This window comes from Massilia orientalis (genome assembly GCF_030411975.2).
GTDB classification, from domain to species: domain Bacteria; phylum Pseudomonadota; class Gammaproteobacteria; order Burkholderiales; family Burkholderiaceae_D; genus Telluria; species Telluria orientalis.
Genome location: NZ_JASNRB020000030.1, coordinates 1 through 53518, shown reverse-complemented (window position 1 = coordinate 53518; position 53518 = coordinate 1). Strand labels below are relative to the sequence as shown.

The following is a 53518-nucleotide window of genomic DNA, read 5'->3' as shown; positions in this document are numbered from 1 at the left end:
CACCACGCCTTCCAGCTCGCCCTACTTACACTGATCAATTTGGTGCAGGTTGTGAAAATTTGAGGGGAAGGGTCAGGCTCTGACCCCGAATTTGAGAAATTGCCTAAAAACGGGCTCTGACCCCGATGTTGGTGGTGAACCGCGTTTGACCCGCCGGTGATGGGTTTCTGCGCCGCATTGGTTTGACGGCATGGGTGGATCGGGGGACCATGGCGCCAACGTCAATGCTCCCGCTTCGTCCATGCCCGTCTCCTCCCCGCCCCAGCTCGGCCTGGTCTGCATCACCGTCTCGAAGGACATCCGCTACCGCACCGTCACGCGCAAGCGCCTGCTGGAGCAGTCGGACGACGGCCAGCGCAAGCTGCTCGACGACATCTACCGCGACAACCTGCAGACGCTGGACGGCGCGCTGCAATACTGCCGCCGCAACGGCATCCGCCTGTACCGCATCCCGTCGTCGATCTTCCCGTTCTTCGACGAGGACATCGGCCGCGCCGTGATGCAGCCCCTCGTGCCCGCGCTCGCGCGCACGGGCCGGCGCGCGACGGAACTCGGGCTGCGCCTCGTGATGCATCCGGACCAGTTCGTCGTGCTCAGTTCCGACTCGCCCGACGTCGTCGCCAACAGCGTCAAGATCCTGCAGATGCACGCCGACATCATGGACCTGCTGGAGCAACCGCGCTCGCCGTGGGCGCTGCTCGAGATCCACGGCGGCAAGGCGAACCGCAGCGACGCGCTCGTCGAGCGCATCCGTGCGCTGCCCGACGCGATCCGCCTGCGCCTGTGCCTGGAGAACGATGAATATTCATACGGCGCGGACGCGATCCACGACGTGTGCATGCGCGCCGGCGTGCCGATGGTGTTCGACGCGCACCACCACATCGTGCACGACAAGCTGGCCAGCTACGACGACCCGAGCGTGGCCGCGATGCTCGCCGCGGCGCGCGCGACGTGGCCCGTGCCGGCGCACCAGGTCGTCCACATCTCGAACGGGCGCGACGGGTTCAACGATCGCCAGCATTCGGACCTGATCACGACGATGCCGGCGGCGTATGTGGAGGCGCCGTGGATCGAGATCGAGGCGAAGTTGAAGGAAGAGGCGATCGGTGGATTACAGGGTTGGCTCCGACCCGTCGCCCCCGCGAAGGCGGGGGTCTAATTGTTCATGATCTGTCGAAACGCATGCAACCCCGGGTCCCCGCCTCCGCGGGGACGACGTTGTGCTGCTTAGCGGTTGACCGCGCCCATCGCCCCTTCCGGATACCGCGTCCCCGCCGCCGCCCCGCGCGGAAAGATCGCTTCCAGCTCCGTCAACTGCGCCGGCCCGAGGTCGATGTCGACGGCCTCCACGTTCTCGTCGAGGTAGGCGCGGCGCTTGGTGCCGGGAACCGGCACGATGTCCGGCCCCTGCGCCAGCACCCACGCGAGCGCCAGCTGGCCCGGCGTGCAGCCCGCCTCGCGCGCCAGTTCGCGCACCTTGTCGACGAGCGCGATGTTCTGCGCGAAGTTCGCGCCCTGGAAACGCGGGCTGTTGCGGCGGTAGTCGTCCGGCGCGAAATCGTCCGGCGTACGGATCTCGCCCGTGAGAAAGCCGCGGCCCAGCGGGCTGTATGGCACGAAGCCGATGCCGTGGCGGCGGCACGCATCGAGCACGCCATCCTCGGGGTCGCGCGTCCATAACGAATACTCGCTCTGCAGCGCCGTCACCGGATGCACTTTCACGGCGCGTTCGATCGTCTGTACGGACGCCTCGGACAAGCCCACGTGGCGCACCTTCCCGGCGCGGACGAGGTCCGCCAGCGCGCCCATCGTGTCCTCGATGGGCGTGGCCGGGTCCACGCGGTGCTGGTAATACAGGTCGATCGTGTCGATGCCGAGCCGCCTGAGGCTCCCCTCGCAGGCGGCGCGTACGTACTCGGGGCGGCCGGAGACGCTGAAATCGCCCGGATTCTCGGGCGTTCGCTTGACGCCGAACTTGGTGGCGATGACGAGTCCCTCGCGCCGCCCGCGGATCGCGCGCCCCAGCAAGACCTCGTTCGTGTGCGGGCCGTACATGTCGGCCGTGTCGAACAGCGTGACGCCCAGGTCGATGGCGCGCTGGATCGTCGCGATGGATTCGGCGTCGTCGCGGTTGGCGTAGAAATCGCTCATGCCCATGCAGCCCAGGCCGATGGCCGAGACGTGCAATCCTTCATTGCCCAGCTGACGTGTCTTCATGATGGTCTCCGTGCGATTGATGGGCGTGACGATAGCCGTTTCGCGGCGACGGCGGCACACGACAGGTTTATGATCATGCAAGCATTCACATCGTTCATGACGGACATGGGAAATGTGAATTGGGAGTTTCCGAGTGTGAAGTCCAGAATAGACGACCATGCCTCTTATGCACTTCATGGATGACCGGGCCTGGAGGCGGACGTGATCGTCCGCGACCGCCCATCGGCCCTGCGGCTGTTCTTCATCATGCGCGGCTCGATCCTGCCGCGCATCTGGATGCACCTCGCGGTCAGTACGCTGCTCGCGGTCGTCGTCACGTGGACCGACGGCCAGTTCGGCCACCACAAGCTGCATTTCACGACGACGCCGTTCACGCTGATGGCGCTCCCCCTCGCGATCTTCCTCGGCTTCCGTAACAACGCGGCCTATGACCGCTACTGGGAAGGCCGCAAGCAGTGGGGAGAACTGATACTGCGCAGCCGCAGCCTCGCGCGCCAGTGCCTGTCGCTCGTCGCGCCCGGCCATCCGGCCGCAGACGATCCCCACCTGCGCATCATTCGCCGCGCCATCGCGTACGCGCATGCGCTGCGCCACCGGCTGCGCGGCGACACCGACGGCAATGCCGACGTCGCGCCGTGGATCGCACCAGCCGAATGGGAACGCGTGCGCACGCAACCGAACGTCCCGTACGCGCTGATGCTCGAGATGGGCGCCGACCTCGGAGAATGCCTGCGCACGGGCCGCCTGGATGCGTGCCTCGCGCCGTCCATCGACACGAGCCTGTCCGCGCTGACGGCGGTGGCCGCGTCGTGCGAACGCATCCGCGGCACGCCGATCCCGTTTTCGTACACGCTGCTGCTGCACCGCACGGCGTACCTGTATTGCTTCCTGCTGCCGTTCGGCCTCGTGGACACGATCGGCTACCTGACGCCCCTCGTCTCGGCCATCGTGGCCTACACCTTCTTCGGCCTGGACGCCCTCGGCGACGAACTCGAGGAACCCTTCCGCGCGTCCGACAACGGCCTGCCGCTCGAGGCCCTGTGCCGCACGATCGAGATCGACCTGCGCACCGCCCTGGGCGACCGCGACCTGCCTCCCCCGCTGCTGCCGGAGAACTACCGGCTCAGCTAGTTCCACCCCGACGTAGACCCGAGAAAGACATGAAGACAGAATACCTGGACCGTATCCGCTGCGCCTCGCTGCGCGGCCGCGTCACCAGTGCGCACGAGGCTGCGCGCTGGATCAAGGACGGCATGACCGTCGGCATGAGCGGCTTCACCCGCGCCGGCGACGTCAAGCTCGTGCCGGCCGCGCTGGCCGAGCGCGCCCGCACGGAGCCGTTGAAGATCACGCTGATGACGGGCGCCTCGCTCGGCAACGACACCGACAAACGCCTCACCGAAGCGGGCGCGCTGGCGCGCCGCATGCCGTTCCAGGTGGACCCCGTGCTGCGCGCGGCGATCAACCGCGGCGAGGTGATGTACATCGACCAGCACCTGTCCGAGACCGTCGAACAGCTGCGCAGCCGCCACATCGCCCCGGTCGACGTGGCCATCGTGGAAGCGGTGGCGATCACGGAAGACGGCGCCGTCGTGCCCACGACCTCCGTCGGCAACAGCGCCAGCTTCGCGATCCTGGCCGACAAGGTGATCGTCGAGATCAACCTCGCCCAGCCGGCCGGCCTGGAAGGCCTGCACGACATCTGGATTCCGAAGAAGCGCCCGTTGCGCGAACCGATCCCGATCATGTCGGCCGACGACCGCGCCGGCACGCCGTGGATCGCCCTCCCGCCCGAGAAGATCGTTGCGATCGTGCTGTCCGACCAGCCGGATTCGACGTCGTCCGTGCTGCCGGCCGATAGCGAGACGGCCGCCATCGCGGGCCACCTGATCCGCTTCTTCGAAAGGGAAATCGAGGCGGGCCGCCTGACGAAGGAACTGCTGCCGCTGCAGGCCGGCATCGGCACGATCGCCAACGCGGTGCTGGCCGGCTTTGCCGACAGCCCGTTCGAGCGCCTGACGATGTATTCCGAAGTGCTGCAGGATTCGACGTTCGACCTGTTCGACGCGGGCAAGCTGGATTTCGCGTCCGGCTCGTCGATCACGCTGTCGCCGGAAAAGAGCCGGCAGGTGTTCCGCGACTTCGGCCGCTACCGCGACAAGCTCGTGCTGCGCCCGCAGGAAGTGTCCAACCACCCGGAAGTGATCCGCCGCCTCGGCATCATCGCCATCAACACGGCGCTGGAAGCGGACATCTACGGGAACATCAATTCGACGCACGTGCTGGGCACGCACATGATGAACGGGATCGGCGGCTCGGGCGACTTCGCGCGCAACGCCTACCTGTCGATCTTCGCGACCAAGGCCACGGCCAAGGGCGGGAAGGTGTCGTCGATCGTGCCGATGGTGACGCACGTCGACCACACGGAGCACGACGTCGACATCATCGTCACGGAACTGGGCCTCGCCGACCTGCGCGGCCTCGCGCCGCGCGAGCGGGCCGAGGTCATCATCGAACAGTGCACGGCCGAACCGTACAAATCGATGCTGCGCGCCTACGTCGCCGAAGCGCAGCAGCGCGGCGGCCAGACGCCGCACGTGCTGGAGCAGGCGTACGCGTGGCACACCCGCTACAGCAAGACCGGCGCTATGCTCGAGGCTTGAACTTTCAGCGCACCGTCAGCGCACCTCGAGCTGGAACGGCGCGGCCGGCAGGTCGTCCGCGCCGAACAGGTTCACGAACGGCGCGTCGGCCCACGCGTAGCGCACGCGCGTGACGTCCGGCGTGCCGGCGCCGGCCAGGACGACGGTGTCGCCGGCCACGCGCGCATCGGCATAGCGGCACGTCGTGCCCGCGCACACCTCGAACGCGTTGGCGCGGTCGGACGAATACGTCGCCAGGCCGCCGCCCGTGTCCTTGAACGTCACGACGATGTCGCCGCCCTTGCGCTGTGCCGACACGGCCGTCGGGCTGCCGGGGATCGTCTTCTCGCCATACGCGACGGCGCGGGCCGCGCGCGCGAGGCGCTCGCCGACGAGCGTCTTCTGGGTCGGGTGGATGTCGAAACGGTCGCCCACGTCGATCGTGACGGCCAGGCCCGCGTGCGGGTCGTTCGCCACCGCGGCCGCCTGCGCGTCGCGCAGCTCGGCCCAGCCGGACTGGCCCGGCGTTTTCGCCGGCGCCCCATACGACGTCAGTTGGACGACGAAGAACGGGAGCGTCGGCTGGCCGAAGCGCTGGCGCCAGTCGCGCATCAAGAGCGGCAGCAACGTGCGGTATTCCTGCGCCGCGCCGGCGTTCGATTCGCCCTGGTACCACGCGGCCAGCTTGAATTTATAGCCGACCAGCGGCGCGATCATGCCGTTGTACAGCGTGGTCAGGCTCGTCGGCACGGACCACGCCGCCGGCGGCACCGACTGGCCTTTCATGGCGCCGCCGCGCTGGACCTTCCATGCGGCCGGCAGCGGGATCGCCTGGCCGTCCGCGAGGCCGATGCTGCGCTTGTCCACCGGTCCCGACAGGCCGCCGCCCTGCCCGCCGCTCAGCACGCGCATGGCGATCACGTTGCGGCCCGGCTTGAACACGCCGGCCGGCACATCGTAGTCGCGCCAGATCCATCCCGTGCTGACGCCGCCCACGCGCACGCCGTTGACCCACGTCGTGTCGTACGTGTCGACAGGGCCCAGGTGCACCGAGTTCGCGGCCTTGGCCTGCGCTTCCGTCAGGGTGATCGTCGTGCGGTACCACGCGACGCCGTCGAAGTCCTTGAAGCCGGCCACGCCGCTGTCCTTCCACGATCCGGTCGGCGTGACGGTGGGCCACGCGCTGTCGTCGAAGTCCGGCGCGATCCACGCACGCTGCGCGGCCGCCGCCGGGTCGTGCGCCGTCCACCAGGCCTCGTTGCGGGCGTCCTCGGCGCGCATGCCGGCAACCGGATCGGCGCCGTACTGTTTGACGGCGTCGACGCCGGCCGTGTAGTCGCTCACAGTGCGCAGCGACTCCCCGCCGATCCAGCCCTGGATCGTCGTGCCGCCCCAGCTGGCGTTGACGAAGCCGACCGGCACCTTGTAGCTGCCCTGCAGCGAGCGCGCCATGTAGTAGCAGACGGCGGACGCATCGCCGATGGTGTCCGGCCCCGCGATTTTCCACGCGACCGGGCCCTTGAGCTCATCCTGCGGCGCGGCCGTGCTGTTCTTCTCCACGTTCAGGAAGCGGATCTTGTCGTTGGCCGCCGTCATCGTGGTCGACCACGCGTTGGTCGAGTTGTGCACGACGAATTCCATGTTCGACTGGCCCGAGCACAGGTAGACGTCGCCGACGAGGATGTCGGCGCGGCTGACGGACTGGCCGCCCGAGGCGACCGTCAGCGTGTACGGGCCGCCCGCCGGCTGCGGCGGCAATTGCGCCTTCCACTTGCCGCGCGCATCGGCGGTGCCGTTCACGGTGCGTCCGCCCAGCGTGACGCTCACCTTGCTGCCGGCGCCGGCCGTGCCCCACACGGCAATCGGCTGGTCGCGCTGCAGGACCGCGTGGTCGGCAAAAATACGGGCCAGGCCCAGGTCGGCCGCCTGCCCCGGCAGGCAGGCGCTTGCCGCCGCGAGCGCCAGCAGGCGTGCGGCGATGCGTGTTGTCTCCATCATGATTCCTCGTCGTTGTTGAATGTTTGCGCAACCATTTTTAGGGAAACCATGTTATACCAAGGCTGGGACGGCCGCACGCGTTGTTTGCATTGGGCAAAAAAAACCAGCCCGCAGGCTGGTGTTGCGCGAAACACGGCGCCGCGGGCGCCGCATCGGGCCGATCAGTAGCCGCGGCTACCGGTGCCCTGGCTGCCGCTGGTCGTGCTGGAGCTGGTGCCGGTGCCCGCTGCGCCCGTGCCGGTCGCGCTGGTGCCCGTGCCCGAACCGGAGCCCGTGCCGCTCATGCCGCTCGAACCGGACAGGCCGGTGCCGCTGGCGCCGGTGCTGCCGCTCATGCCGCTGGTGCCCGACGAGCCGGAACCCGTGGTGCCGGTGGCGCCGCTCGAACCCGAGGAGCCGGTGCCGGTACCGGTCGGCGGCGTGGTCGTGCCGCTGCCGGTGCCCATGCTGCCGCCGGTGCCGGTGCCCGTGCCGTCCGACGTGCCGCTGCCGCCGCTGGTGCCGGTGCCGGTGCCGGTGCCGGTGCCCATGCTACCCGACGAACCGGAGGTGCCCTGGGTATCCTGGCTGCCGCTCGACGACGAACCGCTGCTGGAGGAACCGCTGGTGCCGCTCGAACCGCTGCTCGAGCTGCTCTTCTTGTGGTGTTTCTTCTTCGTGTGTTTCTTGGTGGTCGAGCTGCCCGACGTCGACTGATCCTGCGCGGTCGCGCTGCTGCCCGTCGACGAACCGGTCTGCGCCTGCGCGTTGACCGTACCGAACATCGCCACCGTGACGGCAGCACCCAGCAGGCCCTTCAGTAACTTATTCATTTTCATATCGCTCTCCTCGGAGAATGGATTTGGGGCAAAAAAAGCTCTGCAATATCAAGAAGATACTGTGGAGGCGCAGTTTAAAGACATCGCCGTGAAGGGTGCGCGCGTTAGCCGCGCGGAAACAAAAATCAGTGCGCCCCGGCCGCCTGCGCCGCGAGCGTGCCCATCCGCGTGTACAGGTCGAGGATGTTGCTCTTGTCGTCCGGATAGACGCGGTTCGACAGGAACACGTAGAACGACTTCGACTGCGGATCGACCCACAGGATGCAGCCCGTGAAGCCGGTGTGGCCATAACTGCCGACCGGGTACACGGTGCCGCGCGGGCGCTTCGCGTACGGCGAATCGATGTCCATGCCGAGGCCGCGCCTGGCCAGGCCAGGGGGCGATTGCACCGTCGTCAGCAGGCGCACGCTGTCGGGGCTCAGGATGCGCACGCCGTCCAGCACCCCGCCCGCCAGCAGCATGCGGGCGTAGCGCGCCACGTCGCCGACGGTCGTGAACACACCGGCCGAGCCCGCCACACCGCCCATGCGGCGCACCGTCGGATCATGCACGACGCCGCGCAGGAGCCCGCCCGGCGCGAGGTCGCCATGCGCGCCTTTCCCGTCCGCGCTGCCCACCTGGGTCGGCGCGATCGTCTCGACATCGACCCGGCGCAGCGGCAGGTAGCCCGTGTCGCGCATCCCCAGCGGCGCGTAGATGTGCGACTGCGCGTAATCGTCCAGCGGCGTGCCCGTGACCTTTTCGACGACCTGGCCCAGCAGCACGTAATTGACGTCGGAATAGCGGAAGAACGTACCGGGCGGGTGCGTAACAACCTGGTCGCACGCGAGCTTGTGCGCGGCCACGCGGCCTTTCCATGCAGGGACGGCCGGCAGCCCGGCGGGCAAGCCCGAGCTGTGCGTGAGCAATTGCCGGATCGTGATCGTTTCCTTGCCGCCGCCCGCGCATTCGGGGAAGTATTTGACGAGCCTGTCATCCAGGCCGATGCGCCCCTGCTCGGCCAGGATCAGCACGGACGGCGCCGTCGCGAGCACTTTCGTCAGGGACGCGGCGTCGAACGTCGTCGCCGTCGTGACGGCCGGCGCATCCCGTTCGTAGGTCAGGCGGCCGTAGGCGCGTTCGTAGACGGCGTCCTCGTGCTCCAGGTGGAATACGGCGCCGGGCAACTTGTGGGCGTCGATGGCGCCCTCGATGGCGGCGTCGATCTGGGGAAAGCGGCGCACGTCCAGCCGTGGGACATCGGCCGCGGGCACGCTCGGTACACGGGCAGGCAAGGTGCAGCCGGCAGCGAGCACGGCGATGCAGGGAAGCAGGTAAATACGCATGTTGAGCAAACGGAGATGCCGTGGAGACATTGTTCAACAGGCCATCATATGCCGTTCCGGACCGTGGCGCACGCGAAAAATTCGATCGGCGTATCATGAGGCGATGAATGCACCGATGATTCCTTTCTCGATACTCGACCTCGCCCCGATCACCGAAGGCAGCGACGCTGCCGAATCGTTCCGCCGCACGCTCGACCTCGCGCAGCACGGCGAACGCTGGGGTTACCACCGCTTCTGGCTCGCCGAACACCACGGCATGCCGGGCATCGCCAGTGCGGCGACGGCGGTGCTGATCGCCCACGTGGGCAACGGCACCTCCACCATCCGCCTCGGCGCCGGCGGCATCATGCTGCCGAACCATTCCCCGCTCGTCATCGCCGAACAGTTCGGCACGCTCGAATCGCTGTTCCCGGGCCGCATCGACCTGGGCCTCGGCCGCGCGCCCGGTTCCGACCACGCGACGGCCCGCGCGCTGCGCCGCAATCTCGCCTCCGACGCGGACGAATTTCCGCAGGACGTCGTGGAACTGATGGATTATTTTGCGGACGCCCCGCGCCGCCACGTGCGCGCCGTGCCGGGTGCCGGCCTCAAGGTGCCCGTGTGGATCCTCGGCTCCAGCCTGTTCGGCGCGCAGCTGGCGGCGATGCTGGGCCTGCCGTACGCGTTCGCGTCGCACTTCGCGCCGCAGATGATGATGCAGGCCATCGAGATCTACCGCGCCAACTTCCGCCCCTCGGCCCAGCTCGACAAGCCGTACGTGATGCTCGGCTTTAACGTGTTCGCCGCCGAGACCGATGCGGAAGCCCAGTGGCGCGCGACGTCCATGCAGCAGGCGTTCGTCAACCTGCGCAGCGGCCATCCGACGCGTCTGAAACCGCCCGTCGAAGGCTATCTCGACCTGCTCGGCCCGGCGGAGCGCGGCATGCTCGACGGCGTGCTGTCGTGCTCGGCGATCGGCTCGCCCGAGACCGTCGAACGGCAGCTCGGGGATTTCATCGCGCGCACGGGCGCGGACGAGCTGATGATCACGTCGCAGATCTACGACCACGCGGCGCGGTTGCGCTCGTACGAGATCGCGGCGGAGATCCGCCGCAAGGGTGATCTGGCGAACATTCAACCGGTGCGGCCTTAGCCACACTTGTCATCCATGGACGGCACCGGGCCGTTGATTGCATAACCATGGAGGACGTATGAACACCAAACTGATCGCCGCAACCCTGATGCTCTCGCTCGCCTCGACAGGCGCCGCCTATGCCAAACCCAGCTGCGCGAAAGGCGCCATCGTCGGCGGCGTCGGCGGCCACGTGGCGGGCAAGCACGGCTTGCTGGGCGCTGCCGCCGGCTGCGCCATCGGCCACCACATGGCCAAGAAGCAGGAGAAGGAGCAGCAGCGGCAGGCGCAGGCGCAAGCACGGCAGCAGGCCGCCAACAGCCAGCAGCCGGCGCCGCGTAAATAATTAACCCGTCGTCCTCGCGAAAGCGGGGACCCATACTGAGCGACCTATTCGGCTCAGTATGGATTCCCGCGTGCGCGGGAATGACGACAGGAGCGTCACGCGTCTCCGGTTCCCGCCTGCAACGCGTCGATCACATGGCGCGTCGAGCGCACCTTGCCCATGGCGGGGAAGATGCGCCCGCAGGCGAACGCGTGCGCGTCCGCCGCCATGCTGCTCATCGCATCCTCGACGAAGACGAGCTCGTAGCCGCGGTCGAACGCGGCGCGCGCCGTCGACTCGACGCCGAAGTTGGTGGCGATGCCCCCGAGGACGATCGTCTTGATGTGGCGCCGGCGCAGCAGCTGGTCCAGTTCCGTGCCGTAGAAGGCGCCCCACTGGCGCTTCGTCACGACGATGTCCTGCGCCTGCACCTGCGCGTCCGGCGCCAGCAGCGACGCATCCGGCGGCGGCGCGGGCGTGCCGGGTTTGCGCAGCGGGGCGTCGGCCGGCGGAAGTTGCATCTGGTCGACGAGCACGCGCACGAAGATCACCATGCCGCCGCGGTCGCGCATTTCCCCCGACAGCAGCACGCAATTGCCCACCACCTGCTCCGCCGTGTACGGGGCCAGGTCGCGTTTCACATTACTGTTCTGCAAATCGATCAGCACCAGGGCGGTGCGGCCGATATCGATGTCCAGGTCGATCATGTAAAGTCCTCCTCGCCACGCAGTATCCACCGGCAGGCGATTTGGTGGCGCCGGTTTCCGCTGTGCTAAATTCCCTGCATCATGCAAAGAACCGCCATCGCCGCCTTGTGCGCCCTGCTGGCCGGCTGCGCCGGCCAGCCCGCCCTCACCGACTACACCGTCAACTCGGGCGCGCAGCGTAGTAGCGCGCAGCAGGCGCTGTCGTTCGACCATGCCGACCTGAGCCTGCGCATCGACCCGGACAGCCGCAGCCTGCGCGGCGACGCGACGCTCACGTTCAGCGCCGGCGCGCCGCTGGACAGCATCGAACTCGACCTGGACCGCAACCTGCCCATCGACACCATCACGGTCGACGGCCAGCCGCTCGCGGCCGACCGGTGGCGCAATCCGGACGGCAAGCTGACGATCGCGCTGCCGCAGCGGCTGGAACCAGGCCGCCAGGTCAGGGTGCGCGTGACGTACCACGGCGAACCGCACGTGGCCAAGCGCGCGCCTTGGGACGGCGGCTTCGTGTGGGCGCGCACGCCGGACGGCAAGCCGTGGGTCGCGAGCGCCGTCGAAGGCGAAGGCTGCGACCTGTTCTGGCCGTGCATCGACCATCCGATGGGCAAGCCGAAGGTCGTCGACGAACACATCACCGTGCCCGCGCCGCTCGTGGCCGCGGGCAATGGCGTAGCCATGGGCATGACGGAAGCGAACGGCTGGCGCACGTGGCACTGGCGCGCAAAGTACCCGAGCACCTACGGCATCGCCATCAACGTGGGGCCGTACGAGGTGCTGTCCGGCGAGTACCGCAGCCGCTACGGCAATACGATCCCGCTGCGGTTCTGGTACCTGCCGCAGAATAAGGCGCATGCGCAAGACCTGTTCTCGGAATTCCCGAAGATGCTGGATTTCTTCGAATCGACGATCGGTCCCTACCCGTTCGCCGACGAGAAAATGGGTGTCGTCGAAACGCCGCACAAGGGCATGGAACACCAGACCATCAATGCCTACGGCAACAAATACGTCAAGACGCCGTACGGCTACGACGACCTGCTGCAGCACGAATTCGCCCACGAATGGTTCGGCAACCAGCTCACGAATGCCGACTGGGACGACATGTGGCTGCACGAGGGCCTCGGCTCCTACATGCAACCGCTGTACATGCAATACCTGCACGGCGACCAGGAATATTTCGCTGCGCTGATGCAGCAACGCGCGGGCATCCGCAACAAGGCGCCGCTCGTGTCCGGCAAGCACAAGCGCGAGGAAGACGTCTACGACCTCAAGCGCGGCGGTCCCGGCGGCGACATCTATTCGAAAGGCTCGCTCGTGCTGCACACCTTGCGCGGCCTGATCGGCGACGACGCCTTCTTCCGCGCCGTGCGCGAACTCGTGTACGGCACACCCGACCCACGTCCCGGCAATTTCTCGCCGCGCTATGCGACGACGCCGGACTTCATCGCCATCGTCCAGCGCGCGAGCGGACGCGACCTCGGCTGGTTCTTCCAGGCCTATATGTACCAGGCCGGGCTGCCCGAACTCGTGGCCACGCGCCACGGCGACACGCTCGACCTCGCGTGGAAGACGACCGCACCTACCCCGTTCCCGATGCCGCTCGACGTGCGCGTGGACGGGCGCATCGTCACCCTGCCGATGGCGGATGGACGCGGCAGCATCGCGCTGCCGCCGTACGCGACCGTCACGCTCGATCCACATTCGAAGATCCTGCGGCGCGAGAAGCGCTTCGAGGTGTTCCAGCGCTACCAGGAACGCACGCAGAAGCAGGCGAAACCGCTAGGGTAATGCCTTGCCGTCGACGTCGATCCGGCGTACTTGTCCCAGGTTCAGCGCGCGGATCGGCGCCTCGATCTTGCCCATGTCGCCGACGACGATCCACACGGGCTGCCGCGGCAGCACCACGCGCCCAGCCAGCGCGTTCAGCTGCGCGGGCGTGACGGCCAGCGCCGTCGCCGTGTACGTGTTGTAGTAATCCTCGGGCAGGCCGTATTGCAGGATCGTCGCGTAGGCATTGCTGAGCTGGCTGACCGTCTCGAACGAACCGGGCAGGCCCAGCGTCTCGTCTGCCTGCGCATCCTGCAGTTCGCGCGGCGTGACGGGGCGGGCGCTGCCCAGCTCGGCGTATTGGCGCGCCAGCTCGCGCAGCGCGTCGGCCGTTTTATCGGTCTGGACCGGTGAATCGCTGACCAGGATGCGCTGCCCGCGCGCCGCGACGAGCGACGAGCCGACGCCATACGACCAGTGTTTATCTTCCCGCAAATCCATGTTCAGGCGCGAACTGAACGTGCCGCCGAACACATCGTTGAGCAGGTTCAGCGCGACGGCATCCGGCGTATTGCGCGGCGGCGCCAGCTGGGCGCCGACGATGTCGCTCTGCAGCGCGCCCGGACGGTCGATCAGGTAGATCGTCGTGCCGGCCGGCTGGTCGACCCTGGCGATGTCGTGCGCAGGCAAGGCGCCGGCCTGCCATGCGCCGAACGCGCGCTCCAGCAGGGGTGTCAGTTCGGCCAGGGTCGTGTCGCCGACGACGAGCAGGGTCGCGTTGTTCGGCTTGAACCACGTGGCGTGATAGCCCTCGAGATCGCCGCGTGTCATGCGCGCCACCGCGGCTTCCGTGCCGGTGCCCGTCAGCGGCAGGGAATACGGATGGCCGGGGCCGTACAGCAGCGGCGGCAGCACGCGCAAGGCCATCAGGCGCGGCACCGTCTGCTCGCGCTGGATCGCGGCCAGCCGCGTCTTGCGCACGCGCTCGAAATCGGCCTGCGGAAAGGCCGGACGCAGCGCGAGGTCGGCGTACAGCCCCAGCGCCTGCGCCAGGGTCGGCTTGAGCACGTTCATGTTGACGAACGCGCCGTCCAGGTTGATCGATGTGCCGAACGATGCGCCCAGCGCTTCCAGTTCGCGGCTGATCTGCAGCGCGCTGCGCGACGTCGTCCCCTCTTCCAGCATGCGCAAGGTGAGGCTCGCGAGGCCCGGCAGCGCCTGCGAATCGGATGCGAAGCCGCCACCCAGCATCAGCGACAGGTTGATCACCGGCGCGCCGTGGCGCTCGGCCAGCACGACGTTCATGCCATTGGACAGCGTCGTCTTCTGCATGGGCGGCAGGGTCAAGGTTTCCGGATGGCCGGCCGGCGGGCCCTTGCTCCGGTCCACCGTGGACGCCCCCGCCGCGAGCCCGGCCGGGAATGGATCGACCTCCAGCACGTAGTCGCCGTCGGCCAGCCAGTCGAGCATCGCCTTGCGGACCGCCGCCGGCGTCGCGTCCTTGATGCGCTGCAGGTACAGTTTGTAGCAGTCCGGATTGCCCGTGTACGTGGCGCAGCGCGCCAGCACGTCGCTCTTGCCGCCGAAGCCGCCCACGCGCTCGACGGCACGCGCGTGCTGCGCGAGGATCGTCGTCTGCGCAAGCCGCAGTTCGGCGGCCGTCGGGCCGGATTTCATCAGCGCGCGCAATTCCTCGTCGGCCAATGTTTCCATGCGCGCGACGTCGGCCGCAGGCGCCCCCGGCTTCGCGGTCAGGTTGATGCCGAACTGGCCGGCGATTTCGTTCGAATCGTTGCCGGTGCCGACCGACGTCGCCAACTGTTCCTTGACGACGAGGCGCTGGTACAACCGCGACGTCTTGCCGCCGCCCAGCACCTGCGCGGCGAGGTCGAGCAGCGGTTCCTCCGGCGTATCGGCGCCGGGCACGTTCCACAGGCGGTAGATGCGGGCCTGCGGCACGCGGTCCTGGACCTGGCCCCGGTGCGTGCCGCTGCGCTTCGCGATCCACGCTTGCTGGTGGGCCTGCGGCGGGCCGGGCGGAATGTCGCCGTAGTATTTTTCGACCTTCTCGCGGGCCTGCTGCGGCGTGATGTCGCCGGCCAGCACGAGCACGACGTTGTTCGGGCCGTAATGACCCTTGAACCAGTCGGTGACGTCCGTCATCGATGCGGCGTCGAGGTCGGCCATCGCCCCGATCACGGTCCACGAATACGGGTGGTTGGCCGGCCATGTGTTCTCCGTGACGACCTGCTCGACGATGCCGTACGGCTGGTTCTCGCGCTGCCGTTTCTCGTTCTGGACGACGCCGCGCTGCAGGTCGAGCTTCTTCTGGTCGAGCACGTTCAACAGGTGTCCCATGCGGTCGCTCTCGGCGAACAGCGCATAGTCGAGCATCGAGGTCGGCACGGTCTCGAAGTAATTCGTGCGGTCCTTGTTCGTCGTGCCGTTCAGGTCGGTGGCGCCGATGCCTTCCAGTGCCGACAGGAACGTCTTATTAAAATTGGCGCTACCGGAAAACATCAGGTGCTCGAACAGGTGCGCGAAGCCCGTCTTGCCGGGCCTTTCGTTCTTCGAGCCCACGTGATACCACGTGTTGACGGCCACGACGGGCGATTTGTGGTCTTCGTGAACGATCACCGTCAGTCCGTTCTTCAGGACAAATTTCGAGTACGGAATATCGGGGATCGGAATATCGATACCGGCGTCGCGTGCGGGTGCGGGCGCGGCCAGTACAAGCATCAGTACCAACGACGAAACGAGGGCGAAGCGCATGCGGGTCTCCTGATGGGATGGACTGCCGCGCCCATTCTAAGCCAGGAAATGTTGCAGGGCTTGTCGTCCTGGACTGACAAGCAGTCCGGACACGGTCCGCTGCAAGAATCATGCGTGGGGCGTATCATTGAGGCTGGCAATCAGCAAGGAGAAGCTCATGAATCAGCGACGCTCTTTCCTCAAAAGTTCCGCCGTCCTCGCATCGGTACTCGGTGCCCCCGCCATCCGGACCAGCGCCAAGACCCTGCCGGATGCGCCCGTCTCCCCTGTGGCGCCGAACGAGCGCATCGTGCGCCTGTACAACACGCACACGGGCGAAAGCCTGCGCACCATTTTCTGGGCCGAGGGCGAGTTCATCCCCGAGGCGATGCAGGACATCAATAAACTGCTGCGCGACCACCGCAACAACAAGATCTCGGCCATCGATCCGAAACTGCTCGTCTTGCTGGACCGCATCAGCGCCCAGTACGGCAACCACCCGACCGTACACGTGATCTCGGGTTATCGCTCGCCGGAAACGAACGAGATGCTGCACGAAAAGACGGGCGGCGTGGCGAAGCACAGCCTGCACATGGAAGGCAAGGCGATCGACGTGCGCATTCCCGGCCAGGACCTGGCCAAGCTGCACAAGATCGCGATGGCGCAAAAGGCGGGCGGGGTCGGCTATTACCCCGACTCGCAGTTCGTGCACATGGACGTCGGCCGCGTGCGGTACTGGTGACCATGCGCCGGGCCGTCGCGCGGATGGTGCCGTTGCTGCTGGGTGCGCTGTGGGGCACGGCCCCGGCGCAGACGGCACCGGCGGATCAAGGTATCCAGACCGTCACGGTCACGTACACGCGCGACCCGGTCGACAAGTCGTATCGAAAAATGATCCGCGGCATGGAGCGGTTCCAGCGCGAGCATGCGCTGGCGCCGCAGGCCACGTTGCGCTTCCGCCTGCTGCCCCGTTCGCCGACCGTGGACATGCACGGCATCACGCTGCGCGTCATCGGCGACCACATCGCGGTGCCCGTCCCGGTCGCGCCCGACAACAGTTTTACGCTGCCGCGCAATGAACATGCGTTGCAGGAAGACGCGGCCGTCGTCGCCAACCGCAAGACGACGAGCATGACATGGCGCGCGCAAGTCATGACACCGGGCCTGCCGCCCGGCACGCGCCGGCTGGGCGACTTGCGCCTGGAGTGTCTCGTCGGCATGGAAGCCGGGCTCGTGTCGAACAGCTCGCCCCTGTTCGGCTGGATCTCGAACGCCCTCACGCGTCCCGAACAGGTATGCAACAGCCCCGACGGCAATTTCCTCTTTTTCAACGAGCGTCCCGTGTTCGCCGTGACGCTGCGCGCGGGCGAGCGCACGGAAATCCTGCCGTTCCGTTTCCTGTACGCGGGCGGCGACCAGACGCGCGACATGCTGCCGTTCTGCGACTGCCAGGTGCTGCTCGACCGCACGTACTATGCGCCGATCTGGGACCGCAGCTGGCCGGACGACACGCTCGTCAGCTTCGAGACCATGGAGGATGCGCCATGACACTGCGCCTCGTGCTGGCGGCCATCTTGTTGTCCGGCTGCGCCACGCGCGCGCCGGAACCCGGCACGAGCGTGCCCGAGTCCCGCTTCGACCAGCTCGTCGTCCCCGGCCGCACGACGCGTGCCGAGCTGCTGGCCGCGTTCGGGCCCACGAAGACGGTCGTCTTCGATTCCGGCATGGAGACGTGGTTGTACACCGCCCCGGCGGCCGGCGGGCACATGGAACTGGTGCTGCTGCTGGGCCGTGACGGCGTCGTGCGCAAGATGCGCAAGCGGCCGCCCTACCCGACCGACCCGAAACCCTGAAGCGGATTCCATGGCAGAATCCTCCCTGCCATGCATACCTTGCCCACCTCCCCCGAAGCCGTCGTCCAGCGCCAGCTCGACGCCTACAACGCCCGCGACCTCGACGCGCTGCTCGCCACCTATGCCCCGGACGCCCGCCAGTACGCGCTGCCGGCCACCCTGCTCGCGACAGGCCACGCGGAGATGCGCCCGCGCTTCGCCACCCGCTTCGACGAACCGGACCTGCACGCGCACCTGTTGCAACGCGCCGTAATGGGCAACATCGTCATCGACCACGAAGTCGTCGGCCACACGTTCCCGGAAGGCCCGGGCAAGGTCGACCTCGTGGCGATCTACGAAGTGGTCGACGGCCTGATCCATTCACAGACCGAGCAGGTCAGCAACCAGCGTCTGGACGCGCAAGCGGCCTGAATCGGTGTACAGTTGAGCACCATTGTTTTGAGAAAGATGACGATGCGCAGGATCACCGGGGCGCTGCTGGCGCTGACAGCACTGGCGTACTTACAAACGGCGCGGGCCGACGGGCTCGACCCGACCGAGCAAAAAATCGTCGCGGAGATCAAGGCGCATGCGCCGCAAGCGCTCGCCCTGCTCGAGCAGAGCGTCCTCATCAACAGCGGCACGATGAATACCCGCGGCGTGCGCGACGTGGGCGCCCTGTTCCGCAAGCAGTTCGACGCCCTCGGCTTTACCACGCGCTGGATCGAGCTGCCGCCCGGGATGCGCCGCGCCGGCCACCTCGTCGCCACGCGCGACGGCAACCGCGGCAAGCGCCTGCTGCTGCTCGGTCACCTCGACACCGTGTTCGAGCCCGGTTCCGACGTGCCCATGTGGAAGCGCGACGGCGACAAGGTCCGCGGCCAGGGCGTGTCCGACATGAAAGGCGGCGACGTGATCGTCATCGAAGCCTTGCGCGCGCTGCACCGCGTGGGCGCCCTCGACGGCACGCGCATCGCCGTCATGTTCACGGGCGACGAGGAAGAAGCGGGGAATCCGAAGAGCGTGTCGCGCGGCGACATGGTGGAGCTCGCCAAGCGCAGCGACGTCGCCCTCAGCTTCGAGGGCAGCATCCCCGACAAGAATGGCCAGGCGACCGCCACCGTGGGCCGGCGCGCGACGGCCACGTGGGAGCTGGAAGTCAAGGCGCGCCAGGGCCATTCGATGGCCGTGTTCGGCGCCAACGGCTATGGCGCCGTGTACGAGACGGCGCGCATCCTGGACGCCTTCCGCCAGCAGGTCATCGAGCCGGGCCTCACGTTCAATCCGGGCGTGATCCTGGGCGGCACCGAGGTCGCGTTCGACGAGGCCACCTCGCGCGGCACCGCATTCGGCAAGACCAACGTGATTGCCAACACGGCCACCGTGAAGGCCGACCTGCGCTACCTGGACTACCCGCAACGCGACCGCGCGCAAGCACGCATGCGGGACATCGTCGCGCAGAACCTGCCCGGCACCAGCGCCACCATCGCGTTCCACGATTCCTATCCGCCGATGGCCGTGACACCCGGCAACCTGAAAGTGCTGGACCTGTATTCGCGCGCCAGCCAGGATGCCGGGCTTGGGACGATCGCCCCCTTGCCGGCGGAAGCGCGCGGCGCGGGCGACATCCAGTTCGTGGCGCCGCTCCTCGACAGCCTCGACGGCCTCGGCGCGAGCGGCAACGGCGCCCACTCGCCGAACGAAGACCTGGACGTGGGCTCGATCGAACGGGGTGCCGTGCGCGCGGCATTGCTGATCTATCGTTTGACGCGTTGACGCTCGTCGAATTTCTTCAACCGGACACGCTACCCGAATCGGGTAATATGCACACATGGCACGACTGATACTCACCTTCCCCGAAGACCAGTACTACTACACGACCTTGCTGACGGTGCGCGTCACCGACATCAATGCCGGCAACCACCTGGGCAACGACTCGATGATCTCGATGATCTCCGAGGCACGGGCCCGCTTCCTGTTCGAATACGGCGTCTCGGAAACGGAGGGCGACGGCACGGGCATCATCGTGACGGACCTCGCGACGACCTACCGCGCCGAAGCGCATGCGCGCGACCAGCTGCTGTTCGAAGTGGGCGTCATGGACTTCAACAAGTATGGCGGCGACATCATCTTCCGGGTCACCCGTCCCAAGGACAAGACCCTCGTCGCGATGGCCAAGCAGGGCTTCGTTTTCTTCAACTACAAGACGAGCCAGGTCGTCGCCATGCCGGAAGACTTCCGCGGCAAGTTCGACCGGGTGAACTGGATCGACTGAACGCGCGCGAAATAGCTGGAACTTTCTCCCCCTCCCGCTGGAATATGGGTAAAGACAATGACCCATGACCACACCAACCACTGACACCGACCTGCTGCGCCAGACGCGCAGCGGCGCCGCCGACGCCTTCGCGGCCTTGTACCGGCGCCACCAGGGTCCGCTGTACCGCTTCGCGCTGCTGCGCTGCGGCTCGGCGGACACGGCCGCCGACGTGGTCCAGGAAACGTTCATGGGCCTGCTGACGGATCGGTTCCGCTTCGATCCGCTGCGCGGACAGTTGCAGCACTTCCTGTTCGGCGTGGCGCGCAACCTGATCCTGAAAAACGAGACGGCACACCAGCGCCACGTGGTGCTGGACGGCGGCGACGACGGCGACGACGAGCTGCCGGACGACGCGGCCTGTCCGCTGGCGCGCCTGCTGGACAACGAGGCCGCCGAGGAAGTGCGGCGCGCGCTGGCGCTGCTGGCCCCGCACTACCGCGACGCCGTCATCCTGTACGAGATGCACGACCTGTCGTACGCCGAGATCGCCGACATCTGCCAGGTCGACATCGGCACCGTGCGTTCGCGCCTGTCGCGCGGCCGGGCGGCGCTCGCGAAGCGCCTGGCCGGCTGGCGCGCCACGGCCGGCGCAGCATGAAAGGATAGTCATCATGGACATTCGAAACACGACCGACCGCGATCCCCTGTTCGACGCCCTGCGCGCCGAGGTGGGCCGGCTGGACGCCCCGCGCGGCGTCGAGAAGGAATTGCTGCAGGCGTTCGCGAAGCTGCACCCGCCGAAGCGCCGCTGGTATCACAGGCTGGCCGTGCGTCCCGCCGCGCTGGCCGGGGGCGTCGTGGCAGGGGCGCTCGTGCTGGCGTTCGCCGTGCGGGCGCCGCACCCGGTCGAGGACGGCCGCGCCGGCGCGCTCGTCGCGCTCGACGGCAACGGCGTGTTCATCGCACTGGATTCGGCCGAGCGCATCGCCGCGGAACCGGCGCCGCGCATGGTCGCCACCGATGTGCCGCGCACGAGCCTGGCCGCGCTGGGCGTGCCGCTGACGCCCGAAAACGCGGGCGATTCCGTCCGGGCCGAGATGCTCGTCGCGGCCGACGGCCAGCCGCTTGCCCTGCGCCTGAGTGCCATTCAATAACGAAAGAGGATGCCATGACTACCAAACATGTTGTGATCGCCGCCCTGCTGGCCGGCCTGTTCGCCCCGGCGCTGGCCGAGGATACCCAGGGCCGCGCGTCCGACGGCGCCATGACGTTCCACTTCGATAGCATGAACGTCGACGCGCGCACCGGCGCCGCCGTGATGCGCTCGAACATCGTCAAGACCGCGCCCTACAGTGCGCAGATGGTGACGGAGTTCGCGCAGGCGCTGGCCGACGGCAACCAGATCGCCACGCGCCGCACCACCATGACGTACCGCGACAGCGCCGGCCGCACCCGCCAGGAAATCCGCGACGACAAGGGCGACGTCGTCACCGTCACGATCAACGATCCGGTGAGCGGCACGAACCTGATCCTGCACCCGCAGAACCGCACGGCCGTCAGGATCAATCCGGGAGCAACGGCGCGCGCCGCGGCCGATGCGGCGCGGGCGAAAGTCGACCAGATGCGCAAGGACGGCACGCTGCCCGCCGGCAGCCAGGACATCATCGTCAAGCGCGTGCAAGGGATCGACGACGCCGAACGGCAACGCATCCAGCGCGACGTGCGCATCCAGGTGTCGCGGGCGCTGGCGGAGAACGGCACGGCGCTGCGCGACATGCAGATGCAGGTGGCGCCGCTGATGAACGGCGCGTTCGCCGACGTCAAATGGTCGACGAAGGCGGCGACGAAGGACCTGGGCACGCGCGATTTCGGCGGCATCAAGGCCGAGGGCAAGCTGCGCAGCTACGAGATCCCGGCCGGCGCGATCGGCAACCGCAATGCGATCGTCGTCGCGGACGAGACGTGGACGGCGCCCGACCTGCAGGTGACGGTCTACACGAAACACAGCGACCCGCGCAGCGGCGACGTCGTGTTCCGGCTCGAGAACATCAAGCGCGAGGAACCCGCGCCGGCGCTCTTCACCGTGCCGGCCGATTACACGGTGCGCGAAGCGGGCGGCCGCTGGCGCGACAGGATCGGCCGCCCCGACAAGTGACAGTGAATCAGCGCCGTTTCTTCTGGATCGGCGCGATGGTCTTGTCGAACCAGTCGTCGATCATCTGCTTCTCGTAGCGATACGGCTCCGAATCAAAGTAGTGGCTGAACGTCTGCTGGTAATTCATGTCCTGCAGCTGCGACTGGCCGCTCTTGATCACCTGGCCGTTCTGCTCGATCGCATAGTTCAGCTCCATGCGCGGCCAGTCCGCGCGGCCGGTCATCACGCGCAGGTCGCGGCCCAGCCGGGTACTCGGAATGAGGCGGCCGGCCGGGTCGAAATCCGTGATTTCGATGCGCAGGTCCTCGCCCGGCGGCAGGTTCGCGCCCAGCTTCACGAAGTGGTCGGTGATCTGGTCCAGCATCTCCTTGCGTTCCCAGCCCGGGAACGGCAGGTCGTGGAAATTCTCGGGGTGCACCCACGTGACGTTGACCGCGGCGGACGCACTGCCCGCTGCCAGCGCCAGCAGGCCCGCCAGGGCCATCGTTTTCATGAACGCTTTCATGATGTTCTTCCTTTCGTCGTCATCCAATACAACCGTTTATACCTCATTCTTATACGCCGGTTTCCATGCCGGGTCCGTTATCGATTCGTCTTAGTTTGTATCGAAATGTTAGTCCGCGCACAGGTGTCCCGGGCTCTTGCACAGCACAATCCCGAACGGGACAACGCAAGCGAGGAAGCATCATGCCGGAAGGCCCGTCGCTGGTCATCTTGAAAGAGCAGACGGCCCTGTTCGTGGGCCAGGAAATCGTGCGTGCCGAGGGCAATACCTGGGCCATCGACACGACGCGCCTCATCGGCCAGCCCGTCGTCGCGCTGCGCACGTGGGGCAAGCATTTCCTCATCCAGATGCCGACGATGGTCGTGCGCATCCATTTTCTCCTGTTCGGCACATACCGCGTGAACGAGCGGCGCGACAAGCCGCCGCGCCTGTCGCTCGGCTTCGCGGACGGCGGCGAGCTCAACTTCTACGCCTGCTCGGTCAAGGAGATCGACTGCGACATCGACGCGTACTACGACTGGGCCGCGGACGTCATGTCGGATGCATGGGATCCGGCGTTGGCGCGCAAGAAGCTCCGTGCAGCGCCGGACACGCTCGCCTGTGACGCCCTGCTCGACCAGGACATCTTCGCCGGCGTCGGCAATATCATCAAGAACGAGGTGCTGTTCCGCATCCGGATCGATCCGCGGTCCAGGGTCGGCGCGCTGCCGCCGGCCAAGCTGCGCGCCCTCGTGCACGAAGCGCGCCAGTACAGCTTCGACTTCCTCGAGTGGAAAAAAGCGTTCACGCTCAAGAAACACTGGCTCGCGCACAACCAGAAAACCTGCCCCCGCTGCCATATCCCCTTCCACAAAGCGAACCTGGGCAAGACGAACCGCCGCAGCTTCTGGTGCGAGCGCTGCCAAAAGCTGCATGAATAAGGCGGAAACGACAGGGAAACGACACGTTGCGACATTGTGACTTTTTGCAGTGCGTCATTAATATTTCTTGTTGTTAATGGTCACTGCTCATACTACAATTATTTCGGACCGTGCTGCCTTACCTCAAAAACCTCGTGAGATCGTCAAATGTCCTTCCTGTCATCCGCCGCGCCGAAGCTAGCACCATGGAAAGTACTGCTCGTCGACGACGAACCGGACATCCATGACATCACCAAGCTGACGCTCTCCCGCTTCCGCCTCGACGGCCGCAGCCTGTCGTTCCTGCACGCCTACAGCGGCGCCGAGGCCAAGGCCATCCTGGCGCGCGAGAAGGACATCGCGCTGGTGTTCCTCGACGTCGTCATGGAGCGCGAGGATAGCGGCCTGGAAGTGGCGCGCTGGATGCGCCAGGAGCTGGACAACCAGTTCACCCGCATCGTGCTGCGCACGGGCCAGCCGGGCCAGGCGCCCGAGGAACGCGTGATCGTCGACTACGACATCAACGACTACAAGGAAAAGACGGAGCTCGACCGCACCAAGCTGTTCACGACGACGTTCGCCGCCCTGCGCGCCTACCGCGACATCATGAAGGTGGAAGACGCCCGCCGCGTCCAGCAGAATTACCGCGAAGGCCTGGAGCGCGTGATCTCCGCGTCCACGCATCTGTTCAGGCAGCGCAATTTGAAAGATTTCGCCAGCGGCCTGCTGCAACAGGTCGTCGCCCTGCTGCGCCTGGAGCAGAGCATGCTGCTGCGCGTGGCCGGCGCCAGCGTGATCACGGGCGAGAGCCAGTACGAGATCCTCGCGCGCATCGGAGACGTCGGCGACCAGGACATCGGCCCGGAACTGATCGCCCAGCTGGACGAGGCACGCCACAACCGCATCTCCAAGCTGCACGGCGACACCTATGTCGGCTACTTCCCGAACAGCAGCGGCAAGGCGTCCCTGCTTGTGCTCAAGGGCGTGGAAGAAATCGACGAGATCGATGTTCAATTGCTCGACGTCTTTTGCTCGGGCGTCGCCATCGCCTTCGACAACATCCTGCTGAACCAGGAAATCACCGATACCCAGGCCGAGCTGATCCTGCGCCTGGGCGACGTCGTCGAATCGCGTTCGAACGAAGCCGGCAACCACGTACGCCGCATGGCCCAGGTGTGTCACCTGCTGGCCCAGGAATCGGGCATGTCCGACGACGAGACGGCGGTGCTGATGCATGCGGCGCCGATGCACGACGTGGGCAAGATCGCGACGCCGGACGCCGTGCTGCTCAAGCCGGGGCGCCTAACGCCCGAGGAATGGGACATCATGAAGCAGCACCCGACGATCGGCCTGCAGATCCTCGACGGCTCGCAGCGCCCGATCCTGAAGGCGGCCGCCGTGATCGCCCACCAGCACCACGAGAAATGGGACGGCAGCGGTTATCCGCAGGGACTGAAGGGCGAGGACATCCACCCGTATGCCCGCATCGTGGCCGTGGCCGACGTGTTCGATGCCCTCACGCACGAGCGCGTGTACAAGAAGGCGTGGCCGATCGACCAGGTGCGCGACTACCTGCGCGACGTGGCGGGCCAGCACCTCGATCCGCACTACGTCGACATCCTCATCAAGAACCTCGACAAGGCCGCCGAGATCAACGCGCGCTGGCCGGACTGAAATCGATGTCATCGCTGGGACAATCCCGGCGGAGTCAGGTAGTATGCAGAGCTTCGAGGCAATACTGTCCCGACTGCCATCCGGCCCATGCGTATCCGAACCCGACTGCTGCTCCTGATCCTGGCCATTCTGGTCCCTGCCCTCCTCGCGGCGGTACTGGCCGTCTGGTATGTCTATCAGGAAGAGCGGCGCGCCCAGGAAACGAGCGTCAAGGAAGCCGTGCGCGCCTTCACCCTCCTCGTCGACAACGAACTGGAGATCAGGGAAGGCATCCTGCGCACGCTGGCGAATTCCCCCGCGCTGGCCCGCGGCGATCTCGACACCTTCTATCACCACGCCCATTCGGTGGCGCCGCGCGGCGAGACGGCGATCCTGCTGCTCGACCGGGACGGCCGCCAGCTGCTCAACACGCGGGTCGCGCCGGGCGCGCCGCTGCCGCCCGGCCGCGCGTCGAACCTCGACGCGCTGATGCAACGGGACGGCGCCGACCGCACCCTCGTCTCCGACCTGTTCGTCTCCTCGCTCAGCCAGCGCCATGCGGTCGCCATCCAGGTGCCGGTGCACGTGGACGGCACCTTGCGCTACTTCCTCGCCATGAGCATGAACGCCGCCCAGCTGCAGGCGCTGCTGGGTGAACAGCGCTTCCCGCCCGACTGGCAGGCCGCCATCGTCGACCGCACCGGCCGGCTGATCGCGCGCTCGATCGACCCGGACCAGTACCGGGGCCGCTCGGTCAGCGACGTGGCGCTGGCCCAGTTCGCCGCCCACCGCGAAGGCGTGTTCTCGAACAGGAACCTGGCCGGCATTCCCGTGCAGGCCTTCTTCAGCACCGTGCCCTCGTCGAACTGGAAAGTCCTCGTCAGCATTCCGACGGAAGACCTGCGCCGCGTGCCGCTGCATGCGGCGGCCTTCCTGGCGGCCATCATGGCCGTCATGCTCGTGCTGGCATCGGTGGCCGCGCGCTGGTTCGCGCGCCGCGCCGCCATCCCGATCGAATACCTGGGCCGCAGCGCCGCGGACCTGGGCGCCGGCCGCGAAGTGCACTACCGGCCGCAGGGCATCGTCGAGATCGACGCCGTGGCGCAGCGCATGGCCGACGCGAGCCGCCAGATCCTGACCGCGCAAGCCGTCCTGGAGCAGCGCGTGGCCGAAGCCGTGGCGGCCAGCGAGCGCGCCCAGAGCGCCCTCGTGCGCGGCCAGAAGCTGGAAGCCCTCGGCCGCCTCACGGGCGGCATCGCGCACGAATTCAACAACCTGCTGCAGACGCTGACGACCGCGCTGCAGCTCGCGTCCCTGACGGCGAACCAGCCCAAGGTGCTGAGCCTGATCGACACGTGCAAGCGCACCGTCAGCCGCGCCACCGCGCTGACCACCCGCCTGGGGTCGTTCGGCCGCGTGCAGGATGCGCGTTTGCTGACGGTCGACCCGGGCGAGCAGGTGCGCGGCTCCGTCCAGCTGCTGCGCGGCGTGCTGCGCCAGGGCACGCGCATGGAAGTGCATTGCGGGGACGACCTGTGGCCCGTCACCGTCGACCCCGTGCAATTCGACCTGGCCCTGTTGAACCTGGCGATCAATGCGCGCGACGCCATGCCGGACGGCGGCCGGCTCGCCGTCGACGTGCGCAACTGCATCCTCGAACCGACCATGGAACGCACGGGCGGCGACTACGTGTGCGTGAGCGTGACGGACACGGGCATCGGCATGCCGCCCGACGTGCAGGCGCGCGCGCTCGACCCGTTCTTCACGACGAAACCGCCGGGCCAGGGCTCCGGCCTCGGGCTGCCCCAGGCCTACGCATTCGCCACGCAGTCGCGCGGCTGGCTGACCCTGGCGAGCACGGTCGGCGCCGGCACCACCATCGAGATCTACCTGCCGCGCTCGCTGCAACCGCTGTCGGCCACGGCGGCGCGCACCGACGGCCAGGCGCCGGGGCACGGCAGCGGGCGCGTGCTGTTCGTCGAAGACGATCCGTTCGTGCGCGAAGCGGTCGTGCGCGGCCTGGAAGACTGCGGCTTCGACGTGATGGTGGCGGCGGACGGCGACAAGGCGCTCGCCATGCTCGACGCCGGCCTCGACGCCGACGTCGTGTTTTCCGACATCGTCATGCCCGGCAAGGTCAGCGGCATCGACCTGGCCGGCATCCTGCACGAGCGCCGTCCCGGCCTGCCGGTCGTCCTCGCCACGGGCTACACCGACCAGCGCGCCGTCATCCCGGGCGTGCAGGTCCTCGCCAAACCCTACGAGATCGACCAGCTGGTCGAATTGCTGGCCAACCTCTCCGGCAACCGCTGAACCTTTACAGCGTCAGCGTGACGTGCTCGCCGGCCACGGCGACCGTGCACCTGGTCGCGCCCGCCGTACGGCCCGGTGCCGTGCTGCAGTCGGCGCTGACCTGCTTGCCCTGCCAGGTGCCGTCGAACTTGCCGTCGCCGTGCAACAGCGACACGTGGTCGTCGATGACCTTGTCGCCGTTGACGAAGATGCGCACGCCGGAGCAGTCGATCAGCGCGCCCTGGATATCCAGCTTGCCGTCGCGGCTCGTGTAGTGATTTCCGGTTACCGGCGATAGCGCCGCGCAGCCGGACATTGTGACGGCCAGCACGGCCGCGATCATGAACTTGGTTGACATCTTTGTGTAATCTCCGCTTATCTGCGCGGTTCTCTTCAGGAAACCTTGAAATCATAACCGTATTTACTGAGAAATTAATATTCAAAAATTGCAATAAGCATTCTTTTTTTTGCAATGCAAACCGGATGTTTCCACTCGTATTGCAATTTCCATATGGAAACTATTGGTTGCAGCCAGGCTGGCGTAGAATGGACCGCATCAAGGAGACCACCATGCAGACTCTGCCCCTACGGATCGGCGCCGGCCAGGACCTGCGCGCCGTGCTCGACGCCCTCGTGGCGGAACACCATGTGGACGCCGCGTTCGTCCTGCAAGGCATCGGCAGCCTGTCGGTCGCCCGGTTGCGCTTCGCGGGCCGGCCGGAATTCACGGAACTGCGCGGCGACCTGGAAATCCTCACGCTGGGCGGATCGTTGTCGCCGGACGGCCCGCACCTGCACGCGAGCGTGGCCGACGACGGCGGCCGCGTCATCGGCGGCCACCTCGGCCCCGGCTGCATCGTGCGCACGACGGCCGAGGTGCTGGTGGCGCTGCTGCCGCGCCACCGCTTCCGCCGCGAATTCGATCCGGCCACGGGGTTCGACGAGTTGTTCGTGAAGGCCTAATGTCCGTTTCCGCACTGAACGATCCGGTGCGTGGCCGTAGTCTGGCGGTAAATACTTCCGCAGAGACCGATCATGACCACGCACGTTCCGGACGAAGGTCCGACCCAGCCCAAGCCCGCCCCCCTGTCGCTCGCCGCGTGGAAGCACTTCGTCAACGTCGCCAGGCCCTACTGGCTGGGCGATGAGAAAGGCAGGGCCTGGACCCTGCTGCTGCTGTTGATCGTGCTGATGCTGGTCGATACCAAGCTCGCGGTCATGCTGAACAACCAGACCGGAGAATTGACGTCGGCACTGGCGGGCAAGGAGGCCGACCGCTTCTGGACCGCGGTGCGCGCCTGCCTGTTCATCCTCGCGTTCGCGGTGCCGACCTACGCCTTTTATTACTACATGCGCGACGTGTTCGCGAACCAGTGGCGGCGCTGGCTCACCGGCCGCTTCCTCGACGGCTATCTGCAGGACCGCAAATACTACGCACTGGGCGCCGGCAACGAGATCGACAATCCGGACCAGCGCATCAGCGAGGACATCAACACGTTCACGGGCCGGTCGATCAATTTCCTGCTGATCTTCCTCGGCTCGCTCATGCAACTGGTCGCGTTCTGCACCGTGCTGTGGTCGATCTCGCACCTGCTCGTCGCCGTACTCGTGGCCTATGCGGTGATGGGCAATATCGTCGCCCTGTACTTCTTCGGCAGTCCGCTGATCCAGCTGAATTTCTGGCAGCTGCGGCGCGAGGCCGACTTCCGCTTCAGCCTGATGCGCCTGCGCGAAAACGCCGAGTCGATCGCGTTCTACCGGGGCGAAGCGCAGGAGCGCACGCACATCGACAGCCGCTTCGACAAGGTCATCCGCAACTTTGCGCGGCTGATCAGGAAACAGCGCGCGCTGAATTTCTTCCAGCGCACATTCAGCCAGCTCACCGTCGTGCTGCCCTACGTGCTGCTGGCCGGCGGCGTGCTGTCGGGCGAACTGGAAGTGGGCGCCGCGACGCGCGCCGCCGGCGCCTTTACGGCCGTGCTCGGCGCGGTGGGCGTCATCGTCGACAACTTCGAGAGCCTCAGCCGTTTCGTGGCGGGCATCGGCCGCCTGCAAGCCCTGTCCAACCTCGTGCTGCCCGGTGCGCAGCCTGCCGCCGACGATCGACAGCCGCGCATCGCGATGCGGCCCGGCACGCACTTCGCGCTGGAAGCCGTGACCTTGCATCCGCCGCAATCGGACCGCGTCCTCATCAAGGAACTGAGCCTCGTGTTGAAGCCCGGCGACGCGCTGTTGATCACCGGCGCCAGCGGCTGCGGCAAGAGCTCGCTGCTGCGCGCGATCGCGGGGCTGTGGCGCACGGGCAGCGGCACGATCCAGCATCCGCCGCTGGAAGACGTGTTCTTCCTGCCGCAGCAGCCGTATCTGCAGCCCGGCACCCTGCGCAGCCAGCTCATCTATCCCAGCGTGCACCGCGACCTGGGCGACGAGCAGCTGCTCGACATCCTGCAACAGGTGCACCTGCCCGCACTGGCAGACCGCGTGGGCGGCCTGGACGCCGTGCACGACTGGGGCAAGCTGCTGTCGGTCGGCGAGCAGCAGCGTCTCGCCTTCGGCCGCGTGCTGGTGCACGCGCCGCGGATCGTCATCCTGGACGAGGCGACAAGCGCGCTCGACAGCGCCAATGAAACCGCGCTGTACGCGCGCCTGCGCGCCAGCGGCGCGACCCTCGTGAGCATCGCCCACCGCGAAGCCGTGCTGCGTCACCACACGCACGTGCTGAAGCTGGTGGGCGACGGGACGTGGGAAGTCAGCGAAGCCGGCGGATTCGAGTTCGACAAACCCGTGGCCGACACCGGGCCGGCGCCGGTGCGGCCGGCGGCCGTCGCGACGTTCGCCGGCTAGACGTCACACCACGGCAGCGCCGAACGGCTCGGGCCGCCGCGCAAGCAGGTGAGAGAGCCGTTGAAGCCCCGCCTGCAAGCGTCCGCGGTCCTTGATGCTGCCCAGGGAGATCCGGATGGCATTCGCGGACCCGCCGCCGGTCGCGAACGCCTCCGCCGGCGTGACGGCGATGCCCTCGCGGTCGGCCGCGCGCGCTAGCTGCGAGGCGGTCCAGTACGCCGGCAACTCGAGCCAGACATGCAGGCCGTCCCCGGCCCCGCTGTACCGCCCCGCCAGGATATCCCGGGCCATCCGGTGGCGCAGGCGCGCCTCGTTGCGGACGCCTTCCATCAACCGGTCCGCCGAACCGTCGAGGATCCACTGCGTGGCCAGCGCGGCCGTCAGCGGCGCGACCATCAGCGCGAATGACCTGAGCGCGGCCAGGAACCGTTCGCGTACATGCGGGTCGCGTACGAGCACGAAGGCGACCCGCAAGCCGGGCGTCAGGCATTTCGACAGGGTCGAGATGTAGACCACCTGGTCCGGGGCAAACGTGGCTACGGGCGGCGGCGGGGCCGCGGCAAGGCGCCAGTAGGGATCGTCCTCGACGATGCTTGCCTGGCAGCGCTGCGCGATCCCGGCGAGCGCCTTGCGCCGGCGTTCCGGCATGGTGACGGCGGTCGGGTTCTGCAAGGTCGGATTGAGGTACACCAGCCCGGGCTTGTGCCGGCGGCACGCTTCCTCGAGCATCTCCGGGACCATCCCGTGCCTGTCCGCTTCCACCGCAATGACCTGCCGGCCGAACTGGGTGGCCGCGGCCAGCAGGCCGGGATACGTCGTCGGCTCCGCCAGGATGACATCGCCGGGCGCCGTCAGCGCAAGGATCAGCGCGGCGATCGCGGCTTGCGCACCCGGACAGACGACGACCTGGCGTGCATCCGGCTGGCCGAACATCGGTGCGAGCCACGCGGCGCCGGCCTTGCGGTCGGAGTCGCTGCCCCCGCCCAGGTGGTAATTCATCAGCGCTGCGTTATCGGACCGCATCAGCACTTGCGACAGACCCTGTTTCAACATGTCGTCGAAGTCCACGCCGTCCGGCGGCGGCGGGGTGTTCATGCTCAGGTCGAGGATCGCCGTCAATTCGACTTTCGGCGCCGCGACATACGTGCCGCGGGCGCCGCGGCCCTCCAGCAGGTTGCGGCGCCTGGCTTCGTCGTAGGCGCGCGTGACCGTCGTCAGGTCGACGTCCAGCTGTGCCGCCAGCCGGCGCTGCGGAGGCAGCCGGTCGCCCGGTTTCAGCGATCCGTCCGCCACCGCCGCCTGCAACGCCTCCGCAATCTGCAGGAAACGCGGCCCGCCATGCACGGACAGGCGCGGCAACCAGATGGGAAAATCGTCATCTTGTATGGATTTCAACTGGGACATTTTGTCTCGATGTATGGAGATTGCTTTTGCGTAGTATGTGGGTATTCGACGATGGTTCAAACACAAAAATCATGGAATGGATCCCTGTAGTCTTCGTTGTATTCAAGTTTCTCGTGCTAGCCACGGGGATGTTCTTCGCCATCAAGTGGCATTACGACCAGGGAAAGAAGGGAAAAGCCCAGGAGAGTCGCGCGGTGCTGCGCACGAGCGCCAAGGTGGCCGTACTCTTCGTGGTGATCCTCGTGGGCCTGGGGATCGTTACCTTCGCCCTTGCCAGGGTGCTCGGCCTGGACCTGGGCTACCCATGACGGTGCTCCGCCGCGCAGACTAGAATATCCGTCCGACAACGCACCCGAAGGACGCCCATGGCCCTGCTGAACTTTTCCCAACCGGCGCTCGACGACGCCACCCTCGCCGCCGTGACCGACACGATGAAGAGCGGCTGGATCGCCAGCGGCCCGCGCGTCCTGGCGTTCGAGCGCGCGCTGTCCGGGACCTTTGACGGCCGTCCGACGCGCACGCTGACGTCGGCCACGGGGGCGATGGAACTGGCGCTGCTGGCGTGCGGCGTCAAGCCCGGCGACGAGGTGATCACGTCCACGCAAAGCTTCTTCTCGACGATGAACATGATCGTCAAGGTCGGCGCCCGGCCCGTGTTCGTCGACTGCGACCTGGTCACGCGCGCGATCGACCTCGACCGGGTGGCAGCCGCCATCACGCCGCGCACCAAGGCGATCGTGCCCACGCACTTCCCCGGCGCCCTGGGCGACATGGACGCGCTGTACGCGCTGGCGCGGCGCCACGGCCTGCGGGTGATCGAGGATGCGGCGCTCGTGCAGGGCTCGACGTGGAAGGGCCAGCCCATCGGCAGCTTCGGCGACATCGCCACGTTCTCGTTCCACCCGAATAAAAACATGACGACGATCGAGGGCGGCGCCATCGTCGTGCCCGACGACGCGACGGCCAAGCGCATCGAGGTGCTGCGCTTCCACGGCATCGAGCGCCTGGCGGACGACACGCGCGACGTCGCGGTCGCGAGCGGCAAGTACAACATGTCGGACGTGTCGGCCGCGATCGGCCTCGCCCAGCTCGCGCAACTGCCCGCCTTCCTGGCGCAGCGCCAGCGCCTGGCCGAGCGCTATTTCGACGTGTTCCCGGCCATCGACGGCGCCGTGCTGCCGCCGCGCGGCGTGCCGGGCCAGAGCTGGAACATGTTCTGCGTGCTGCTGCCGTACGAAGCGCTCGGGACGACGCGGCAACGCTTTCGCGCCGCGCTGCGCGAACGGGAGATCGCGACGGGGCTGTCGTACGAACCGTCGCACCTGACGACGCTCGGCCGCAGCCTCGGCTGGCGCGAGGGCCAGTTCCCGAACGCGGAACGGATCGGCCGGGAGACCGTCACGATCCCCCTGCACTGCGGGATGAACGAAGCGGACGTGGACCGCGTGTGCGCGGCGATCGCCGATATCCTCGGCTAGTCAGGCCAGCTTCAACTCGGGCCGAGAAGTCTTGCGCGGAAAGCGCAAGTGGTAGCGCAGGCCCTGCCCCGGGCTGCTCTCCACGCGCAGCGAGCCTTGCAGCACATTCGTCGCGAGGTTGTACAGGATGTGGCCACCGAGGCCGCTGCCGCCGCTGCCGCGCTTCGTCGTGAAGAACGGGTCGAACAGCTTGGCCAGCGTCTCCGCATCCATGCCCACGCCGTCGTCGGCGTAGTCGAACACGACGTGGTCGCCGTCGAGCGCCGCGTGGAGCGTGATGTGGCCGGGCTGGTCGCGCTCGAAGCCGTGCATCAGCGAGTTGACGACCATGTTGGTGACGATCTGCGACACCGCGCCCGGAAAACTCTCCAGCATCAGGTCTTTCGGGCAGTCGACCGCGACTTCCAGCGGCCGGCCCTTCAGCTTCGGCTGCAGCGACAGCAGCACCTCGTTCAAATACGTGCCGAAATTGAACGTGCGGACGTCGTCCGAAGACTGGTCCACCGCGACCTGCTTGAAACTGCGCACGAGCGCCGCGGCGCGCTGCGTGTTGGTGGTCATGATGCGCAGGGACTGGTCGACGATGTCGAAGAACGCCTCCAGGCTGTCCTGGGTCATCTCCCCCGCCGCCAGTTCCTCGCGCGTGAGCTTGAGTTCCTGCACGAGGTGGCTCGTGGCCGTCACGCAGATGCCCAGCGGCGTGTTGATCTCGTGCGCGACGCCGGCCACCATCTGGCCCAGCGACGCGAGCTTTTCCTTGCGCACCAGTTCCGTCTGCGCTTCCTGCAACTGGTGCAGCGCCTGTTCGAGCGCGGCGTTCTGCTGTTCCAGGCGTTCCTTGGCCTTGCGGATGGCGCGGTCGGCCTGCATGCGCGCGATCGCCACCGCCACGTGGCTGGAGATGAAGGCCATCAGGTCCAGGTCCGCCTTCGTGTAGACGATGGTCGGGTCATAGCTCTGCACGACCAGCACGCCGTACGCCTTGTCGTTGACGAGCATCGGCGCGCCGATCCAGCTCGCGATGTCCGTGTTCCCCAGCGGGTGCTTCACCTTGCCCGCCGCGTGCAGGCGCGCGAAGCTGCCGGCGTCGTGGAGCTGCGCCTGCTTGGTCTGCAGCACGTACGACACCATGCCCATCCCGAACGGGAAGCGCTGCTGCGGCGGCGCGTCGTCCTTTTCGTCGGCAAAATACGGGATGCTGATCTCGCCCGTGTCCGGATGCGTGAGCGCGATGATGAAGTTCTTCGCCATCATCAGTTCGCCGATGATGGCGTGCAGACTGGCCGCCAGCACGTCGGTCTCGATGGCGGAGGCCGACAGGTCCGCGATCTGGTACAGCGCATGCTGCACCTGTTCCGCGCGGCGGCGCTCGGCCACCTCGCGCGCCAGCGCGCGCGTGCGCTCCTGCACGGCGCGCTCGAGGCGGTCCATGCTCTGCAGGCCCTGCAGCGCGTTCGACACGTGGTTGGCGATCAATGCGAACAGCGCCTGGTCTTCCTCGCTGTACGTGTACTCGGGCAGGTAGCTCTGGATGACGATGGCGCCCACGACCTCGTGCTGCTGGTCGAGCAGCGGGCAACCCATCCAGTGCTCGGCGATGCTGCCCGTGCCCCAGACGCCGCCATTCTCGCGCGCCCGCATTTCTTCGCCCGTCACCACGAGCGGTTGCTTGTTGAGCATGACCCAGGCCGTCGGCGATTCGTCGGGCGACGCGAGCGTCACGCGCTCGTCGGGGCCCGGCCCCGCGTCGCGCGAGTCGACGAAATAGACGAACCGGACCGTGTCGTCTTCCCGCTCGGCCAACGTGACGTAGAAGTTCTCCGCATACATGATGCGGCCCAGCGCGCGGTGCACGGCGCCGATGAACTCGGTGACGTCGGTACAGCTGGCGGACAGGTGCCCGATGCCCAGCAGCATGGCCTGGACCGTTTCCAGGCGGGCGAGGCGGTCTTCCATCGATTCCCCTTATCGAACAAAAAGTTACGCTCGGGAAATCTTATCAGTTCAGGCCGTCTCTGCGGGGGTTGTGTCGCGAAAATGCCTTACCGGGGCGCGCGAAACTCGTTCTCGACCCAGGTGGACGCGGACGACGGCGACAACTTGAAATCGGGACGCACGCGCACCTGCGCCACGCGCTCGCCCATCTCGTCGAACGCGCTCAGCAGCGCATACGGGTTGTCCTCGTCCGGGACGATGTCCAGGGTCACCTTCAGTTCCCCGTCGGCGGTCGAGACGACGGTGCTCTTGTGCAATTGCGCGTGCAACTGCTGCTCGTGGCGGCGGATCACTTCGGACGCCGTCTTGACGAGCGTGTGGAACGCCGGCGTATCGAGCGGCTTCGGGTTTTTCTTGTCGCGGCCCATGGTCCAGGGGCCGACGAGGGCAGGCTCGGATTCACCGTCCTTGTACATGGCCACGGCCCAGCCGTCGTCGTCTTCGTTCTTGATGACGCGTGCGGTCCAGCCGTTGCCCTGCCACAGACGGGGCTCCTGCACGGGAGCATCATCGTCGTGGTCTGGGATGTCGTCGTTCATTCTTGCTTTCTCGGTCGTGCGGGCATGCGCCCAGAAGCAAGATCATAGGCGTTCACGGCGCACTGGACAAGCGTCGCTTCCGTACCGCTAGATGATGCGCAGGTCGGGGCCGCGGGGCGGCACGATGGGTGGGCCGGGCGGCGTGTTGCGCGGGTCGATCGCCGGCGATGGGATCTGGCTCTTGAATGGGTTGATGATGATCGGTGGAATCGCCGGCGGTGCCGATGGCGGGTTCTTGTGGCCGGCGGCGTACTGGATACACTGCATGGAATGCCTCCTGCAAACAGAGCAGGCTGTCAGTATAGACCTCGAGTCCAGCATTGCAAGGCTTGATTTCCGGCCACTTTTTTCCTTACTGCAGCGCGCGATCGAGCAGTTCGACCCAGTGCTCCACCGGCACGTCCGTCCCCGACTGCAGGTGCGTGATGCAACCGATGTTGGCGGACACGATGCGTTCCGGTGCCGTCGCTTCCAGCCGCGCCAGCTTGTCGTCGCGCAGGCGCAGCGACACCTCCTTGTGCAGCACCGAATACGTGCCGGCCGAGCCGCAGCACAGGTGACTGTCCGCGCACAGCCGCACGTCGACGCCGGCCGCGCGCAGCAGGTCCTCGACCTTGCCGCGGATCTTCTGGCCGTGCTGCAGCGTGCACGGCGGGTGATACGCAACGCGCTCTCCGGTCTCCCGTTTGCGCAGCTTCGCCCGCAACCTGGCCTCGAACTCGGGCAGCACTTCGCTGACGTCCTTCGCCGCGGCCGAGACGCGCGCCGCCTTCGCCGCGTAGGCCGGGTCGTCGGCCAGCGCATGACCGTATTCCTTGATCATCGCGCCGCAGCCGGACGCGTTGATCAGGATAGTCGTTATCCCCTGCTCCAGGTACGGCCACCATGCGTCGATATTGCGGCGCATGTCGGCGCGGCCGCCGTCCGCATCGTTCATGTGCCAGCGGATGGCGCCGCAGCAGCCGGCCCGGTTGGCCGCGACGATCTGCACGCCGACGGCATCGAACACGCGCGCCGTCGCCGCATTGATGTTCGGCGACATCGCCGGCTGCACGCAGCCTTCGAGAAACAGCATCTTGTGCGCGTGCTCGGTGCGCGGCCACACGCCCGCGCTTTGCCGCGCCGGCACCTTGTCCTTCAATGCCTGCGGCAGCAGCGGCCGCACCGCCTGCCCCGCCTTCAGCGCCGGCGTGAACAGCCAGCGGCGCGGCAGGGTCTCCTTCAGCAGCATGCGCAGCATGCGCTGGCGTGCGGGCCGCGCGACCTGCTGTTCGACGACGCGCCGGCCGATGTCGGCCAGCCGTCCGTACTGCACGCCGGACGGACAGGTCGATTCGCAGTTGCGGCACGTGAGGCAGTGGTCCAGGTGGGCCTGGGTCTTATCGGTGGCGGGCCGGCCTTCGAGCACCTGCTTGATCAGGTAGATGCGGCCGCGCGGGCCTTCCAGCTCATCGCCGGACAGTTGATAGGTCGGGCACGTGGCGGTACAGAAGCCGCAATGCACGCATTTGCGCAGGATCGCGTCGGCCTCGTCGCCGTCGCGCGTGCCCCGGATGAAATCGGCGAGATTGGTTTGCACGGCTATAAATCCTTGTACATGCGGCCGCGGTTGAACACCCCGGCCGGGTCGAACACATTCTTGAGTTGGCGGTGGATCGCGAGGACGGCGGGCGCCAGCGGCTGGAACACCCCCGCTTGACGGTCGCCGCCACGGAACAGCGTCGCGTGGCCGCCGGCCTGGTCCGCGGCCGCGCGCACGGTGGCCGCATCGGCATCCGTCCGGAGCCAGCGCTGCGCGCCGCCCCATTCGATCAATTGGGTACCCGGCAGCGCCAGCGGTGGCGCAACCGTCGGCAGGGACAGGCGCCACAGGCTGCCGGCGTCCGCGAAGAACGCGCCGTCATGCTCGCGCAGCGCGCGCCACCAGCCGTCGGCATCGTCCAGCAGCTCGCCACCGATGCGCTTGCGCGCCGCATCGACGGCCGACCGCGCGCCCGACAGGCGCACCGCCAGCACGCCGTCGTGCCAGCTGGAGGCCGAGACGGGCAACGGCTGGCCGCCCCATGCGTTCAGCCGGCGCAGCGCCTCGTCCTCGTTCATGTGCAGCCGCACCGTGCATTCGGCGACGGGCTGCGGCAGCACCTTCAGCGACACCTCGGCGATCAGGCCGAACACGCCCAGCGATCCGGCCAGCAGGCGCGACACGTCGTAGCCCGCCACGTTCTTCATCACCTTGCCGCCGAAGTGCAGCGTCTCTCCCTTCCCGTCCACCAGCACGGCCCCGAGCACGAAATCGCGCACGGCGCCGGCGGCCTGGCGGCGCGGGCCGGACAACCCGGCGGCCACGGTGCCGCCGATCGTCGCGCCAGGACCGAAGTGCGGCGGCTCGAACGCGAGCATCTGGCCGTGCTGCGCCAGGTGCGCCTCGATCTCGGCCAGCGGCGTGCCGCAACGGGCCGTGATCACGAGTTCGGTCGGCTCGTAGTCGGTGATGCCGCGATACGGCGTCGTATCGAGCACCGTGCCCTGCACGTCCTGCCCGTACCAGTCCTTGCTGCCACCGCCGCGGATGCGCAGCGGGGACCTGGTGGCGGTGGCATGACCGATCCGGTCGGCGAAGTCTTGTAAGGTCGTATCCATCTTCAAAAGCGCGGCAGGTTGGAAAACGGCATCCGCCCGTGGCGCACGTGCATGCGGCCGTATTCGGCGCAGCGGTGCAGGGTCGGAATCGCCTTGTCGGGATTGAGGATGCCGGCCGGATCGAAGGCGCGCTTCACCGCGAGGAACGCATCCAGCTCGGCGCGCGAGAACTGCACGCACATCGAATTGATCTTCTCGATGCCGACGCCGTGTTCGCCCGTGATCGTGCCGCCCACTTCGACGCACAGCTCGAGGATGTCGGCGCCGAACTGCTCCGCGCGGTGGAATTCGCCCGGCACGTTCGCATCGAACATGATGAGCGGGTGCAGGTTGCCGTCGCCGGCGTGGAACACGTTCGCGCAGCGCAGGCCATACTTCTGTTCCATCGCCTCGATCCGCTGCAGCACATGGGCGAGGTGCTTGCGCGGGATCGTGCCGTCCATGCAGTAATAGTCCGGCGAGATGCGGCCGACGGCCGGGAACGCGTTCTTGCGGCCGGACCAGAAACGCAGGCGCTCCGCCTCGTCCCGCGACACGGCCAGCGCCGTCGCGCCGCACTCGCTCAGCACCTCGCTCATGCGCGCGATCTCCTCCTCGACTTCCTCGGGGATGCCGTCGGATTCGCACAGCAGCACGGCGGCAGCCTGCGTGTCGTAACCCGCGTGCACGAATTCCTCCGCGACCTGCGTCGACAGCCGGTCCATCATTTCCAGGCCGGCCGGGATGATGCCGGCCGCGATCACGTTGGCGACGGCATCGCCGGCCTTCACGATGTCGTCGAACGACGCCATCACGACGCGCGCCACGCGCGGCTTCGGCACCAGTTTCACCGTCACCTCGGTCACGACGCCGAGCATGCCTTCCGACCCGATGGCGACCGCCAGCAGGTCGAGGCCCGGCGCATCCAGCGCCTCGCTGCCCAGCTCGACGATCTCGCCGTCCGTCGTCACCATCCGCACGCGCAGCACGTTGTGCACGGTGAGACCGTATTTCAGGCAGTGCACGCCGCCGGAGTTCTCGGCCACGTTGCCGCCGATCGTGCACGCGATCTGCGACGACGGGTCGGGCGCGTAATACAGCCCGTGCGGCGCGGCCGCTTCCGAGATCGCGAGATTGCGCACGCCGGGCTGCACGACGGCCGTGCGGGCGGTCGGATCGAGTTTCACGATCCGGTTCAGGCGCGCCGTCGACAGCACGACGCCCCCAGCGATCGGCAGAGCTCCGCCGGACAGGCCGGTGCCGGCGCCGCGCGGCACGATCGGCAGGTTCAATTGCCGGCACACGGCGATGGCGGCCATGATCTGCGCCTCGTTCTCCGGCAGCAGCACGATCATCGGCATCTGGCGGTAGGCGGCGAGGCCGTCGCATTCGTAGGGGCGCGTCTCCTCGTCGTTGGCAAGGATACAGCGGTCGGGCAGCACGGCGCGCAGCGCGGCGACAGCAGAATTCATCGGATCACCAGCAACGTGAACGGCCACACATACGCCTGCAGCGTGACCATGACACCGACCAGCACGGCCAGTGCGAAGGAATGGAAGAAGACGAAGCGCAGGATGTCGCCTTCATGGTTGATCCAGCGCGTGGCCGTGGAGGCGACGACGATGGACTGGGCATCGATCATCTTGCCCATGACGCCACCGGAACTGTTCGCGGCGCCCATCAGGTTCGGGGCCAGGCCGAGCTGCTCCGCCGCCACCTTCTGCATGCCGCCGAACAGCACGTTCGACGCGGTGTCGGAACCCGTCATCGCCACGCCGAGCCAGCCCATGAGGGTGCCGAAGAACGGGTACAGCGCGCCGGTGTTGGCGAAAGCGAGACCCAGGGTCGTGTCGGTGCCGGAGTAGCGCGTGAGCGTGCCCAGGGCCAGCATCAGCACGATGGTCAGCAGCGAGTAGCGCACGAGCCACAGGGTGCGGCAGAACGTGCGCACGATCGCGCCCAGGCTGTAGTGCATGAACAGCGCGCCGACGATGGCCGACAGCAGGATGCCGGTGCCCGTCGCCGACAGCAGGTTGAACACGTAGACGGCCGCTTCCGGCTCGGCGTGCGGTACCACCGGCGGCACGCGCATCACCAGGTTATGCAGGCCATCCATCGGGAATTTCGGCGCGAACAGCGTGTTGAAATACGCTTTCACCGGCGGCAGGCCCCAGATGAAGACGAACACGGTCAGGATGAGCCACGGCGTCCAGGCGCGCACGAGTTCCGCGCGCGTGTACTTGCCGACGCTGTCCGCGGGCCGGGCGGTCTCCGCCTCGCGGCCCTTCAGGCTGGCCGACGTCCACACGGTCTTCGGCTGCCACACGCGCAGGAACAGGATCAGCGACGCCATCGACACGAGGGCCGCGATGATGTCCACCAGTTCCGGACCGATGAAGTTCGACACGAGGAATTGCGGGATCGCGAACGACAGGCCCGTCACGAGGATCGCGGGCCAGATGTCCCACATGGCCTTGCGGCCGGCGAACGCCCAGATCAGCCAGAACGGCACGAGCAGCGAGAAGAACGGCAGCTGGCGGCCGATCATCGCGGTCACTTCCATCAGGTCGTAGCCGTGCACCTTGGCCAAGGTGATCACGGGCGAACCGAGCGCACCGAATGCGACCGGCGCCGTGTTCGCGATCAGCGACAGGCCCGATGCGGCCAGCGGCGAGAACCCGAGCCCGATCAGGATGCCGGCCGTGACCGCGACCGGCGTGCCGAAGCCCGCCGCGCCCTCGAAGAACGCGCCGAAGCAGAACGCGATCAGCAGCAGTTGCAGGCGGCGGTCGTTGGTGATGCCGGACAGCGAGGCCTGCAGCACCTTGAAGCTGCCGTTCTGTTCGCACAGCTGCTGCAGGAAGATGATGTTCAGGACGATCCAGCCGATGGGCAGCAGGCCGGTGAAGCCGCCCAGCAGCGCGGCCTTGCCCGCCATCGCGGCCGGCATGGAGTAAGCGAAGACGGCCACGCAAAAGGCCGCGGCCAGGCCGAGCGCGGCCGCGATATGTGCCTTGATGTGGAAGAAGCCGAGCGCGGCGAGCATCACCACCACGGGGATCGCGGCTAGCAGGGTCGATAGGACCATGCTGCCGAACGGATCATAAACCTGTTGCCATACCATCTAAGTCTCCTTGATTGATTGAATTCTTATTGGGCCTGATTCTTGTCGCGCAGCAGGTCGGCCAGGCTGCGCGGTGCGGGCTTGAGGGGGGTTCTGTATTTTGTCCAGCCCAGTTGCTGCGTCGGCGCCAACACACGCAGGCGCGTGGCCGCCCAGCGGAACATGCGGTAGACGCCGGGCCGGCCGAACGCGCCGCGCCAGAAGCGCCAGACGAGGCGCTCGCCGCGGCTGTACTTGGCGCCCTGCCCGCGCAGCGGATGTTCGACCTCGGCGTCGGGATCGCGGTTCGCTTCCGTGCGCAGGCGCACGAGCAGTTGCGGGATCGGGATGCGCACGGGGCAGACGTCACCGCACGCGCCGCACAGGCTCGATGCGGTGGCCAGGTCCGCCGTGGACTCCAGGCCCAGCAGGTGCGGCGACAGGATCGCGCCGATCGGCCCGGGATACGTCGTGCCGTACGCATGGCCGCCGATGCGGCCGTAGACGGGGCAATGGTTCATGCACGCGCCGCAGCGGATGCATTGCAGCGTGGCCCGCAGCTCCTCGTCGGCGTAGGCTTGCGTGCGGCCGTTGTCGAGCAGGACGAGGTGCAGCTCGCGCGGCCCGTCCAGTTCATTCGCGCGGCGCGGGCCCGAGATCAGGTTGAAGTACGTGGTGACGGCCTGCCCCGTCGCGGAGCGCGTCAGCAGGCTCGCGAGCGGCACGATGTGCTCCAGCTTCTCCACGACCTTCTCGATGCCCATGATGGCGATGTGCACGTCCGGCACGGTGGTCGACAGGCGGCCATTGCCCTCGTTCTCGACGAGCCATAGCGTGCCCGTGTCGGCGGCGGCGAAGTTCACGCCCGACAGGCCGATGTCGGCCTCGACGAACGCGTTGCGCAACGTGTGCCGCCCGGTCTGGATCAGGCGGTCGACGTCTTCCGTGTATTCCGTGTCCGGAATGTGCTCGGCGAACAGCGCGCCGATGTCGGCGCGGGTCTTGTGAATCGCCGGCATCACGATGTGCGACGGCTTTTCGCCCGCCAGCTGGACGATGTACTCGCCCATATCGGACTCCAGGCACTTGACGCCGCGCGCTTCGAGGTAGTGATTGAGCTCGATCTCCTCGCTCGCCATCGACTTGCCCTTGACGATGCTGTGCGCGCCGCGCGCGGTGGCGATGCCGTGGATGATCGCATTCGCTTCCTCGGGCGATGCCGCCCAGTGGACCGTGGCGCCGGCCGCCGTCAGCTTCGCTTCCAGCCGTTCCAGCAGCGCGGGCAGTTTGGCGAGCGCGTTCTTGCGCACCGCTTCGCCGAGGTCGCGCAGGCGCTGGAGTTCGTCGTCGTCGCCGAACTGGCTGCGGCGCTTGTCCTGCAAAAAGGTCATCGCGCCCTTGAAACTCTGGCGCAGCTGGACGTCGTCCAGCGCCGCGCGGCTGCGCGCGTGGAAGTCCTGGGGCGGGACGAACTGCAAGGGGGACGTGGTCATGCCGGCTCCCCGGTGACGATGACGACCCACGTCCAGCGCGGACCGTGCGCGCCGAAGGCCAGGGTCTGCTGGATGTCGGACGTGCGGGAGGGTCCGGTCGCCAGCACGAGGTTGGTCGGCATGCCGTCCTGCCAGCGCTCCGCGTGCAGCGCCTGGTGCAGGTCGGCGTGCAGGGTGTGCGCGTGGACGAGCGCGATGTGCAGCGGCGGCACCAGCGACACGGTGCGGGGACAATCCGTATCCGGCGCCAGCACCAGCGTGCCGGTGACGGCGATGCCGGAACGGGCGACCGTGAAGCCGGCATCGACGGTGCCGAACAGTTCTCCTTTCCAGTCTTCCAGCGGACGGTCGAAGGCGAGCGGTTCGACGCTCGGGGGCAGCGCGGCACGCAGCGCGCGGCCTTCGGCGCTCGCGCTGTCGACGAGGATGCGGCGCACGCCGGCGTCGACGATGCGTTGCGCCAGCAGCGCGGGCCATTCGTCGGCCCGCGCGCACCACGCCTGCGCGCGCACGGCCTCCAGCGCGGCCTGCATGCGCTGCGCGAGAACGTGGGGCGACTCTTCGTCGCGGCGCGCGTCGAAATGGGCGTCGATGCGGTGTTCGAGATCGTGGGTGTCGGCACCATGCGGAGCGGCGGCACGCAGGCGGCCCAGGATGCGGTCGCGCGCGTTCATGCCTGTTCTCCCGCGCCGCCGATTCGGCGCCACAGGAAGCTGGCCAGATGTTCGACGGCGAGCGGCGCGCGCAGGTAGCGCGCGGCGTGGCCGATGTTGAGCAGGCAGGCGCAATCGGCCGACACGACGCGGCGGCAGCCCGTCGCGCGCATGGATGCGACCTTGTCCGTGACCATGGCGCCGGAAATGTCCGCATGCTTGATCGAGAACGAGCCGCCGAAGCCGCAGCATTCGGATTCGCGCTCGTGCTCCACGCGCGTCACGCCGGGCACCGCGTCGACCAGCGCCACGCCGTGGGCCCGCGTGCCCATCTCGCGGCGCGCGGAACAGGAGGTGTGCAGGACGACGTCCTCGGACACGATGGGTGCTCCGGCCGGCATGGTCCACTCCAGCACGTGCAGCAGGAACGCGCCAAATTCGTAGACGCGCTCCGCCACGGCCTGCGCCTGTGCGCCGAGGACGGGATCGTCGCGGAACAGTTCGGGCCAGTGCTTGCGCATCATGCCCGCGCACGAGCCGGAGGGGACGACGATGGGCCAGGGCTCGGGAAACAGGTCCAGCTGGGCGCGGGCGACGGCGCGCGCCTCGTCCGGATTACCGCTGCTCCAGGCGGGCTGTCCGCAGCAGCTCTGGCCGCGCGGGTAGTGGACGGTGACGCCGGCCGCTTCCAGCACGCGCACGGCGTCGAGCCCGGCCTGCGGCATGAACAGGTCGATCACACACGTACCGAACAGATACACGTTGCGAGTCATGCAATGTCTCCAAAAGGGATTGGTTTTTTTCTTTTAGTTGTCAGATCTTTCCAGTATTCTCAGGGCATCACAAACTGGTTGGGCCAGAGAAGGAGAAGTCGTGGGACAGGTCAAGTCGGTCACCAGCAAACTTGAAGAGGCATTGCTTGAGGGCACTTTCCCAGCCAATTCGAAGCTGCCGTCGGAGCGCGAGCTGGCCGAGCGTTACGGCGTATCGCGCAACACGGTACGCGAGGCGATCCAGCAGCTCGGCGCGCGCGGGCTCGTGCGCATCCGCCCGCGTAGCGGCGTGTTCGTGTCGGACCAGCTGCGCACGGGCGCGACGTCGCCGTGGGGCCAGCTGATCGCCGACAGCCCCGCGCGGCGCGAAGACATCCTGGAATTCCGGCGCGTGCTGGAAGGCGCCACCGCCTATTTCGCCGCCCTGCGCGGCACGGACGACGACCTGGAGCGCATCCGCGGCGCGATGGCGCGGCTGGACCAGGCGCGCCGGGACGGCAACCATGCCGCCGAATCGCGCATCGACGTCGAATTGCACGAGGCGATCGCCCAGGCCTCGGGCAACAGCATGTTCCTGCACCTGCACAGCAGCGTCACGAAGATGATGCGCGAGCACATCATCCGCAACGTCGACGGCTTGCGCGAGCTGAACCAGTCGGTGTCGGAAATCCTGGCGTGGCAGCACCGCACGGTCTGCGACGCGATCTGCGCGCGGCGCCCGGAAGAAGCGCGCACGGCGATGCAGACGCACATCGACTACGTGCGCAGCCGGTTCGACGCGGACGAGGGATAGCCGACGCTGGTTGGGCCAGCGCCGTTCGTCCGCCGTTCGTCGTTCGTTGTAACGCTCCGACCCTCGAAAAATGCAGTTTGTCGCAGTCAGATGGAGCGCATCGGGACGTATGGATACAGTACGACCATCCGATCAACGAAAAACCCGAGGACCCATCATGAAAAAGACTGCCGCCATCATCATCCTGTTCCTGTTCGCCCTGCTCGTCTGGAACGTCTTCACGTTCGGCGACAGCGTCGTCACGATCGGCGACGAAGACATCGGCGGGCCGCTGGGCGCCGTGCTGGCGACCATCTTCGCGGGCGGCGGCATGCTGCTGGCCGGATTGATCATGCTGTTCGTGGGCGCCGTGCTCGCGGTGGTGTTCGCCGGCGTGGGCGTCCTGGTCATCGGCGGCCTGGCTTTAGGCGCCTGCGTGCTGGCCCTGCTGATTTCGCCGCTGCTGCTGCCGCTGCTGGTGCCGTTGGCCATCATCTGGTTCTTCGTGAGCCGCTCGCGCAAGCACCGCTACATGCAGCAAGCCGTCTAAATGCCTTCCACGAGCCGCATCGCGAACACGATCGGCAACCCGGCCGCGATCACCTTCCGCGCGGCCGCGCCGTGGTCATACGGCACCCTGAAATACTGGATCTCCCGCGCGGCATCGTCGAACACCGCATAGCACGCCGCGTTGTTCTGGTCGCGCGGCTGGCCCACGGCGCCGGGCAGCACGAGGTACTGGTGCTGCGGCTGCAGCGGGACCGCTTCTCCCGCCTGCGGCACGTGCCGGCCCATGCGGCCGTCGTCGGCCCGGCGGTACAGTGCGGGCGCATGCACGTGGCCGGAAAACACGATGCGGCTGCCGCTGGCGCGGATGCTGCGCTCGGCCTCATCGATCCCTGTCACGTATTCCCACCGCTCGGGCGCATGCGCGCTCGCGTGCACGAAGCACGCGTGGCCGTGTCGTTGGATGAGGGGCAGCGCGGCCAGGAAGGCCAGTTGTTCCGCATCGAGCTGGCCACCGGTCCAGGCGATGACTTCGCGCGCTTCCGCATGCATGCGCGCGGATGGCGGCCGCGTGACGGCGTAGTCATGATTGCCCTGCACCGCGACGGCGCCCCGCGCCACGTACGCCATCACCGTGCGCACGACCCAGGCCGGGTCGGCGCCGTAGCCGACGAAGTCGCCCGTGAACGCGTACTGGTCGACGTGCTGGCGCTGCGCGTGCGCGAGGCAAGCCTCGACGGCTTCGCGGTTCGCGTGCAGGTCGGTCAGCAGCGCGAGGCGCATATCAGCTACCCGCGCGCTCCCGCGCATACTGCTCGTAGCCGCGCGCGCGCAGCTCGCAGGCCGGGCACTTGCCGCAGCCGTGGCCCCACGCGTGCGGCGCACCGCGTTCGCCCAGGTAGCAGGTGTGGGTCTCGAAGCGGATCAGGTCGACGAGCGCCTCGCCACCGCACTGCTCCGCCAGCTGCCAGGTCTGCTTCTTGTCGATCCACATCAGCGGCGTCTCGACCTTCAGGCGCGTCGCCATGCCCAGGTTCAGCGCGACCTGCAGCGCCTTCATCGTGTCGTCGCGGCAGTCCGGGTAGCCCGAGAAATCCGTCTCGCACATTCCGCCCACGAGCACGTTCAGGCTGCGGCGATACGCGACCGTCGCGGCCACCGTCATGAACAGCAGGTTGCGGCCGGGAACGAAGGTATTCGGCAAGCCGTTGGCCTGCATCCGGATCTCGGCGTTGCTGGTGAGCGCCGTGTCGGAAATGCGCGAGATCAGCGACAGGTCGATCAAATGATCCTCGCCCAGGCGCTGGTCCCAAGTCGCGGACAGCGCGCGCATCCTGGCGAGCACGGGGGCGCGCACGTCGAGCTCGATCGCGTGGCGCTGGCCGTAGTCGAAGCCGATGGTTTCCACGTGCTCGTAGCGTTCCAGCGCCCACGCGAGGCAGGTGGTGGAATCCTGTCCTCCGCTGAACAGGACGAGGGCGGTATCGGGTTGGTGCATGATGAATTCCTGTATTGACGTCGGCGCCGAGTCGTCCGCCATTCGATTTGACAATCAGTTAAGATGTGACCGGCATATTGACGAATGGAGCGACATGATTTCCGCACGACCCGACCCATGCACGGCGATGGCGCCGGCGCGATCACGAATTTTGGCACAAATCGTGCTGGCCGTGAACGCGCTATTCCTCGTCCCGGTCGCGGCCGCGCAGGATCAACCGGCGCCGGAAGCGCCTTCGAGAGCCATCGATTACGACGTGCGCATCGACGCGCCGCGCCAGTTGCGCGACCTTTTGGAAAGCAATCTCGACCTGATGCGCTGGCGCGGCAACCCGCGCCTCGACATGGAACAGCTGCTGCGCCTCGTGCGCACGACGCCCGAGCAGGTCAAGACCCTCGTCGCCACGGAAGGCTATTACACGCCGAAGGTGTCCGCCGACCTCGACACGTCGGGCGCCAGGCCGCGCGCGCTCGTCGACGTCGAACCCGGCGAGCCGGTCGTCGTGGGCGATGTCGACATCGAGTTGCGCGGCTTCGTCCCGTTCGACAAGGGCAGCGCCCCGATCGACGCGGCCGCCCTGCGCAACCGCTGGACCCTGCCCGTCGGTGCGCGCTTCCGTACGGCGGACTGGGAAGCGGCCAAGCGCGGCCTCGTGCGCCAGGTGGCGCAAGCGCGCTTCCCGCGCGCGCAGCTGCTCGATTCTTCCGCCACCGTCGATCCGGACACGCACCGCGCACTGCTGAAGGTCGTCATCGACAGCGGCCCGGACGCGCGCTTCGGCGGCCTCAAGATCGAGGGCCTGCAGCGCTATGCGGCCAGCGTGATCACGAACCTGAACACGATCCGCCCCGGCGACGAATACAACGAGGCCGCGCTGCAGGCGCTGCAGGGCCGCCTGCAGGACACGGGCTATTTCGCCAGCGTGGAAGTGAGCGCCGACATGTCGTCCGTGATCGCGTCGAGGGTAGCGGACCTGAAGGAAAACGAGGGCGCGACGCCGCAGCCGCCGAGCGGCCCCGCGACCTTGCCCGTGCTCGTGCGCGTCACCGAGAACAAGCGCAAGAACGTGGCGCTCGGCGTCGGTTTCTCGACCAACACGGGCGCCCGCACGCAGGCCGAGTACGACGACCTGAACGTATTCGGCAAGCGCATGAAGAGCAACGTGCTGTACGAACAGAAGCACCAGGCCGCGAAGGCCGAGTTCTACCTGCCCACGACGACGGGCGGCTACAACAACAGCTTCGGCGCCGGCTACGACCGCCTCGACGCCAACGGGCAGATCACGCGCACGACGAGCATCCACGCCAAGCGCGCGTGGGGTTCGCCGCTGCTGGAAAAGACGCTCACCTTGGAAGCGCTGACCGAACAGGTGACCATCGACGACCTGCCGACCACGCGTGTCAAGAGCGTGCCGCTGACGTTCTCGATCACGAGGCGCAAGCTGGACAGCCTCGTGCAGCCGTCGCGCGGCTACATCGTCAACGCGCAGATCGGCGGCGCCTTCCTGCCCGTGCTGACGGACGAGAAATTCGTGCGCATCTACACACGCGGCCTCGTCTACAAGCCGGTCGGCGAGTCCGGCACGCTGATCATGCGCGGCGAATTCGGCGCGGTCGGCTCGAAGGACAAGAACGGCGTGCCGTCGACGTTCCTGTTCCGCGCCGGCGGCGACCAGTCCGTGCGCGGCTACGGCTACCAGCAGCTGGGCGTGCCGGTCGGTTCCGCCATCACGGGCGGCCGCTACCTGCTCACCGGCAGCGCCGAATACGATTACTGGTTCAAGCCGCCGTGGGGCGCGGCCGTGTTCTACGACGTCGGCAACGCGGGCGACAATTTCTCCGACCTGAAACCGAAGGTCGGCTACGGCGTCGGCGCGCGCTGGCGCAGCCCGGTCGGCCCGATCAACGTCGACGTCGCCTACGGCAAGGCGGTCCATAAGGTCCGCCTGCACTTCTCACTGGGATTCACGTTCTGATGGAAGCCGATCAACAAACGCCCCAAACCCCGGCACCAGTGCGCCGCTGGCCGCGCCGCGTCGGCATCGGCGTGGTCGTCGTCGGCGTCGTGCTGGGCGGCGCCGTCTGGTACCTCGGCCGCGAGACCACGTTGCAGATGATCGCCCAGCGCGTCGCCAACGCGAGCGGCGGCAAGCTGACCCTGTCCGGCGTCTCCGGCTCGCTGTACGGCCACATGCACATCGGCCACGTCGTGTTCCGCAGCGAGACGTCCGTGACGACCGCGGACGATATCGACATCGACTGGAAGCCCTGGCAATACCTGTCGCGCGGCGTCGAAATCGACAAGCTGTACGCCCGCGTGGTGCGCGTGGAGACGCTGAAGGAATCGACGGAACCGACGACGATGCCCACGCGCCTCGCGCCGCCCTTCAAGATCGCGGTCGAGGATGCGCGCCTGGCGCAAGCCATCTTCGTGAACAAGGGCGCGACGACGGAAATCGACGACATCCGCGCGCGCGTGCACGGCGACAAGGCGCAGTGGAAGCTCGACTACGCATCCGCGAACACGCCCTGGGGCCAGGTCGCGGCCAAGGGCAGCATCGCGAACACGCTGCCGTACAAACTCGATGCGGACGCGAGCCTGGCGCAGTCGCAGCCGGCGGCGCCGGCGCAGACCGAGGCGCCGCCGAGCCTGGGCGCGCAGCTGAAACTGCACGCGTCGGGCGATCTGCAGAAGACCGTCATCGACGCCAGCGGCCAGGCCGCGCGCGCGCAGGGCAAGGCGCAGATCGTGATGTCGCCGTTCGCCGACATCCCGCTGCAGGCGTTCACGCTCGACGCGCACAACATCGATCCCGGGTTCTTCAGCCCGACGCTGCCGAGCGCGGACCTGAACCTGGCCGTGGCGGTCCGGCTCGACCCGAACCGCAACATCGCCGGTACCGTCAACCTGACGAACGACGGCGCCGTCGGCACGCTGGACCAGCAACGTCTGCCGCTGCGGGCGATGCGCGGCCAGCTGGGCGGCAGCCTGACGGCCATGCGCATCACCGACGTGCTGATCGACGTGGGCAGCGCCGGCCGCTTCACGGGCAGCGGCAGCGTGCAGCGCGGCCCCGACGAACAAGGCCTCGGCACGGCCGAATTCGCGCTGCACACGGACCGCTTCGACCTGCACGACGTCCACGGCAGCATGAAGCCGACGAAGATCGCGGGCGACATCAAGGTCGCCAACACGAAGGACACGCAGACGCTGGACGTCAACCTGGCGGACGCGGGCCTGCGCCTCGCCGCGCAGGCCGCGCTGGCCGGCGACGTGCTCACCGTGCGCGACGCGCGCCTGTCCGCAGGCAAGAGCAGCGTGCGGATCACGGGCAATGCGAACCTCAAGGACAACAAGCCGTTCAAGGCGAATGCGGTGGTGAGCCGCTTCAACCCGGCCGACTTCGGCAAGTTCCCGCAGGCCGACATCAATGCCGAGATCAACGCGGCCGGCGCGCTCGCCCCGCAATGGAAGGTCGCGGCCGATTTCGCCGTGCGTCCGAGCCGGCTGTTCGACCAGCCGCTGTCCGGCCGCGGCAAGCTCGATGCGGATGCCACGCACGTGCATGACGTCGATGCGACGCTGGCACTGGGCCAGAACACGGTCGACCTGCGCGGCGCGTTCGGCAAACCGGGCGAAAAGCTGGCGTGGAAAGTCGATGGCAAGCAGCTGTCGGCGCTGCGCAGCGACCTGTATGGCGCCGTGCTCGCGAGCGGCGTCGTCACCGGGACGATGGAAGCGCCGCGCACGACGTTCGAGGTCGACGCCCGCAACCTCGGCTGGGTGCCGCGCGAACGGAAGAACGACAATGGCTCCGTGCACGCAAGCGGCGAGGCCTGGCTCTCTGGTAAAGAAGGCGCGCGCATCGTCGAAGTCACGGCCAAGGGCGACATGCAGCGCCTGAACCCGGCCGCCTTCGGCTCGCCGCTGGCCGGCAGCATCAACGGCGGCTTTACCGCCAGCGGCCGCACGGGCGCGAACATGGGCGGCGCCATCGACCTGGCGCTGCAGGATTCCACCTTGTCGAAATCGCCGCTGTGGGGCCACGCCAAGCTTGCGGCGGACAAGCGCCACGTGTCGAACGCCGACGTCGACCTGCACCTGGGCGGCAACGTCGTCGCCGCGAAGGGCGCGTTCGGCAGCGGGCGCGATACGCTGGACTGGCGCATCGACGCACCGCAACTGGCCGCGCTGGGCCCGGACTTCGGCGGCGCGCTGCGCGGGTCCGGCACCTTGTCCGGCACGATGGACACGCCGTCGCTGACGGCCGCCATCGAGGGCCAGAACATCCGCGCGATGGGCACGCAATCGGTGAAGGCGTTGAAGGCCACCGCGAACCTGGGCTCGGGCCGCGGCGCCGCCGATCCGCTCGCGCTGGACGTGTCGGTGACGGATTACGCGAGCACGACGACCGACAAGCAGGGCAACGTCAGCGAAACGAAGATCGCGTCCGCGCGCCTCACGTCGACCGGCACGCGCGGCGCGCACACGATCCAGGCTGCGGCACGCGGCGACAGCTTCGACGCCGCGCTGGCCGTGCACGGCGGCCTGACGGGCAATACGTGGAACGGCACGGTCGACGCGCTGAAGAACAGCGGGCGCTATGCGATGACGCTCGCGGCGCCGACGCCGCTGCGCATCGCGGGCGCGCCTGGCAGCGGTCTCGCGGGCCTCGCGAAACCGGAGCAGATCGCGTTCAACGGCGCGACGATCCGGTTGCCGGCCGGTTCCGTCACGATCGACTCGCTCGTGAAAATCGGCCCGCGCTGGAACACGCGCGGCAGCGCCACCGGCGTGCCGATGAATTATCTGGCGCAGGCGTCGGACGCGATGCGCCAGAACGTGCGCGGCGATTTGACGCTCGGCGCGCAATGGGCGATCGACCTGCGCGCGCCCACCGCGGCCGGCGCCGTGCCGCAGCTCGCGGGCAGCGTGCACGTGTTCCGCGAAAAGGGAGATTTGATCGCGGGCGACATCTCGCCGATCGCGCTGGGCTTGCGCCAACTGGACCTGCGCGCGGACGTCGCCGGCGGCGCGCTGCGCAGCCAGCTCGCACTGGACGGCACGCGCATCGGCACGGCCAACGTGGACGCCACCGCCCAGCTGCTGCAGGGCCGCGTCGACAACGACAGCCCGTTGAAACTGACGGCCAATGCGAACCTCGCGTCGCTGTCGTGGGTATCGCCGCTGCTCGGCCAGCCGGGCCTGGAAGTGGACGGCGCGCTGCGCCTCGCGGTCAACGGCACCGGCACCGTCGGCGCGCCGACGCTGAACGGCAACATCGAAGGCGACGGCCTCGCCGTGCGCTGGCCGGACCAGGGCGTCCGCCTGCGCAACGGCCAGCTGCGCGCCCAGCTCGCCGGCGACCAGCTGCAGCTGCAGCGCCTGACCTTGGAGGGCAACAGCGGCCGCGCGACGGCGGACGGCTTCGTGCGCTTTGCCGGCGGCGAAGCGACGATGAACCTGAAACTCGTCGCGGACAAGCTGGAAGCGCTGTCGCGCCCGGACCGCACCGTCGTCCTCAGCGGCCAGGCCAGCGTCGTGCGCGACGCACGCCAGTTCCGCGTCGAAGGCAACTTCAAGGCCGACCGCGCGCTCGTCGAACTGGCGCCGCAGGACCGGCCGACGATCTCGGACGACGTCATTGTCCTGGGCCGCGGCACCGCAGCCGCGCCGGCGAAGAAGGAAGCGGCGGTACCACTGACGATCGACCTGACGGCCGACCTGGGCGACGACTTCCACCTGCGCGGCATGGGCGCCGACGCCTACCTGGCCGGCAGCGTGCACGTGCTGAAGGTGGGCGACCGCCCGCCGCGCATCAACGGCACCGTGCGTACCGCCAACGGCACGTACGCCGCATACGGCCAGCGCCTGGCGATCGAGCGCGGCGTGATCACCTTCAGCGGCCCTTACGACAACCCGTCGCTGGACATCCTCGCCGTGCGCAAGCGTCCCGACGGCGAGCAGCTGAGCGAGACGAACGTGGAAGCGGGCGTGCAGGTGCGCGGCACGGCGCTGTCGCCGACGGCGAAGCTCGTGTCGACGCCGAACGTGTCCGACAGCGACAAACTGTCGTGGCTCGTGCTGGGCCACGGCATGGAAGCGACGACGGGCAACGAAGCCGACGTGCTGAGCGCCGCCGCCGGCGCCCTGCTGGGCGGCAAAGGCGGCACGGGTGGCATCACGAGCAAGCTGGCGAACTCGCTGGGCGTGGACGAACTGGGTGTGCGCCAGGGCGCGGGCCAGGCGTCCGGCCTGGAAAACACGGTGGTCACGGTCGGCAAGCGCATCTCGTCGCGCCTGTACCTGAGCTTCGAACAGGGCGCCGCGACCGCATCGAGCGTCGTGCGGGTGCGCTACAAGATCAACCCGCGCATCACCCTGCAGCTGCAGACAGGCACGAACACGGCGCTGGACGTGCTGTACTCCTGGGCGTTCGACTAAAACCGGGGTCAGAGCCCGAATTTAAGCAATGTCCAAGACGACATTTCCAAAAAACGGGCTCTGACCCTGACCCTTCCCCTCAAATTTTCACAACCTGCACCAAATTGATCAGTGTAAGTAGGGCGAGCTGGAAGGCGTGGTG

47 protein-coding genes are annotated in these 53518 nt (G+C 67.6%); 26 read left to right on the top strand and 21 right to left on the bottom strand.

Going from position 1 to position 53518, the window contains the following annotated elements; all coding sequences use genetic code 11:
- The first annotated feature begins 241 nt into the window (after positions 1 to 241).
- Positions 242 to 1159 (top strand): apurinic/apyrimidinic endonuclease family protein, encoded by a 918-nt coding sequence (locus QPK29_RS30050; RefSeq protein ID WP_056126841.1) that lies wholly within the window; start codon positions 242 to 244, stop codon positions 1157 to 1159.
- A gap of 68 nt (positions 1160 to 1227) precedes the next feature.
- Here the strand turns inward: QPK29_RS30050 and QPK29_RS30045 are convergent, their stop codons facing one another.
- A complete protein-coding gene (locus tag QPK29_RS30045; protein ID WP_371772023.1) occupies positions 1228 to 2217 on the bottom strand; it encodes an aldo/keto reductase in 990 nt (329 codons plus the stop codon).
- Positions 2218 to 2418: 201 nt separating this feature from the next.
- On the opposite strand from QPK29_RS30045, the gene QPK29_RS30040 reads away from it, so the two are divergent.
- The gene (locus tag QPK29_RS30040) at positions 2419 to 3348 is read left to right on the top strand and encodes a bestrophin family protein (RefSeq protein WP_371772024.1); all 930 of its coding nucleotides are present in this window, start codon (positions 2419 to 2421) and stop codon (positions 3346 to 3348) included.
- A gap of 29 nt (positions 3349 to 3377) precedes the next feature.
- On the top strand, positions 3378 to 4880 hold the full coding sequence (locus QPK29_RS30035) for an acetyl-CoA hydrolase/transferase family protein (protein WP_371772025.1): 1503 nt from the start codon (positions 3378 to 3380) through the stop codon (positions 4878 to 4880).
- 15 nt (positions 4881 to 4895) lie between these two features.
- Here the strand turns inward: QPK29_RS30035 and QPK29_RS30030 are convergent, their stop codons facing one another.
- The 3 genes from QPK29_RS30030 to QPK29_RS30020 form a co-directional block, all read right to left on the bottom strand.
- Entirely contained in the window at positions 4896 to 6857 is a 1962-nt protein-coding gene (locus QPK29_RS30030; RefSeq protein WP_371772026.1) for a sialate O-acetylesterase, read from the bottom strand.
- 161 nt (positions 6858 to 7018) lie between these two features.
- Positions 7019 to 7669, bottom strand: coding sequence for a hypothetical protein (locus QPK29_RS30025; RefSeq protein ID WP_371772027.1), 651 nt, complete (start codon positions 7667 to 7669; stop codon positions 7019 to 7021).
- 131 nt (positions 7670 to 7800) lie between these two features.
- Positions 7801 to 9000 carry a serine hydrolase domain-containing protein gene (locus QPK29_RS30020; RefSeq protein ID WP_082577579.1) on the bottom strand — a complete coding sequence of 400 codons (1200 nt, stop codon included), beginning with the start codon at positions 8998 to 9000 and terminating at the stop codon, positions 7801 to 7803.
- Positions 9001 to 9115: 115 nt separating this feature from the next.
- Here QPK29_RS30020 and QPK29_RS30015 point away from each other — a divergent pair, with 115 nt between their 5' ends.
- Together QPK29_RS30015 and QPK29_RS30010 are read left to right on the top strand one after the other, a co-directional pair.
- Entirely contained in the window at positions 9116 to 10132 is a 1017-nt protein-coding gene (locus QPK29_RS30015; protein ID WP_371772028.1) for an LLM class flavin-dependent oxidoreductase, read from the top strand.
- A 58-nt stretch (positions 10133 to 10190) separates the two neighbouring features.
- Positions 10191 to 10457, top strand: a complete 267-nt coding sequence (locus QPK29_RS30010; RefSeq protein ID WP_056126836.1) for a hypothetical protein — start codon at positions 10191 to 10193, stop codon at positions 10455 to 10457.
- 95 nt (positions 10458 to 10552) lie between these two features.
- On the opposite strand, the gene QPK29_RS30005 is transcribed toward QPK29_RS30010, so the two are convergent.
- A complete protein-coding gene (locus QPK29_RS30005) occupies positions 10553 to 11143 on the bottom strand; it encodes an isochorismatase family protein (RefSeq protein WP_371772029.1) in 591 nt (196 codons plus the stop codon).
- Between the two features lie 81 nt (positions 11144 to 11224).
- On the opposite strand from QPK29_RS30005, the gene QPK29_RS30000 reads away from it, so the two are divergent.
- Positions 11225 to 12931, top strand: a complete 1707-nt coding sequence (locus QPK29_RS30000; RefSeq protein WP_371772030.1) for a M1 family metallopeptidase — start codon at positions 11225 to 11227, stop codon at positions 12929 to 12931.
- On the opposite strand, the gene QPK29_RS29995 is transcribed toward QPK29_RS30000, so the two are convergent.
- Positions 12923 to 15682 (bottom strand): M16 family metallopeptidase, encoded by a 2760-nt coding sequence (locus tag QPK29_RS29995; RefSeq protein ID WP_371772031.1) that lies wholly within the window; start codon positions 15680 to 15682, stop codon positions 12923 to 12925. The two genes, QPK29_RS30000 and QPK29_RS29995, sit on opposite strands and share 9 nt — an antisense overlap.
- A 157-nt stretch (positions 15683 to 15839) precedes the next feature.
- On the opposite strand from QPK29_RS29995, the gene QPK29_RS29990 reads away from it, so the two are divergent.
- From QPK29_RS29990 to QPK29_RS29950, 9 genes are all read left to right on the top strand, one after another.
- Positions 15840 to 16403, top strand: a complete 564-nt coding sequence (locus QPK29_RS29990; RefSeq protein ID WP_056126832.1) for a DUF882 domain-containing protein — start codon at positions 15840 to 15842, stop codon at positions 16401 to 16403.
- Between the two features lie 2 nt (positions 16404 to 16405).
- Positions 16406 to 17209, top strand: a complete 804-nt coding sequence (locus QPK29_RS29985) for a hypothetical protein (RefSeq protein WP_371772032.1) — start codon at positions 16406 to 16408, stop codon at positions 17207 to 17209.
- Positions 17206 to 17514, top strand: coding sequence for a hypothetical protein (locus QPK29_RS29980; protein WP_371772033.1), 309 nt, complete (start codon positions 17206 to 17208; stop codon positions 17512 to 17514). The genes QPK29_RS29985 and QPK29_RS29980 overlap by 4 nt, the downstream gene beginning before the upstream one ends.
- A gap of 30 nt (positions 17515 to 17544) precedes the next feature.
- Positions 17545 to 17925: a nuclear transport factor 2 family protein gene (locus QPK29_RS29975; protein ID WP_371772034.1), complete on the top strand. Its 381-nt coding sequence runs from the start codon at positions 17545 to 17547 to the stop codon at positions 17923 to 17925.
- A 42-nt stretch (positions 17926 to 17967) separates the two neighbouring features.
- Positions 17968 to 19269 carry a M20/M25/M40 family metallo-hydrolase gene (locus QPK29_RS29970; protein ID WP_400189886.1) on the top strand — a complete coding sequence of 434 codons (1302 nt, stop codon included), beginning with the start codon at positions 17968 to 17970 and terminating at the stop codon, positions 19267 to 19269.
- Positions 19270 to 19324: 55 nt separating this feature from the next.
- Positions 19325 to 19768: a thioesterase family protein gene (locus QPK29_RS29965; RefSeq protein WP_036237916.1), complete on the top strand. Its 444-nt coding sequence runs from the start codon at positions 19325 to 19327 to the stop codon at positions 19766 to 19768.
- A 64-nt stretch (positions 19769 to 19832) separates the two neighbouring features.
- Complete coding sequence (locus tag QPK29_RS29960; protein WP_371772036.1) at positions 19833 to 20408, top strand: RNA polymerase sigma factor; 576 nt, start codon at positions 19833 to 19835, stop codon at positions 20406 to 20408.
- A gap of 13 nt (positions 20409 to 20421) precedes the next feature.
- Positions 20422 to 20904, top strand: coding sequence for a hypothetical protein (locus QPK29_RS29955; RefSeq protein ID WP_056126826.1), 483 nt, complete (start codon positions 20422 to 20424; stop codon positions 20902 to 20904).
- 14 nt (positions 20905 to 20918) lie between these two features.
- Positions 20919 to 21905, top strand: a complete 987-nt coding sequence (locus QPK29_RS29950) for a hypothetical protein (RefSeq protein WP_082579122.1) — start codon at positions 20919 to 20921, stop codon at positions 21903 to 21905.
- A gap of 7 nt (positions 21906 to 21912) precedes the next feature.
- On the opposite strand, the gene QPK29_RS29945 is transcribed toward QPK29_RS29950, so the two are convergent.
- Positions 21913 to 22410, bottom strand: a complete 498-nt coding sequence (locus QPK29_RS29945; protein WP_229412269.1) for a DUF3016 domain-containing protein — start codon at positions 22408 to 22410, stop codon at positions 21913 to 21915.
- Positions 22411 to 22592: 182 nt separating this feature from the next.
- Here QPK29_RS29945 and QPK29_RS29940 point away from each other — a divergent pair, with 182 nt between their 5' ends.
- The 3 genes from QPK29_RS29940 to QPK29_RS29930 all read left to right on the top strand — a co-directional run bounded on the left by QPK29_RS29940 (position 22593) and on the right by QPK29_RS29930 (position 27275).
- A complete protein-coding gene (locus tag QPK29_RS29940) occupies positions 22593 to 23330 on the top strand; it encodes a DNA-formamidopyrimidine glycosylase family protein (protein ID WP_371772037.1) in 738 nt (245 codons plus the stop codon).
- Positions 23331 to 23477: 147 nt separating this feature from the next.
- Complete coding sequence (locus tag QPK29_RS29935; RefSeq protein WP_371772038.1) at positions 23478 to 24983, top strand: HD domain-containing phosphohydrolase; 1506 nt, start codon at positions 23478 to 23480, stop codon at positions 24981 to 24983.
- An 87-nt stretch (positions 24984 to 25070) separates the two neighbouring features.
- Positions 25071 to 27275, top strand: a complete 2205-nt coding sequence (locus QPK29_RS29930; RefSeq protein WP_056330094.1) for a hybrid sensor histidine kinase/response regulator — start codon at positions 25071 to 25073, stop codon at positions 27273 to 27275.
- Positions 27276 to 27279: 4 nt separating this feature from the next.
- Here the strand turns inward: QPK29_RS29930 and QPK29_RS29925 are convergent, their stop codons facing one another.
- Positions 27280 to 27612 carry a hypothetical protein gene (locus QPK29_RS29925; protein WP_056126820.1) on the bottom strand — a complete coding sequence of 111 codons (333 nt, stop codon included), beginning with the start codon at positions 27610 to 27612 and terminating at the stop codon, positions 27280 to 27282.
- Between the two features lie 212 nt (positions 27613 to 27824).
- Between QPK29_RS29925 and QPK29_RS29920 the strand changes: the two genes are divergently transcribed.
- Both QPK29_RS29920 and QPK29_RS29915 read left to right on the top strand, forming a co-directional pair.
- A complete protein-coding gene (locus QPK29_RS29920) occupies positions 27825 to 28217 on the top strand; it encodes a PPC domain-containing DNA-binding protein (RefSeq protein ID WP_056126851.1) in 393 nt (130 codons plus the stop codon).
- A 72-nt stretch (positions 28218 to 28289) separates the two neighbouring features.
- The gene (locus QPK29_RS29915) at positions 28290 to 30098 is read left to right on the top strand and encodes an ABC transporter ATP-binding protein/permease (protein ID WP_371772039.1); all 1809 of its coding nucleotides are present in this window, start codon (positions 28290 to 28292) and stop codon (positions 30096 to 30098) included.
- A gap of 3 nt (positions 30099 to 30101) precedes the next feature.
- Here the strand turns inward: QPK29_RS29915 and QPK29_RS29910 are convergent, their stop codons facing one another.
- Positions 30102 to 31502 (bottom strand): aminotransferase-like domain-containing protein, encoded by a 1401-nt coding sequence (locus tag QPK29_RS29910; protein ID WP_200949007.1) that lies wholly within the window; start codon positions 31500 to 31502, stop codon positions 30102 to 30104.
- Between the two features lie 71 nt (positions 31503 to 31573).
- On the opposite strand from QPK29_RS29910, the gene QPK29_RS29905 reads away from it, so the two are divergent.
- Both QPK29_RS29905 and QPK29_RS29900 read left to right on the top strand, forming a co-directional pair.
- Entirely contained in the window at positions 31574 to 31810 is a 237-nt protein-coding gene (locus tag QPK29_RS29905; RefSeq protein ID WP_371772040.1) for a hypothetical protein, read from the top strand.
- Between the two features lie 57 nt (positions 31811 to 31867).
- Positions 31868 to 32980: a DegT/DnrJ/EryC1/StrS family aminotransferase gene (locus tag QPK29_RS29900; protein ID WP_371772041.1), complete on the top strand. Its 1113-nt coding sequence runs from the start codon at positions 31868 to 31870 to the stop codon at positions 32978 to 32980.
- Here the strand turns inward: QPK29_RS29900 and QPK29_RS29895 are convergent, their stop codons facing one another.
- From QPK29_RS29895 to QPK29_RS29850, 10 genes are all read right to left on the bottom strand, one after another.
- Complete coding sequence (locus QPK29_RS29895; RefSeq protein ID WP_056126818.1) at positions 32981 to 34936, bottom strand: GAF domain-containing sensor histidine kinase; 1956 nt, start codon at positions 34934 to 34936, stop codon at positions 32981 to 32983. It lies immediately after the preceding gene.
- Between the two features lie 86 nt (positions 34937 to 35022).
- The gene (locus tag QPK29_RS29890; protein ID WP_056126817.1) at positions 35023 to 35514 is read right to left on the bottom strand and encodes a hypothetical protein; all 492 of its coding nucleotides are present in this window, start codon (positions 35512 to 35514) and stop codon (positions 35023 to 35025) included.
- Positions 35515 to 35601: 87 nt separating this feature from the next.
- Positions 35602 to 35781, bottom strand: coding sequence for a hypothetical protein (locus tag QPK29_RS29885; protein WP_056126816.1), 180 nt, complete (start codon positions 35779 to 35781; stop codon positions 35602 to 35604).
- A gap of 85 nt (positions 35782 to 35866) precedes the next feature.
- The gene (gene glcF, locus QPK29_RS29880; RefSeq protein ID WP_371772042.1) at positions 35867 to 37093 is read right to left on the bottom strand and encodes a glycolate oxidase subunit GlcF; all 1227 of its coding nucleotides are present in this window, start codon (positions 37091 to 37093) and stop codon (positions 35867 to 35869) included.
- Between the two features lie 2 nt (positions 37094 to 37095).
- Entirely contained in the window at positions 37096 to 38154 is a 1059-nt protein-coding gene (gene glcE, locus QPK29_RS29875; protein WP_371772043.1) for a glycolate oxidase subunit GlcE, read from the bottom strand.
- A gap of 2 nt (positions 38155 to 38156) precedes the next feature.
- Positions 38157 to 39605, bottom strand: coding sequence for an FAD-linked oxidase C-terminal domain-containing protein (locus tag QPK29_RS29870; RefSeq protein ID WP_371772044.1), 1449 nt, complete (start codon positions 39603 to 39605; stop codon positions 38157 to 38159).
- Positions 39602 to 41257 carry an L-lactate permease gene (locus tag QPK29_RS29865; protein WP_371772045.1) on the bottom strand — a complete coding sequence of 552 codons (1656 nt, stop codon included), beginning with the start codon at positions 41255 to 41257 and terminating at the stop codon, positions 39602 to 39604. The genes QPK29_RS29870 and QPK29_RS29865 overlap by 4 nt, the downstream gene beginning before the upstream one ends.
- A gap of 26 nt (positions 41258 to 41283) precedes the next feature.
- Positions 41284 to 42729, bottom strand: coding sequence for a LutB/LldF family L-lactate oxidation iron-sulfur protein (locus QPK29_RS29860; protein WP_371772046.1), 1446 nt, complete (start codon positions 42727 to 42729; stop codon positions 41284 to 41286).
- Positions 42726 to 43403, bottom strand: coding sequence for a LutC/YkgG family protein (locus tag QPK29_RS29855; protein ID WP_371772047.1), 678 nt, complete (start codon positions 43401 to 43403; stop codon positions 42726 to 42728). Before QPK29_RS29855 ends, QPK29_RS29860 begins: the two co-directional genes overlap by 4 nt.
- On the bottom strand, positions 43400 to 44155 hold the full coding sequence (locus QPK29_RS29850) for a (Fe-S)-binding protein (protein ID WP_371772048.1): 756 nt from the start codon (positions 44153 to 44155) through the stop codon (positions 43400 to 43402). The genes QPK29_RS29855 and QPK29_RS29850 overlap by 4 nt, the downstream gene beginning before the upstream one ends.
- Positions 44156 to 44255: 100 nt before the next feature.
- Between QPK29_RS29850 and QPK29_RS29845 the strand changes: the two genes are divergently transcribed.
- The gene (locus tag QPK29_RS29845) at positions 44256 to 44948 is read left to right on the top strand and encodes a FadR/GntR family transcriptional regulator (protein WP_371772049.1); all 693 of its coding nucleotides are present in this window, start codon (positions 44256 to 44258) and stop codon (positions 44946 to 44948) included.
- A gap of 157 nt (positions 44949 to 45105) precedes the next feature.
- Complete coding sequence (locus tag QPK29_RS29840; protein WP_056126807.1) at positions 45106 to 45477, top strand: hypothetical protein; 372 nt, start codon at positions 45106 to 45108, stop codon at positions 45475 to 45477.
- Here the strand turns inward: QPK29_RS29840 and QPK29_RS29835 are convergent.
- Positions 45474 to 46217 carry a metallophosphoesterase family protein gene (locus QPK29_RS29835; protein WP_371772050.1) on the bottom strand — a complete coding sequence of 248 codons (744 nt, stop codon included), beginning with the start codon at positions 46215 to 46217 and terminating at the stop codon, positions 45474 to 45476. The genes QPK29_RS29840 and QPK29_RS29835 overlap by 4 nt on opposite strands.
- A gap of 1 nt (position 46218) precedes the next feature.
- Positions 46219 to 46932, bottom strand: a complete 714-nt coding sequence (gene queC, locus QPK29_RS29830; protein ID WP_371772051.1) for a 7-cyano-7-deazaguanine synthase QueC — start codon at positions 46930 to 46932, stop codon at positions 46219 to 46221.
- A 94-nt stretch (positions 46933 to 47026) separates the two neighbouring features.
- Between queC and QPK29_RS29825 the strand changes: the two genes are divergently transcribed.
- Positions 47027 to 48907, top strand: a complete 1881-nt coding sequence (locus QPK29_RS29825) for an autotransporter assembly complex protein TamA (RefSeq protein WP_371772052.1) — start codon at positions 47027 to 47029, stop codon at positions 48905 to 48907.
- Positions 48907 to 53376: a translocation/assembly module TamB domain-containing protein gene (locus QPK29_RS29820; protein WP_371772053.1), complete on the top strand. Its 4470-nt coding sequence runs from the start codon at positions 48907 to 48909 to the stop codon at positions 53374 to 53376. The genes QPK29_RS29825 and QPK29_RS29820 overlap by 1 nt, the downstream gene beginning before the upstream one ends.
- Positions 53377 to 53518: the final 142 nt, after the last annotated feature.

Bases quoted from the DNA above. Each gene is read 5' to 3' on its own strand.
- QPK29_RS30050 (WP_056126841.1), top strand. From the start codon at position 242: ATGCCCGTCTCCTCCCCGCCCCAGCTCGGCCTGGTCTGCATCACCGTC.
- QPK29_RS30045 (WP_371772023.1), bottom strand. From the start codon at position 2,217: ATGAAGACACGTCAGCTGGGCAATGAAGGATTGCACGTCTCGGCCATC.
- QPK29_RS30035 (WP_371772025.1), top strand. From the start codon at position 3,378: ATGAAGACAGAATACCTGGACCGTATCCGCTGCGCCTCGCTGCGCGGC.
- QPK29_RS30030 (WP_371772026.1), bottom strand. From the start codon at position 6,857: ATGATGGAGACAACACGCATCGCCGCACGCCTGCTGGCGCTCGCGGCG.
- QPK29_RS30025 (WP_371772027.1), bottom strand. From the start codon at position 7,669: ATGAATAAGTTACTGAAGGGCCTGCTGGGTGCTGCCGTCACGGTGGCG.
- QPK29_RS30020 (WP_082577579.1), bottom strand. From the start codon at position 9,000: ATGCGTATTTACCTGCTTCCCTGCATCGCCGTGCTCGCTGCCGGCTGC.
- QPK29_RS30015 (WP_371772028.1), top strand. From the start codon at position 9,116: ATGATTCCTTTCTCGATACTCGACCTCGCCCCGATCACCGAAGGCAGC.
- QPK29_RS30010 (WP_056126836.1), top strand. From the start codon at position 10,191: ATGAACACCAAACTGATCGCCGCAACCCTGATGCTCTCGCTCGCCTCG.
- QPK29_RS30005 (WP_371772029.1), bottom strand. From the start codon at position 11,143: ATGATCGACCTGGACATCGATATCGGCCGCACCGCCCTGGTGCTGATC.
- QPK29_RS30000 (WP_371772030.1), top strand. From the start codon at position 11,225: ATGCAAAGAACCGCCATCGCCGCCTTGTGCGCCCTGCTGGCCGGCTGC.
- QPK29_RS29995 (WP_371772031.1), bottom strand. From the start codon at position 15,682: ATGCGCTTCGCCCTCGTTTCGTCGTTGGTACTGATGCTTGTACTGGCC.
- QPK29_RS29990 (WP_056126832.1), top strand. From the start codon at position 15,840: ATGAATCAGCGACGCTCTTTCCTCAAAAGTTCCGCCGTCCTCGCATCG.
- QPK29_RS29985 (WP_371772032.1), top strand. From the start codon at position 16,406: ATGCGCCGGGCCGTCGCGCGGATGGTGCCGTTGCTGCTGGGTGCGCTG.
- QPK29_RS29980 (WP_371772033.1), top strand. From the start codon at position 17,206: ATGACACTGCGCCTCGTGCTGGCGGCCATCTTGTTGTCCGGCTGCGCC.
- QPK29_RS29975 (WP_371772034.1), top strand. From the start codon at position 17,545: ATGCATACCTTGCCCACCTCCCCCGAAGCCGTCGTCCAGCGCCAGCTC.
- QPK29_RS29970 (WP_400189886.1), top strand. From the start codon at position 17,968: ATGCGCAGGATCACCGGGGCGCTGCTGGCGCTGACAGCACTGGCGTAC.
- QPK29_RS29965 (WP_036237916.1), top strand. From the start codon at position 19,325: ATGGCACGACTGATACTCACCTTCCCCGAAGACCAGTACTACTACACG.
- QPK29_RS29960 (WP_371772036.1), top strand. From the start codon at position 19,833: ATGACCACACCAACCACTGACACCGACCTGCTGCGCCAGACGCGCAGC.
- QPK29_RS29955 (WP_056126826.1), top strand. From the start codon at position 20,422: ATGGACATTCGAAACACGACCGACCGCGATCCCCTGTTCGACGCCCTG.
- QPK29_RS29950 (WP_082579122.1), top strand. From the start codon at position 20,919: ATGACTACCAAACATGTTGTGATCGCCGCCCTGCTGGCCGGCCTGTTC.
- QPK29_RS29945 (WP_229412269.1), bottom strand. From the start codon at position 22,410: ATGAAAGCGTTCATGAAAACGATGGCCCTGGCGGGCCTGCTGGCGCTG.
- QPK29_RS29940 (WP_371772037.1), top strand. From the start codon at position 22,593: ATGCCGGAAGGCCCGTCGCTGGTCATCTTGAAAGAGCAGACGGCCCTG.
- QPK29_RS29935 (WP_371772038.1), top strand. From the start codon at position 23,478: ATGTCCTTCCTGTCATCCGCCGCGCCGAAGCTAGCACCATGGAAAGTA.
- QPK29_RS29930 (WP_056330094.1), top strand. From the start codon at position 25,071: ATGCGTATCCGAACCCGACTGCTGCTCCTGATCCTGGCCATTCTGGTC.
- QPK29_RS29925 (WP_056126820.1), bottom strand. From the start codon at position 27,612: ATGTCAACCAAGTTCATGATCGCGGCCGTGCTGGCCGTCACAATGTCC.
- QPK29_RS29920 (WP_056126851.1), top strand. From the start codon at position 27,825: ATGCAGACTCTGCCCCTACGGATCGGCGCCGGCCAGGACCTGCGCGCC.
- QPK29_RS29915 (WP_371772039.1), top strand. From the start codon at position 28,290: ATGACCACGCACGTTCCGGACGAAGGTCCGACCCAGCCCAAGCCCGCC.
- QPK29_RS29910 (WP_200949007.1), bottom strand. From the start codon at position 31,502: ATGTCCCAGTTGAAATCCATACAAGATGACGATTTTCCCATCTGGTTG.
- QPK29_RS29905 (WP_371772040.1), top strand. From the start codon at position 31,574: ATGGAATGGATCCCTGTAGTCTTCGTTGTATTCAAGTTTCTCGTGCTA.
- QPK29_RS29900 (WP_371772041.1), top strand. From the start codon at position 31,868: ATGGCCCTGCTGAACTTTTCCCAACCGGCGCTCGACGACGCCACCCTC.
- QPK29_RS29895 (WP_056126818.1), bottom strand. From the start codon at position 34,936: ATGGAAGACCGCCTCGCCCGCCTGGAAACGGTCCAGGCCATGCTGCTG.
- QPK29_RS29890 (WP_056126817.1), bottom strand. From the start codon at position 35,514: ATGAACGACGACATCCCAGACCACGACGATGATGCTCCCGTGCAGGAG.
- QPK29_RS29885 (WP_056126816.1), bottom strand. From the start codon at position 35,781: ATGCAGTGTATCCAGTACGCCGCCGGCCACAAGAACCCGCCATCGGCA.
- glcE (WP_371772043.1), bottom strand. From the start codon at position 38,154: ATGGATACGACCTTACAAGACTTCGCCGACCGGATCGGTCATGCCACC.
- QPK29_RS29870 (WP_371772044.1), bottom strand. From the start codon at position 39,605: ATGAATTCTGCTGTCGCCGCGCTGCGCGCCGTGCTGCCCGACCGCTGT.
- QPK29_RS29865 (WP_371772045.1), bottom strand. From the start codon at position 41,257: ATGGTATGGCAACAGGTTTATGATCCGTTCGGCAGCATGGTCCTATCG.
- QPK29_RS29860 (WP_371772046.1), bottom strand. From the start codon at position 42,729: ATGACCACGTCCCCCTTGCAGTTCGTCCCGCCCCAGGACTTCCACGCG.
- QPK29_RS29855 (WP_371772047.1), bottom strand. From the start codon at position 43,403: ATGAACGCGCGCGACCGCATCCTGGGCCGCCTGCGTGCCGCCGCTCCG.
- QPK29_RS29850 (WP_371772048.1), bottom strand. From the start codon at position 44,155: ATGACTCGCAACGTGTATCTGTTCGGTACGTGTGTGATCGACCTGTTC.
- QPK29_RS29840 (WP_056126807.1), top strand. From the start codon at position 45,106: ATGAAAAAGACTGCCGCCATCATCATCCTGTTCCTGTTCGCCCTGCTC.
- QPK29_RS29835 (WP_371772050.1), bottom strand. From the start codon at position 46,217: ATGCGCCTCGCGCTGCTGACCGACCTGCACGCGAACCGCGAAGCCGTC.
- queC (WP_371772051.1), bottom strand. From the start codon at position 46,932: ATGCACCAACCCGATACCGCCCTCGTCCTGTTCAGCGGAGGACAGGAT.
- QPK29_RS29825 (WP_371772052.1), top strand. From the start codon at position 47,027: ATGATTTCCGCACGACCCGACCCATGCACGGCGATGGCGCCGGCGCGA.
- QPK29_RS29820 (WP_371772053.1), top strand. From the start codon at position 48,907: ATGGAAGCCGATCAACAAACGCCCCAAACCCCGGCACCAGTGCGCCGC.